The 47,919-nt window shown below is 62.3% G+C and carries 47 protein-coding genes and 1 pseudogene (1 of these 48 running past the window's edge); 21 read left to right on the top strand and 27 right to left on the bottom strand.

Annotated features, from left to right (window positions below):
- Positions 1-3 precede the first annotated feature (3 nt).
- The 7 genes and pseudogenes from ACSSVY_RS02460 (at position 4) to ACSSVY_RS02430 (ending at position 11,375) form a co-directional block, all read left to right on the top strand.
- On the top strand, positions 4-2,340 hold the full coding sequence (locus tag ACSSVY_RS02460; protein WP_454267834.1) for a hypothetical protein: 2,337 nt from the start codon (positions 4-6) through the stop codon (positions 2,338-2,340).
- A 196-nt stretch (positions 2,341-2,536) separates the two neighbouring features.
- Positions 2,537-2,752, top strand: coding sequence for a J domain-containing protein (locus ACSSVY_RS02455; RefSeq protein WP_454267812.1), 216 nt, complete (start codon positions 2,537-2,539; stop codon positions 2,750-2,752).
- A 995-nt stretch (positions 2,753-3,747) separates the two neighbouring features.
- Positions 3,748-4,140, top strand: a pseudogene (locus tag ACSSVY_RS02450) (transposase); the annotation flags it as partial.
- A 561-nt stretch (positions 4,141-4,701) separates the two neighbouring features.
- Positions 4,702-6,090 carry a hypothetical protein gene (locus ACSSVY_RS02445; protein ID WP_454267811.1) on the top strand — a complete coding sequence of 463 codons (1,389 nt, stop codon included), beginning with the start codon at positions 4,702-4,704 and terminating at the stop codon, positions 6,088-6,090.
- A gap of 215 nt (positions 6,091-6,305) precedes the next feature.
- Positions 6,306-6,728, top strand: a complete 423-nt coding sequence (locus tag ACSSVY_RS02440) for a hypothetical protein (RefSeq protein WP_454267810.1) — start codon at positions 6,306-6,308, stop codon at positions 6,726-6,728.
- A gap of 490 nt (positions 6,729-7,218) precedes the next feature.
- A complete protein-coding gene (locus tag ACSSVY_RS02435; protein WP_454267809.1) occupies positions 7,219-8,301 on the top strand; it encodes an efflux RND transporter periplasmic adaptor subunit in 1,083 nt (360 codons plus the stop codon).
- On the top strand, positions 8,298-11,375 hold the full coding sequence (locus ACSSVY_RS02430) for an efflux RND transporter permease subunit (protein ID WP_454267808.1): 3,078 nt from the start codon (positions 8,298-8,300) through the stop codon (positions 11,373-11,375). Before ACSSVY_RS02435 ends, ACSSVY_RS02430 begins: the two co-directional genes overlap by 4 nt.
- A gap of 75 nt (positions 11,376-11,450) precedes the next feature.
- On the opposite strand, the gene ACSSVY_RS02425 is transcribed toward ACSSVY_RS02430, so the two are convergent.
- The 6 genes from ACSSVY_RS02425 to ACSSVY_RS02400 all read right to left on the bottom strand — a co-directional run bounded on the left by ACSSVY_RS02425 (position 11,451) and on the right by ACSSVY_RS02400 (position 17,557).
- Positions 11,451-12,059: an SOS response-associated peptidase gene (locus ACSSVY_RS02425; protein ID WP_454267806.1), complete on the bottom strand. Its 609-nt coding sequence runs from the start codon at positions 12,057-12,059 to the stop codon at positions 11,451-11,453.
- Positions 12,060-12,318: 259 nt separating this feature from the next.
- A complete protein-coding gene (locus ACSSVY_RS02420; protein ID WP_454267805.1) occupies positions 12,319-13,332 on the bottom strand; it encodes a TerC family protein in 1,014 nt (337 codons plus the stop codon).
- A 249-nt stretch (positions 13,333-13,581) separates the two neighbouring features.
- Positions 13,582-16,212 carry a protein translocase subunit SecD gene (secD, locus tag ACSSVY_RS02415; protein WP_454267804.1) on the bottom strand — a complete coding sequence of 877 codons (2,631 nt, stop codon included), beginning with the start codon at positions 16,210-16,212 and terminating at the stop codon, positions 13,582-13,584.
- Positions 16,213-16,433: 221 nt separating this feature from the next.
- Positions 16,434-16,805 (bottom strand): hypothetical protein, encoded by a 372-nt coding sequence (locus ACSSVY_RS02410; RefSeq protein ID WP_454267802.1) that lies wholly within the window; start codon positions 16,803-16,805, stop codon positions 16,434-16,436.
- Positions 16,806-16,881: 76 nt separating this feature from the next.
- The gene (locus ACSSVY_RS02405; protein ID WP_454267801.1) at positions 16,882-17,181 is read right to left on the bottom strand and encodes a hypothetical protein; all 300 of its coding nucleotides are present in this window, start codon (positions 17,179-17,181) and stop codon (positions 16,882-16,884) included.
- Between the two features lie 139 nt (positions 17,182-17,320).
- Positions 17,321-17,557: a hypothetical protein gene (locus tag ACSSVY_RS02400; RefSeq protein WP_454267800.1), complete on the bottom strand. Its 237-nt coding sequence runs from the start codon at positions 17,555-17,557 to the stop codon at positions 17,321-17,323.
- 17 nt (positions 17,558-17,574) lie between these two features.
- On the opposite strand from ACSSVY_RS02400, the gene ACSSVY_RS02395 reads away from it, so the two are divergent.
- A complete protein-coding gene (locus tag ACSSVY_RS02395) occupies positions 17,575-18,210 on the top strand; it encodes a hypothetical protein (RefSeq protein ID WP_454267798.1) in 636 nt (211 codons plus the stop codon).
- Positions 18,211-18,297: 87 nt separating this feature from the next.
- On the opposite strand, the gene ACSSVY_RS02390 is transcribed toward ACSSVY_RS02395, so the two are convergent.
- From ACSSVY_RS02390 to dctP, 7 genes are all read right to left on the bottom strand, one after another.
- A complete protein-coding gene (locus ACSSVY_RS02390; protein ID WP_454267796.1) occupies positions 18,298-19,002 on the bottom strand; it encodes a hypothetical protein in 705 nt (234 codons plus the stop codon).
- A gap of 154 nt (positions 19,003-19,156) precedes the next feature.
- Entirely contained in the window at positions 19,157-19,459 is a 303-nt protein-coding gene (locus tag ACSSVY_RS02385; protein WP_454267795.1) for an SH3 domain-containing protein, read from the bottom strand.
- A gap of 108 nt (positions 19,460-19,567) precedes the next feature.
- Complete coding sequence (locus tag ACSSVY_RS02380; protein ID WP_454267794.1) at positions 19,568-20,368, bottom strand: alpha/beta fold hydrolase; 801 nt, start codon at positions 20,366-20,368, stop codon at positions 19,568-19,570.
- Positions 20,344-20,535, bottom strand: coding sequence for a TRAP transporter large permease subunit (locus tag ACSSVY_RS02375; RefSeq protein ID WP_454267793.1), 192 nt, complete (start codon positions 20,533-20,535; stop codon positions 20,344-20,346). The genes ACSSVY_RS02380 and ACSSVY_RS02375 overlap by 25 nt, the downstream gene beginning before the upstream one ends.
- Entirely contained in the window at positions 20,517-21,647 is a 1,131-nt protein-coding gene (locus ACSSVY_RS02370; RefSeq protein WP_454267792.1) for a TRAP transporter large permease, read from the bottom strand. The genes ACSSVY_RS02375 and ACSSVY_RS02370 overlap by 19 nt, the downstream gene beginning before the upstream one ends.
- A 3-nt stretch (positions 21,648-21,650) precedes the next feature.
- Positions 21,651-22,154, bottom strand: a complete 504-nt coding sequence (locus ACSSVY_RS02365; RefSeq protein WP_454267791.1) for a TRAP transporter small permease — start codon at positions 22,152-22,154, stop codon at positions 21,651-21,653.
- A gap of 63 nt (positions 22,155-22,217) precedes the next feature.
- Positions 22,218-23,207, bottom strand: a complete 990-nt coding sequence (gene dctP, locus ACSSVY_RS02360; protein ID WP_454267790.1) for a TRAP transporter substrate-binding protein DctP — start codon at positions 23,205-23,207, stop codon at positions 22,218-22,220.
- A 177-nt stretch (positions 23,208-23,384) separates the two neighbouring features.
- Between dctP and ACSSVY_RS02355 the strand changes: the two genes are divergently transcribed.
- Positions 23,385-24,269 carry a LysR family transcriptional regulator gene (locus ACSSVY_RS02355; protein WP_454267789.1) on the top strand — a complete coding sequence of 295 codons (885 nt, stop codon included), beginning with the start codon at positions 23,385-23,387 and terminating at the stop codon, positions 24,267-24,269.
- 121 nt (positions 24,270-24,390) lie between these two features.
- On the opposite strand, the gene ACSSVY_RS02350 is transcribed toward ACSSVY_RS02355, so the two are convergent.
- From ACSSVY_RS02350 to rimO, 4 genes are all read right to left on the bottom strand, one after another.
- Positions 24,391-25,650, bottom strand: a complete 1,260-nt coding sequence (locus ACSSVY_RS02350) for a glycerate kinase type-2 family protein (protein WP_454267787.1) — start codon at positions 25,648-25,650, stop codon at positions 24,391-24,393.
- A 64-nt stretch (positions 25,651-25,714) separates the two neighbouring features.
- Positions 25,715-26,092, bottom strand: coding sequence for a thiol-disulfide oxidoreductase DCC family protein (locus ACSSVY_RS02345; protein WP_454267786.1), 378 nt, complete (start codon positions 26,090-26,092; stop codon positions 25,715-25,717).
- An 83-nt stretch (positions 26,093-26,175) separates the two neighbouring features.
- A complete protein-coding gene (locus ACSSVY_RS02340; protein WP_454267784.1) occupies positions 26,176-26,616 on the bottom strand; it encodes a DUF6789 family protein in 441 nt (146 codons plus the stop codon).
- A gap of 387 nt (positions 26,617-27,003) precedes the next feature.
- Positions 27,004-28,380: a 30S ribosomal protein S12 methylthiotransferase RimO gene (gene rimO, locus ACSSVY_RS02335; protein WP_454267783.1), complete on the bottom strand. Its 1,377-nt coding sequence runs from the start codon at positions 28,378-28,380 to the stop codon at positions 27,004-27,006.
- Positions 28,381-28,491: 111 nt separating this feature from the next.
- Between rimO and ACSSVY_RS02330 the strand changes: the two genes are divergently transcribed.
- Together ACSSVY_RS02330 and ACSSVY_RS02325 are read left to right on the top strand one after the other, a co-directional pair.
- Positions 28,492-30,429: an AsmA family protein gene (locus tag ACSSVY_RS02330; RefSeq protein ID WP_454267782.1), complete on the top strand. Its 1,938-nt coding sequence runs from the start codon at positions 28,492-28,494 to the stop codon at positions 30,427-30,429.
- A gap of 51 nt (positions 30,430-30,480) precedes the next feature.
- Positions 30,481-31,677, top strand: coding sequence for a class I SAM-dependent methyltransferase (locus ACSSVY_RS02325; protein WP_454267780.1), 1,197 nt, complete (start codon positions 30,481-30,483; stop codon positions 31,675-31,677).
- Between the two features lie 56 nt (positions 31,678-31,733).
- Here the strand turns inward: ACSSVY_RS02325 and rplT are convergent, their stop codons facing one another.
- The 4 genes from rplT to pyk all read right to left on the bottom strand — a co-directional run bounded on the left by rplT (position 31,734) and on the right by pyk (position 34,160).
- Positions 31,734-32,099 carry a 50S ribosomal protein L20 gene (gene rplT / locus ACSSVY_RS02320; protein WP_009817248.1) on the bottom strand — a complete coding sequence of 122 codons (366 nt, stop codon included), beginning with the start codon at positions 32,097-32,099 and terminating at the stop codon, positions 31,734-31,736.
- A gap of 14 nt (positions 32,100-32,113) precedes the next feature.
- Positions 32,114-32,314 carry a 50S ribosomal protein L35 gene (rpmI, locus tag ACSSVY_RS02315; RefSeq protein WP_454267779.1) on the bottom strand — a complete coding sequence of 67 codons (201 nt, stop codon included), beginning with the start codon at positions 32,312-32,314 and terminating at the stop codon, positions 32,114-32,116.
- 134 nt (positions 32,315-32,448) lie between these two features.
- A complete protein-coding gene (locus ACSSVY_RS02310; RefSeq protein WP_454267777.1) occupies positions 32,449-32,673 on the bottom strand; it encodes a hypothetical protein in 225 nt (74 codons plus the stop codon).
- A gap of 41 nt (positions 32,674-32,714) precedes the next feature.
- Positions 32,715-34,160, bottom strand: coding sequence for a pyruvate kinase (gene pyk, locus ACSSVY_RS02305; protein ID WP_454267775.1), 1,446 nt, complete (start codon positions 34,158-34,160; stop codon positions 32,715-32,717).
- 106 nt (positions 34,161-34,266) lie between these two features.
- Here pyk and ACSSVY_RS02300 point away from each other — a divergent pair, with 106 nt between their 5' ends.
- The 4 genes from ACSSVY_RS02300 (at position 34,267) to ACSSVY_RS02285 (ending at position 37,589) form a co-directional block, all read left to right on the top strand.
- On the top strand, positions 34,267-35,028 hold the full coding sequence (locus tag ACSSVY_RS02300; protein ID WP_454267774.1) for an N-formylglutamate amidohydrolase: 762 nt from the start codon (positions 34,267-34,269) through the stop codon (positions 35,026-35,028).
- A gap of 24 nt (positions 35,029-35,052) precedes the next feature.
- On the top strand, positions 35,053-35,367 hold the full coding sequence (locus ACSSVY_RS02295; protein WP_454267773.1) for a DUF1244 domain-containing protein: 315 nt from the start codon (positions 35,053-35,055) through the stop codon (positions 35,365-35,367).
- 53 nt (positions 35,368-35,420) lie between these two features.
- Entirely contained in the window at positions 35,421-36,116 is a 696-nt protein-coding gene (locus tag ACSSVY_RS02290; protein ID WP_454267771.1) for a glutathione S-transferase family protein, read from the top strand.
- A gap of 99 nt (positions 36,117-36,215) precedes the next feature.
- A complete protein-coding gene (locus ACSSVY_RS02285; RefSeq protein ID WP_454267770.1) occupies positions 36,216-37,589 on the top strand; it encodes an L-serine ammonia-lyase in 1,374 nt (457 codons plus the stop codon).
- Positions 37,590-37,650: 61 nt separating this feature from the next.
- Here ACSSVY_RS02285 and arsC read toward each other — a convergent pair whose 3' ends face one another.
- From arsC to ACSSVY_RS02270, 3 genes are read right to left on the bottom strand one after another with little or no spacing between them, the layout of a single operon-like run.
- Positions 37,651-37,998, bottom strand: a complete 348-nt coding sequence (gene arsC / locus ACSSVY_RS02280) for an arsenate reductase (glutaredoxin) (protein ID WP_454267769.1) — start codon at positions 37,996-37,998, stop codon at positions 37,651-37,653.
- On the bottom strand, positions 37,989-39,047 hold the full coding sequence (locus tag ACSSVY_RS02275; protein ID WP_454267768.1) for a quinone-dependent dihydroorotate dehydrogenase: 1,059 nt from the start codon (positions 39,045-39,047) through the stop codon (positions 37,989-37,991). Before ACSSVY_RS02275 ends, arsC begins: the two co-directional genes overlap by 10 nt.
- Positions 39,044-39,382, bottom strand: coding sequence for a DUF952 domain-containing protein (locus tag ACSSVY_RS02270; protein WP_454267767.1), 339 nt, complete (start codon positions 39,380-39,382; stop codon positions 39,044-39,046). The genes ACSSVY_RS02275 and ACSSVY_RS02270 overlap by 4 nt, the downstream gene beginning before the upstream one ends.
- Before the next feature lie 98 nt (positions 39,383-39,480).
- On the opposite strand from ACSSVY_RS02270, the gene cmk reads away from it, so the two are divergent.
- From cmk to rpsA, 4 genes are all read left to right on the top strand, one after another.
- A complete protein-coding gene (cmk, locus tag ACSSVY_RS02265; RefSeq protein WP_454267766.1) occupies positions 39,481-40,089 on the top strand; it encodes a (d)CMP kinase in 609 nt (202 codons plus the stop codon).
- Positions 40,090-40,205: 116 nt separating this feature from the next.
- Positions 40,206-40,595 carry a DUF4168 domain-containing protein gene (locus ACSSVY_RS02260; RefSeq protein ID WP_454267765.1) on the top strand — a complete coding sequence of 130 codons (390 nt, stop codon included), beginning with the start codon at positions 40,206-40,208 and terminating at the stop codon, positions 40,593-40,595.
- Between the two features lie 72 nt (positions 40,596-40,667).
- Entirely contained in the window at positions 40,668-41,096 is a 429-nt protein-coding gene (locus ACSSVY_RS02255) for a pentapeptide repeat-containing protein (protein WP_454267763.1), read from the top strand.
- A 240-nt stretch (positions 41,097-41,336) separates the two neighbouring features.
- Positions 41,337-43,016: a 30S ribosomal protein S1 gene (rpsA, locus tag ACSSVY_RS02250; protein WP_454267762.1), complete on the top strand. Its 1,680-nt coding sequence runs from the start codon at positions 41,337-41,339 to the stop codon at positions 43,014-43,016.
- Positions 43,017-43,370: 354 nt separating this feature from the next.
- Here rpsA and glmM read toward each other — a convergent pair whose 3' ends face one another.
- The gene (gene glmM / locus ACSSVY_RS02245; RefSeq protein WP_454267760.1) at positions 43,371-44,711 is read right to left on the bottom strand and encodes a phosphoglucosamine mutase; all 1,341 of its coding nucleotides are present in this window, start codon (positions 44,709-44,711) and stop codon (positions 43,371-43,373) included.
- 134 nt (positions 44,712-44,845) lie between these two features.
- Here glmM and ACSSVY_RS02240 point away from each other — a divergent pair, with 134 nt between their 5' ends.
- Positions 44,846-46,186, top strand: coding sequence for a UDP-glucose dehydrogenase family protein (locus ACSSVY_RS02240; RefSeq protein WP_454267759.1), 1,341 nt, complete (start codon positions 44,846-44,848; stop codon positions 46,184-46,186).
- A gap of 7 nt (positions 46,187-46,193) precedes the next feature.
- On the top strand, positions 46,194-46,952 hold the full coding sequence (locus ACSSVY_RS02235; protein ID WP_454267758.1) for an SDR family NAD(P)-dependent oxidoreductase: 759 nt from the start codon (positions 46,194-46,196) through the stop codon (positions 46,950-46,952).
- Between the two features lie 152 nt (positions 46,953-47,104).
- On the opposite strand, the gene ACSSVY_RS02230 is transcribed toward ACSSVY_RS02235, so the two are convergent.
- Positions 47,105-47,455 carry a RidA family protein gene (locus tag ACSSVY_RS02230; protein ID WP_454267757.1) on the bottom strand — a complete coding sequence of 117 codons (351 nt, stop codon included), beginning with the start codon at positions 47,453-47,455 and terminating at the stop codon, positions 47,105-47,107.
- Between the two features lie 68 nt (positions 47,456-47,523).
- Positions 47,524-47,919, bottom strand: partial view of a hypothetical protein gene (locus ACSSVY_RS02225; RefSeq protein WP_454267756.1) — the 3' portion only. The gene runs 84 nt beyond the window's last position; the window shows 396 of its 480 coding nt (coding positions 85-480); its start codon lies beyond the right edge, outside the window; its stop codon occupies positions 47,524-47,526.

The raw sequence follows: 47,919 nt of genomic DNA, 5'->3' as shown, positions 1-47,919 counted from the left end.
GTCGTGGAGGATATCAATGGTAACACCACGACGTTGCAGAATGCTCAACTGCAGAACTTGGGTTTTCCGACGAGCTTCGAGTTCATCGGGAACACCGACGTGGACACGACACCCCCTGAACTTGTGAGCTTCAGCTTTCCCGAAGTAATCGATCTCGGCGATGGGAATGCTGCAGCGACCTTTTCCGTCTCGGCGACCGACGATGTGGGTGTTGATAGTGTTATCGTCTGGTTCACGGATGACGTAGCCTATGGGTTTTCCGACACCACTTCAGCCTCGAATTGGTCTTTGCTTTCGATAGATGTCTCTGAGGAGACTGGCGAAGGCAGCGTTACGCGCTTCTTCCCCGCGGGATGGCTCGCCAATACCGGCACGGCGGTCATCGATCGGATCGTCGTGGAGGATATCAATGGTAACACCACGACGTTGCAGAATGCTCAACTGCAGAACTTGGGTTTTCCGACGAGCTTCGAGTTCATCGGGAACACAGACGTGGACACGACACCCCCTGCAAATAATTTCCGACTAGACGGACGGCTTGACGGCGATGTTTTGTCAATCATGGTCCTGAACACAGGGCTCCCCATGTCCGCCGAAACGTTCAGTGCGACGCTCAATTTCATTGTCGAGGGTGCAACTTTTGTCGATGTGCGTCTCGGCGGAAGCGGAGCTCTGTCATCGAGTATTCAGAGCTTGAACAACGATATCAGAATAAACTTGACCGGGTCCTTTGCTGACATGGTCGACACCGGTGCATCGTTGATCACTGTAAATTTCAGTGTGAACAATAGTTTTGATTTAGCCTCCTCGGACCTATCGCTCTTAATCGAAGGGCAAAGCCAAATCCTGGTAGGGCTGGATGAATCCATCAGCAACGACGCACCAACAGGTCGCCCGGTGATCAACGGCTCGGCGGCTGAAGGTCAAAGTCTGGCCGCGACGACTATCGGGGTCAGTGATGTTGATGGCCTTGGCACATTCTCTTTCCAATGGTTGCGCAACGGTGCAGAGATCGCTGATGCCAACGGCGAGACCTACAATCTGACCCAATCAGACGTTGGTTCCAGGGTCAGCGTTCGTGTGACCTATCGCGACGGCTTTGGTGCCACCGAAAGCGTGACTAGCACCCAAACCGCGGCAGTTGTGAACATCAATGATGCACCGGCTGGATCCGTTATCGTCACTGGCGCCGCTACTCAAGGTGGGATGCTTACGGCAGACACTTCAGCGATCTCAGACGAAGACGGCCTTGGCACATTCTCTTTCCAATGGTTGCGCAACGGGGCGCCGATTTTGGGCGCCACGGGGACCGTGCTGGTCCTGGGGCAAGTCGATGTGGGTGCTGAGATCTTGGCGCGCGTCAGCTATACGGATGGAGAGGGTGCAATTGAATCGCTCATTTCATCGGCGTCGCTCGTCGCGCAGCGACCTGGGACAGAAGGAAACGATGTTATCGTCGCAGGACCATTGGGCAGCCTTATTGAGGGATTTGATGGAAACGATACTCTCATAGGGGGTGATGGAGACGATACGATTGCCGGGGGAGATGGTGATGACAATATAGAGGCCGGGGGCGGCAACGATAATGTATCTGCATCGGACGGTAACGATGTCGTGTTTGGCGGCTCCGGCAACGACAACATCGGCGGTGGCGTTGGCAACGACACGATCGACGGCGGCGAAGGCGATGACATCATAGGAGGTGGTTTTGGCGCAGATTCCATCACGGGCGGTGCTGGCAATGACGTGGTCGCGGGTGGGGCTGACAATGACACCCTGTCCGGAGGCGACGGCAACGACAGCATGTCCGGCAGCTTTGGAAGCGATCTGATCGACGCAGGCTCGGGTGCCGATGACATCGGTGGTGGCACTGGTCGAGATACAATTGACGCAGGCGAAGGCAATGACCGTGTCGGCGGCGGCGAGGGCGATGACAGCATCCTTGGCGGCGCAGGCAACGACTTCCTTGCAGGGGGCGGCCGCGACGACACGATCGACGGTGGCACTGGCAATGACACGATCAATGGTGGTGCAGGCAATGACGTGATGACCGGGGGTGCGGATGCAGATCAATTTGTGTTCTCTGCGTTCTTCGACAGTGAGAGCGATGTGATCACCGATTTCGAGGACGGGATCGACATCTTCTTCATCCGCCGCATCGATCCCGATACCGGCGTTGAGAACATCAACAACGGTGGCAACGGCCTCGCGGGTTTTGTTGCGGCGATGAATATCATCGACACAGACGCGGGTGCGCAGATGAGTGTCAACGGCAATGCGATCCTCGTCGAGGGCATCACCGCCGCACAGCTAACGGTGGATGACTTCAGCTTTTTGTGACCGATTATTAAACCTCTAAGTATTTGGATGCGGGCGAAGTCGCTTGGCGCGACCCCAACGAGATTGATCTAGAGCAATGCGGCGCGGGTGTTAGCCTGATATGTATTGGAAAGCGTGATCATACTCTGAGCCTGAGCCACTCTACCTTCGGCCGCAGGCAAAGAGTCCATAAAATGGTCAAAGGAGGGGCTAAGCGATGGGTGACGACCCATATAAAGTGCTGGGCGTCGATAAGTCAGCGACTCAGGATGAGATCAAGAAGGCCTATCGCAAGCTTGCTAAGCAATTGCATCCGGACCTCCACCCCGGCGATGCAGGTAAGAATGCCGAATTTCAAGCTGTTTCGGCGGCCCATGATCTGTTGAAAGATCCGGATAAGCGCAAACGCTTCGATGCGGGAGTGTCCCCCTAACCCAATGGGTCCTTCGCGGGATGCCTTCACGCGCGTCAGTGACCATATCAGCCTTCATAGCCTCGACCTGACCGCGGCCCGACTTGCCCAAGGCAATCTTCGTGATGAGCGTGTGGGGAAGCACTTTGCCGGACCGCTCAGCCTGACGTCTCTCATGCCTGGGGTGGAGCGAGACCTGCTGCATCTCCAGCATGCCATCGTGACGCAGTAGGGTGGCGATTGCGACGGCAGCCCCGAGGAAGTTCCGGTTCATGGCGAGTTCTTCGTCGATCATGCCATCCGGAACCGGCATTCCGACGGCTTCGAGAAGCCCGCGAGTAGGCGTCGGGACTACCTCAGCCTTCATTCCTCTTGTGACCATGCAGCAGGTGCTTGGGCCGACAGTGTTCTGGCGGATGGCGAAGCGCTGAGTGTAGATATCTCCCTCGACCTGAGTAACCAAGCCAAGCACGGAGCCGTCATTCTGCCGTTGGCTTCCATCTTCCCCTGTGAGAGGGGGCATGATGGCCATCGTCGGAAACGGCAGCTGAACCTGGGAGTAGAGCTCGTCCAGACCATCTCGTTTCATCTCGTTGACCAACTTGCCCATCATCCAATAGGCATCGGCATCGATCCGGAAAACTTGGGCGTCCTCAAGGATGGCGAGAGACCGCTCCCGATAGTCTAACAGCTGACCCATCAGGCCTGCGGGTAGCTCGGCCTGGCGCACCCCCTGCATCTTGAGGATTTGCTCAGGATAATCAGTGAAGAAGAGCTTCAGCTCCTTGACCATGTTTACACCTGCCTTTGAAGCCGAAGCAGACCCGATGACGGCGTTGCCGTCAAGATGGACTGACTTGCGGTGAGAATTTACTCGCTCAGTTCAGACGGCACTTCTTGTCAGATATTGATGCTTCGTGCCCCGAACGGCCGCTTCCGAGAACACGCAGGGAAGCAACCGCGCACTCTCATCCGGCTGCTTCGCGAGATCGACCGGTTTCTCGACGGGGATGGGATATCGCCAGAACTACTCCGATCCGAACCGGGGTCAGGACACCGGCGGGCGGAAGAGATGTCGTGCCTTGAATGCGACATGTCAGGCCTGTCCATCCAAGGAGGTCTGCTGCCCGAAAGCGGAGGCCCGATACGTCAACCGTGAAACCCACGAGGAAGCACGCGAGTTCGCCCGCGAATGCCGCAAGACCAAGGCTTACAAGGTATCCCGAGACAAGCGGAAGAAGGTGGAGATACCCTTCGCCAACTTGAAGCGCATCCTCGGCTTGAACCGGCTACGCCTGCGCGGTTTCAATGGCGCCAAGGACGAATTCCCCCTCGCCGCCATTGCCCAGAACCTCCGAAAACTCGCGAAGCTGCGGCCTCAGTGCGCCAACTCGGAGGCCATGGCATGAGCTGAGCGGCCAGATAAACGCCACAAGGCGGCGCGATGGGCGATTGCCCGGACCAAACGGCGACACCCAAGGCTGAGGGCAGCCAAAAACGCGTTCTCAGGCCGACATTTTCAACAAGATCCACCCTCAGTGTCGAGGGTTCCGGTCCGAGCTGCACCCTGACGACCGTTTGAAAAGGGGCGGGGACTCGTCGTCTGAGCCCAGAACAGGTGACATCTGTGACGACGATTTCAAGGCGCTCCGCGCTGTTATCGACAATTCAGCGGCGAACCATGGAAATGGCCACTGGTGAATGTCAGCAACAAGCTCAGTCTGGAAGCGGATGCTAAACATCCATCGGTCCCGCTCATCTACCCTGATTTCGACCTAGAACGAAGGCGGCCCAAGCATCCATCATCTCGCGCTGATTTTCCAGCATGTTCAAACGCTGGTATGATCGTAAAAGCTATACATAGTGATTTCCACGACGTCGCTTTATCCTCAAGTGGGACCCTTGCCGCCTGATACTTCTGCAGGCAAAAGAGCCCTTCAAACTGTGAAGCCAGAGGATTGGTCAAGGAAATGCGCAGGCAGGTCGATCTTCTGACGGGCATCTTGCTGGTTGGGATCACATGTCTTGTGATCTTTCACGAATGGCATGTCGCGGAATGGATGGCACCGGTGAAGCCAGTGCTTGTGGTTTTGACCATCACGATCTTCGCAGCGCAGGTGCGTCTTGCACGCAAGGCGTTTGTCGCGGTTGCCCTAGGACTTACGCTGGCGCTTGCCCTCAACGCGCATGACTGGCAGGAGACGGTTCTGGATGGATTGCGCTCAGCGGCGTTCATCGCGGCGTTCTTCTCGGCGCTGTCGACCTTGCGCAATGTCGCGCAAACCTCGCCTGCTGTGCAGGCAGCGGGGAGGTTTCTTTCCGGTCAGCGGCCCGGCCGTCGCTATCTGGCGCTAACCCTAGGTGGACAAGGCTTCGCGTTGTTGCTCAATTATGGTGCGATCCAGTTGTTGGGCGCTCTGGCGCTGGCTAATGCTGGTTCGGAGCCTAATGCCGAGGTGCGCGGCCACCGCATTCGACGGATGCTTCTGGCGATCCAGCGGGCCTTTGTATCGACCCTACCCTGGTCGCCCCTGTCCTTTGCTATGGCAATTTCGGTGAGTGTCGTTCCTGGCACGAGCTGGGCACAGGCGATGGTGCCAGGGCTCATCTCCTCGGTGCTGCTGGCCGGGGTTGGCTGGGGACTGGACACCGCGTTCAAGCCAAGGCTGAGCGTGACACCACAACGCCAGGAGCCAGAGGGCTCTTGGGCCCTCATGTTGCCGCTGCTGGCGTTACTAGGGGTTCTTGTGATCAGTGTGATCATTCTGTCCGCGATTACGGACGTGCGGATCGTTGGGCTGGTCGTTGTCATTGTGCCGGTGATCGCACTGGTGTGGATGACCATCCAGCATTGGGCGCACGCACCTGTTCGATCGGTGGTGCGACGGGTCGGTGACTACGTGCTCAAGGAACTGCCGGGATATCGTGGAGAACTCACGCTGCTGATGATGGCAGGGTATATTGGCACCGTGGGGTCAGCCTTGCTGGCGCCGTTGATGCAACGCGCGGGGCTAGATCTGTCGGTGCTGCCGCCCTGGGTGATCCTCGTGGCCTTTGTCTGGCTCATCCCGCTGGCGGGGCAGCTCGGGATGAACCCGATTCTTGCGGTGACGCTGATCGCGCCGCTCATTCCGGGCGCCGAAAGTTTGGGCGTGACGCCGACGGCCATCGTCGTGGCACTGGTCGCCGGCTGGGCGCTGAGCGGGGCCAGTTCGCCCTTCACCGCGACAACGCTGCTGATCGGGTCTTTCGCGGGCATCAGCGCGCTGCGTGTTGGATGGGTGTGGAACGGCGTCTATACCCTGCTCAGCGGTGCGGTCCTGTCGATCTGGGTGGTGCTTTACGCCTTCGTGCTGTGACAGTCCAACCCGGCGTCATTGGTCAGGCGAGGTGGGCAGACGATAGACATGGGGACGCAGCCCCGGATTTGTGAGCTGTGACGGGTCATGCAGGTCTGGCACCTCGGTTCGGCAGTGTTGTCGGCGTTGTGAAGCAGCCAGTCGAGGGTATATCATCCTGAGGTGGATGACACTGCGGACCCGGCTACGTGTCCGTCTGATCAAGGAGATCCATTGTGAAACCTGTAACGCCCCTCGCGACTCTTCTCCTGCTCACCAGCCCGGCATTTGCCGAAACGTGGCGGTGCGAGGTGCCCTATGACGAAGTTAACGGTGGCGGCCATGTCACCATCGAAGACGACCAACTGGTTTTCGTGTCCAACTGGCCGCATCGTGACCACGAAATTCTGAAATGCACCAAGAGCGGTTTAACAAGTGAATGCGTGTCGGCGGATCTTGCCGCGAATAGGAATGGCGGCGCGTCCGTATTTGCGAAGCTCCTTTCCATCGCCTGGCAAAAGGACGGTGGCCCTCCGACGACGATCACAACACGGCGGCTTTCCGCGATCTTCTACGCCCATGAAAACGGCTATGCGATGGCCGAGGCATTTCCCTCCATCGGTTACCGGTTTCCTGTGACCGACTGCAAGGCAGACTGACCGAATGAAAGGAAGATAGACTGGTCCTGACTGGAGTGCCCCACTGAAGCGATCCACCAACTGGGATAGTATCATCCCAGTTCAGGAAGACCAAGAGATGGCTGGAAAGCGAGATAGACCCGATGAGCCCGAAGAGATTGTGCTGAAGTTGCGGCAGGTTGAAGTGCTGCAAGGCCGCAGCGCACCCTGGCGTTGCGGTATGGTCGCTGATCGATGGGTCAGTCCATAGAGGTAAAGGAGACGCCTATGCGGCCCCGAGGTCGGTCTGGTCGGATTCTGACAGCCAGTCGTTGCGCTCCGCGCTATCCAGGATCACCTGCATTCAGTCATGGACGGGCGTGACGGTGCCATTCAGGACGGGCGTTATGGCTTTGCAACTTGGATCTGTCGCAATGACCGGGGGGGGGCAGGCGTGACCTTGCCTCGTTGCGCGCTATGTCTCCTATTTCGATACGTGGATGGATGAGCACCGGTGCACAAAACGAGCGTCTTGAAACAGGTTTTCATTTCTGCCCTCTTGATCGCGGGGGCAGGTCTGGCGTGGCAGTATCGCTCTGAGCTGCGCAGCGCGATAAATCCGCCTGATGCGCAGCACGCCGAGCAAGAGGCACAGGCGCCTGGCGTTCCGGTGATCGCCGCAGAGGTGATCACCATGCCGGACGATCTGACCTTTTCCGCCATCGGCACCGGATTTGCGCTGCGGTCGGTCACGCTACGGGCGCCGGCGAGCGGCGAGATTACCGACCTTGCGATCGCGCCGGGGGCACGGTTTGCGGCGGGTGATGTCTTGTTGCACCTTCGAGATACCGACGAGCGGCTGGCGCTGGCGCTGGCCGAGGCCCGGCTGGAGCGCGCCACCTCGGAACGCAATCGCTACCGGGCGTTGCAGGATACCGGTGTGGCCGCAACGGCGCGCTTCGAAGAGGCCGAGACCGATTTCAAGGTGGCGCGCATCGCTGTCGAGCAGGCCCGCGCCGATCTGGAGGATCGGACGCTGCGCGCGCCCTTTGACGGCGTATCGGGGCTGGCAGGCGTCGAGGTGGGCGACAGGATCGCCGTCGATGACGCGATTGCCAGCTATGATGACCGCAGCAGTATTCTCGTGGAATTCGATCTGCCCGAGACACTGCTGAGCCGGGTGCGGATCGGGTTGAACATCAGCGCGCAGACCCCGGGCGTGGAGGGACGAAGCTTTGACGGCGAGGTGATGGCCATCGACAGCCGCGTCGAGGCCGACACCCGCACCGCGCGGGTGCGCGCCGCCATCGACAACGCGGCCGATCTGCTGCGGCCTGGCGCATCGTTTTCGATCCGGCTCGACCTGCCCGGCAACAGCTATCCGGCGGTGCCGGAACTGGCGCTGCAATTCTCGCGTGGGGCGTTGCAGGTCTGGCGCGTCTCGGATGGCGCGGCGGAGCCGGTGCCGGTAAAGCTAGTGCGTCGTCGCGACGGTCAGGTGATCGTGGATGGTGCCTTGTCCGAAGGGGACCGGATCATCGTGGAGGGCACGCAACGGTTACGCCCCGGTATTGGGGTCAATGTGCTTAACGACCCGGATGCGGTCCGCTCATGAGCATGGGGGGGCGTGGCATTTCCGATCTCAGCGTGCGGCGGCCCTATCTGGCAGCTGTTATGAGCCTGTTGATCGTGATCGCGGGCGTTGGCGCGCTGTTTGGGATTGAAGTGCGGGAATTGCCCGATGTGGACCGGCCCATCGTTTCGGTGCGCGCCAATTATCCCGGTGCCTCGCCAACCACGGTCGATGCCGAGGTCGCCTCGCTGGTCGAGGGCGCAGTGGCGCGGGTGGCGGGGGTCGAGGCGGTGCGGACCTCGTCGGAAGAGGGCAATTTCCGGATGCGGGTAGAGTTCAGCTCGGATCGTGATCTGGCCAATGCCGCAAATGACGTGCGTGAGGCGGTGAGCAGGGTCGAGCCACGGCTGCCCGACGGGGTCGAGGATTTGTTCGTCGTCAAATCCGAGGAGGATGCCGATCCTATCGTTGATATCGCGTTATGGAGCGATGAGCGATCGATAGGTGAATTGACCTGGCTGGTCGAGGATGCCATCGCCACCGAGTTCACTGCCGTGGATGGCGTGGCCGAGGTGGTATTGTTCGGTGACCGACAGCGAGTGTTGCGGGTTGAGGTCAGTCCCGACGGACTCGCGGCCTTCGGCCTGTCCATCGGTGAGGTGGCAGATGTCTTGCGCGCAGCACAGTTCGACGTGCCGGTGGGTAGTTTTTCCTCTGGGCCGCTGGAAGTGCTCGTGCGCGCCGATGCCACCGTGGCCGAGCCACGGCGCATTGAGGAACTGCTTCTGAACGATCGGGTGCGGCTGGGCGACGTGGCCGAGGTCTATTTCGGGCTGGCCACGCCCGACAGCATTGCGCGTCTTGACGGGCGGCTGGTGGTGAGCCTCGGGATCGTGCGGCAGGCGCAGTCCAACACGGTGCGCATCTCAGACGAGGTGAGCGGCGCGATTGAGCGTTTGAAGCAGCGCTTTCCCGATCTCGGCTTTGCCGTCACCAGCGATGACGCGGTGTTCATCAAGGGCGCTATTGCCGAGGTGCTCAAGACGCTTGCGGTGGCGCTGCTGATCGTGATCGCTGTGATCTGGGTGTTCTTCGGCCGTCTCGGGGCCACGCTCATCCCCGCCGTTACCATCCCGATTGCCTTGGTGGGATCGGTCGCTGGAATTTACCTGATGGGGTTCTCGATCAACCTGATCACGCTTCTGGCGCTGGTGCTGGCCACCGGGCTGGTGGTGGATGATGCCATCGTCGTGACCGAGAATATCCAGCGCCGCAGGCAGGAAGGGATGGGCCGCCGCGCCGCCGCCGTTCTGGGGTCGGGGCAGGTGTTCTTTGCGGTGATCGCCACCACGGTGACGCTGATTGCGGTCTTTGTCCCGATCTCCTTTCTGCCGAGCGATGCCGGGCGGCTGTTTACCGAGTTCGGCTTTGTGCTGGCGGTGACGGTGGCGATCTCGTCTTTTGTCGCGCTGACCATGTGCCCGATGCTGGCCTCTCTGTCCGAGGGGCTGGGGCGTGGCGGCGGACTATTTGCTGCGCCGGGGCAGCGGCTGGCGGCGCTTTACGGCGCGCTTATCCGCCCGATGATCCGCGCGCCGCTGGTGACGCTGGTGGGTGCCACGCTGATCGCCGGTGGCGCGGTCTTGGTCTACGAGCGTCTGGGCGAGGAGTTGGTTCCGCAGGAGGATCGCGGCATGGTCTCGGTCTTGGTGCAGGGACCGGATGGCACCGGGCTCGACTATACTGACCGGCAGGTGGTGCAGGTGGAGGACATGCTGTGGCCCTATGTCGAACAGGGCGTGGCGCAGAGCCTCTATTCTATCACCGGGCGCTATGACCTCAATCGCGGCAGCATCGGTGTGCGGCTCGTCCCGTGGCAGGAGCGCACCCTGTCGCAGGCCGATATCGAGGCGGAAATCCGCGACGAGCTGGAGGCTCTGCCGGGCGCGCGCCCCAGCATCCGTAGTGGCAACAGCCTCGGGCTGGGCGGCGGATCGGACGGCGGCTTGAGCATCGCGCTGACCGGGCCGAATTACCCCGAGATCGCCGAGGCCGCCGATACTTTTGCGCAGGATTTGGCCCACGTGTCGGGGCTGTCGGGTATCCGGGTTCAATATCAGGCGACACAGCCGCAGCTCAGTATTGGGGTTGACCGGCAGCGCGCCTCGGACTTGCGAGTGCCGATGTCCACGCTTTCGGGCACGCTACGGGCGCTTGTCGACGAGGACGAGGTGGCTGAATTGACCATCAACGACGAGGCGGTGCCGATCCTTCTACAATCCGCCCAAGGGGTCGTGCGCGACCCGGTTGATCTGATGAACCTCAACATCCGCTCGGACGCAGGCGACCTGGTGCCGTTGAGCCAGATCGTCACTCTCAACGAGCGCGGCGTTGCGGCGGAGCTTGACCGGCATGAGCAGCGTCGCGCCATCGAGATCGACGCCTCGGTGTCGCCGGAGGTGACGCTGCGCGAGGTGATCGACGAGGTGCGCGCGATGGGGCAGGAGCGGCTGCCGCCGGGCATCGGTCTCATCTTTCTGGGCGAGGCAGCGTCGCTTGATGAGACTTCCTCGGCGCTGGCGGCGACCTATGTGATCGCGCTTCTGGTGGTGTTCCTCGTGCTGCTCGCGCAGTTCGAGAGTCTCACGAGCGCTTTGGTGGTGATGACGACGGTGCCCTTTGGTGTCTGTGCGGCGATCTATGCGCTGCTGCTCACCGGCACGACGATAAATATCTACAGTCAGATCGGGGTGCTGATGCTGATCGGGGTGATGGCCAAGAATGGTATCCTGTTGGTCGAGTTCGCCAACCAGCTGCGCGACGAGGGTCACGAGGTGATGGATGCGGCCTACGAGGCCGCGCTCGCACGGCTGCGCCCGATCGCGATGACGCTCATCTGCACGGTGATGTCGGGCCTGCCGCTGATCCTTGGGGCCGGTCCGGGGGCCGAGGCGCGCGCTGCGATCGGCTGGGTGATCGTGGGCGGTCTGGGCATGGCAGCTGTGTTCACCCTGTTCCTGACACCTGCCGCCTATGCGCTGATGAGCGGGCTGACAAGGTCGCGTGCCTCCTCGTCCGAGGCGCTCGACCGGGAATTGCGTGACAGCGGTGCCTGACCGCGCGCTGATCTTGTCGATCGAAGGTCTTCCGGACATTACCGCCAACATCCATCCCAGATGCGCCAGGCGCATCTAAGGCTCGATCAGCGCCTCTCCTTCATCCTGGATCCCAAACCGCGCGACCGGATGGTGCCTGACACGGTAGGCGGCACCGAGGTCGGTCTGGTCGGACCCTGACAGCCAGTCCTCGCGCTCTGCACTGTCGAGAATCACCGGCATGCGGTCATGGATCGGCGTGACGGTGTCATTTGCCGCGCGCGTGAGGATCGCGCAGGTGCGCAGATCGTTCCAGACGGATAGGAGACCTGCAAACCACAGCGTCTCCTCGTTGTCGGTGCTGGCGAAGAAATGCGGCTGCTTGGGGCTTTTCGTGCCGGTCCACTCGTAATAGCCGCCAGCGGGGATCAGGCAGCGACCATAGCGCCATGCCCCGCGAAAACTGGGCTTGGTCGCGGCCTCCTCGATCCGCGCATTGATCGTGCTGGCGCGCCAGTCCTTCAGATCACCCTTGTGCCAGCTCGGAATCAGGCCCCATCGTGCGCAGGTCAGTTCCTCTCCATGAAGCACATAGACCTCCTGTGTCGGCTTGATGTTGAACCGCCGCGGAAAGGGCGTGATCTTGATCTCGGCGAACTCGAATTCGGTGCCGCGCAGGTTTGGGTCTATGAAGCGTCCACACATGGGTGGACTGTGGCAGGTCTCGTGCTGATTCTACAAGTTGCAGTGATGGGGGCGGGACACGCAGTGATGGGGTAGGAACAGGTTGTGGTGCCTTGGTTGGACCGACCTTCTTGACGCAACGTCATCTAGTCCGTTCTTAGGCAGGTTACACGGTTACAAAGCTGACCATAACCTATTGTTTTTATTATCAACAGGTCGTTGTCCAGCCTCTCACCCTCCCCCCTCCCGCGACCGCCATGACCGGCGTTCGACACCTCGCTCAGGTGGGCGTCCGACGGTCCTTGATATCGACGGCCACAGGATCACCCCCCGACGACCCGGTCTTCCACAGCGAGAACGCCACCCCCGTGCCAAGAATGGCAAAGGTGATGCCCAGCGACCATGCGGGCGGAAACTTCTCCCAGTCCATCGCCTCCGCGACAAAAATCTTGGAGCCGATAAACACCAACAGAACCGATAGCGCGTATTTCAGATAGGCAAAGCGGTGCAGGATCGCCGCCAGTGCAAAGTAGAGCGCGCGCAAGCCAAGAATCGCAAAGATGTTCGAGGTGTAGACGATGTAGGGATCGGTGGTGATGGTAAAGACCGCCGGAACCGAGTCGACGGCAAAAACGATGTCAGCGACTTCGATCACGATCAGCGCAAGAAGCAGCGGCGTTGCATATCGCACCATACGGCCCGTTTCGGGATGCGGCTTTCTGACCAGGAAACTATGGCCGTGCAGGTCCTCCGTCACGGGAATCCGCCGCTTGAGAAACCGGATCAGCCCGTTTTCCTCGAACGTGTGTTCCTTGTCGGCGACAAAGAGCATTTTGACCCCTGTAAAGATCAAGAAGGCCGCAAACAGATAAAGGACCCAGTGATACTGCTCGACGATGGTAGCGCCGAGGCTGATCATGATGCCCCGCAACACGATCACCCCAAGAACGCCCCAGAACAGCACCCGGTGCTGGTAGGCGCGCGGGATTGCGAAGAACCCAAAGATCAGGGCGATCACAAAGATATTGTCCATCGCCAGTGATTTTTCCACCACGAAGGCGGTCAAATACTGGGCCGTGGCCGTGGCATCCATCTGCCACCAGATGAAACCGGAAAAACAAAGGCCGAGCGTGATATAGAGCGCAGACAGCCTGAGGCTTTCAGCCACCCCGATCTCATGGTCATCCTTGTGCAGAACACCAAGGTCAAAGACCAGCAAGGCCACGACAATCGTCAAAAAGACAAGCCACATCCACAGCGGCTTGCCCAGAAAGAGCAGAAACAGGATTTCCAAGACAGGACCCTCTCGAGCGGGGTTACGCGCCAGACAAACAACCGCTCAGAACCAGATCCAAACCGGGCATGTCACAAGCGCAGGTGTTCACATGTTACGGTCCGACATCACGATGGGAGACCATCGTCAGAGGGGCCCGGTCCGTCATCAAGAGATCGTGGGTCTCTCACGGCACTTCAAGCCCCGGTGAAAGAAATCCACCGGACCAAATGGCGACACCGGCACCGACGCCGGTGTCGCCATCACCGCTCAGGCGTCAATATTTGCGAACTTGTGATTTGCCTTCCACTTTGGAACATCGCTGCGATCCAACCCCAAGAATAGAACGATGTTCTTGGCGACATAAAGCGTGGACCAAGTCCCGATGACCACACCAAACACCATGGCAAAGACAAAGCCACGGATCACATCGCCGCCAAAGACCAAAAGCACGATCAGCGCGATCAGCGTTGTCACCGCAGTCATCAACGTCCGGCTCAATGTCTCATTGGCCGACAGGTTCATCAGCTCGCGCAACGGCATGACCTTGAACTTCGTCAGGTTCTCTCGCAGCCGGTCAAAGATCACGACCGTATCGTTGACCGAATAGCCCAGAATCGTCAGCAACGCCGCCACGATGGTCAGATCGAACTTGAACTGGAACAGCGCAAAGACACCGATCGTGACGATCACGTCATGCGCCAGCGCCGCCACAGTGCCGACGGCGAACTGCCATTCGAAGCGCATCCAGACATAGACGAGAGTCCCAAAGGCGCCCGCCCCGACCGCCATCAGCGCCAGCCAGATCAGCTCAGCCGAGACCTTGGGGCCAACCGAATCCACCGCCGTGAACGCAATGCCCGGATCGACCGTACGCAGGGCCGCCTGCACTTGCTGGACGGTTTCGGCCGATATCGCCTCACCACCATCCTGCGCCTGCACCCGGATCATGGCAACGTGCTGATCCGCCCGAAAGCCCGGATCGAACACCTCCGTAATCGCCACATCTCCAAGCTGCAAACCGGACAGCGCCGCACGATACGCTTCCAGATTGATCTCTTGCGTGGCCTCAGTCCGAAAGGTCGTTCCCCCCTTGAAGTCGATCCCAAAATTGAGGCCCAGTGTCGCCACCAGCAACAGCGAGGCTACAACCGCGAAAACCGAGACCCCAAAGGTGGCCCATTGTGCCCGGAAAAAATCTATCGTGGTCCTGTCGGGCGCCAGCTTGATCCAGCCCTTCAAAGTGATGGAGCCCGGTTTGCGCCACCACATCCAGGTCTGGATGATCAAGCGCGTCACATAGATGGCGGTAAACATCGACGTCACAAGACCAAGCCCCAGCGTTACCGCAAATCCCCGCACAGCCCCCGAGCCAATGGCAAACATGATCAGTGCCGTCAGCAACCCGGTGATATTGCTGTCCAGAATGGCCGAGAGCGCCCTTTTAAAGCCAAGCTCGATGGCGCTACCGGCAGAGCGCCCCTGTCGCAACTCTTCCCGGATACGCTCAAAGATCAATACAGTCGCATCGACCGCCATGCCCATGGTCAACACGATCCCGGCAATGCCCGGAAGGGTCAGGGTGGCCCCGATTACCGACAGCGCCGCAATGAGAAGCGCCATGTTGAGGCTCAGCGCAAAAACAGCCATGACACCGAAACTGCCATAACACGCCACCATAAAGACGATCACGGCCACCATACCGATAGCAGCCGCACGCTGGCCCGCGTCGATGCTGTCCTGCCCCAGTTCCGGACCGATGGTGCGTTCCTCGAGAAAGATCATTTCCGCCGGCAAGGCTCCTGCGCGCAACAGCACGGACAATTCGTTGCTGTCCTCGATCGTAAACTGCCCCGTGATGATCCCCGACCCGCTGGCAATATGGCTCTGAATCACCGGGGCGCTGATCACCTCGTTGTCCAGAACAATCGCAAAGGGCTGGCCGATATGAGTGGCGGTATAATCGCCAAAGGCCCGTGCGCCCGTGGGATCAAAGCGAAAGCTCACGGCCGGGCGGTTGTTCCGGTCAAACATCGGCTTGGCATCGACAAGATTGTCACCGCTGACGACCGGGGTTTGATCGACCCTATAGAACGACCCCGCATCCTCCAGCGACGGCAGGATAAGCGTGCCGGGCTCCGCCACCGCATCCGCAGACGCAGCACGACCGATGACTGGATTAAACGTCAGCCGCGCCGTCGTGCCGATCAACGCTTTCAACTCAGAGGCAGATCCGATGCCTGGAACCTGAATCAGAATGCGGTCAGCCCCCTGTCGCTGGATCGTCGGTTCGCGGGTGCCGACCTCATCGATCCGGCGGCGGATGATCTCGAGGCTTTGCTGCACCGTGCGTTCATCCGTCACTGCGCGTTCCGCCTCTGACAAGCTCACACTCAGAACGCCGCCTTCGGCGATAACGTCGATGTCTGTCTGACCCGCCCCGGTCAAGGAAACAACGGGCGAGGCCAAAGCCCGGATTGCGGCCAGTGCCGCCTCGGTCCCGGCAGGGTCGGACAGGGCGATCCGCAATTCACCCGCTGCAGCCTCTTCTCGGTGAAACGTTCCGACCTCGTCCCGGACGTCGCGCAGCGCATCCCGGACTTGTGGCCAAAGCGCGTCCATCCGCGCCGCATAGACGTCTTCGACCTGAACCTCGACCAAAAGATGCGCACCACCGCGCAGGTCGAGTCCCAAGCTGACCAATCCTGACGGAAGCCATGACGGCCAGCCCGTCAGATCGGCCGCCTGCGCGGATGGCACAGCCCCGGTCTCAGCCTGAAGCGTGACAGCATCGTTGTATCGCTCGACCTGAGGGTAAAAGGCATTGGGCAACGCAACGACGAGGCCCCAGAGGCAAACGCTCCATATCAAGAGGCGTTTCCAGAAAATGGTATTCAGCATGATCGTGTCCTTGAACCGACACTGCCTGACGGGCATCGCGCCCACGCCGGCAACGTCGATTAGATCGGGGAAAGAATGTGGATCGGCAGGACAGTCACTCCAGAGCCCTTGTCGCCAGCACAGCCAGCACCACGAGGCAACGGATCGAAAGATCACAAAGCCGCTTCGATGACGCGGCAGAGGTCAGAGCTGTCCACAGCCCTCACGATCCTGCCCGAGCATCAGGCGGCGGGCGGTGCCCTCGGGGAATGCGGCTGGTGCGCCCGGTCAACCGGGCAATCAGACCCGCATGCAACCCATCTAGCCCCTGACACCGACCCGCTTTCCCAAGCAGACGGGGGGACGCTCTGGATCGGGTCCACATCCGATGCATATCTGTCATCGGACGCGCGCTGCAACAGGCTGGTCTTGACCTCCAACGCCGCAAATTCGGGCGCCTCAGCACCGCTAATCGCGGCCAACCTCGCAAAAGGATCGGAGGTGGCATTGGTCGCACCAACACCCCCTGCCCAGACCAGCAGCAACGACAGCACCGCAGCCCAAGCGGCAAGCACTTGGCGCGTTACGCGGGCGAAGGGAATTGCTGTCGTCATGGAGCGGATTATCTCACCAATTCAGCGCCAAGGCAATCTGCGGCAAAAGGCGCGCAACGCCCTGCCACGACGGACCTCACGTCACACTCAATGCGATCATGAGGACGGCTGTGACCCCACGCGCCAACTCCGCGTGGAGGCTCGGCCCCTCATACCGCGCCGACGATCTCCAGACCCCGACGAGCGCCACAAAGTTGTAGGGAAGTGAACAGCCATAGCCCACAAAAAGCGCAAGCCATGGAAGATCAAAGGTCATTAGACCGATAAACAGGATGCTGGTCGTCAGGTTGACGATTAGACCACCAACGATAGCCCAGGTCCAAAACGCGTCGCCAAGATTCAAGCTGCCCTGCCAGAGGGCCTGTAAGTGTTTCATCGCCCTAATCTGGGATGGGACACACACCAACACCAGCCCTTTGGCGCTCTATTTCAACACCAAATTCGCCGTCCTTGGAAACCAGTGCAAACTTTGCCTCTGCACCACGCATTCCGCATCACCACAAGATCGCCGATCGTCAGGATCGGTCGGGCTTGCGGGTCTGCACGCGGTTCGGCGGCCAGTTCGGATCGTCCCGCTTGACGGCACGCGCTGTCCAGATGCCAGCCGGCACACCAACAACAAGGCCCAGCACGCCAGCCGTCGCAAAGGCTGGCCAGGTGACCCATCCGATGCTGAGAAACGCAACGACAGCCGCACCCGCAATGGAACTTACCCAAAGCAGCACCATGAAAGTTCTCAGAGGAGCAGACATAACGACCTCCTTTCGCATTGGAACGTGTGATCGTCACCAATGACTACATGAACGCGCGCATGTTGGATAAGTTCCCTGTGCCGTCCAAGATCAGCGTAAATTTGCGCGATCCATCCAATGGAGCAATGCGCTTTGTTCGCAAGGCTGGGTCCCTCAATCGCGGCATCAATGGAACCAAAGGCAGGCTCAACGGGTTACAAAACCCTGACCTTGTTAAAACCGGAAACCGCTACGCGGTGCCCTCCAGATCAGGGATCACCTTGGGCCGCACGCTGGTGCGGTGCCAGACGTTAAGGAGACGCAACATGGACGAAGTCAAAACGGAGAAGACGCCCGAGACCACCCACACGACGATCACCCGCACCACCGAGAGATCATCGGCAAGCGGCGCGACCCTGTGGTTCCTGCTGGGCGGCATTGTCGTGGTCATCGCGGTGATCGGCTTTTTCGTCTTCGGCGATGGGGTGCCATCAACGCAATCCGCCGCACCGACGGACGGCGATGTCTCGGTCACAGTGGAAACGGACAATACCCCCAACCCCGCTCCGGAACCCGCAGACGCTGAACCCACCGGATCGGACCCCGCAACAGCCGCGCCCGCCGACTCTGCTCCCGCCAACGCCGAGCCCGAGGTGGCACCGCAAAGCGAATAAGACAAAGGGCGTTATGGCACCGAAACCCGAACCAGCCATGCCGCAACCAGCGCCTCAGGCCTGGCGCAAGCTCGGTCTGAGGCAGGCTTATCCGCAGTACCGGGACCGCACATCTTGGCGGGGCACTGTATACGCATAGGACGTCGGCTCAAAGGGTCTGGTTTTGCCCGGAAAATCTCCGCTCACCCCCGGCAGTTCCTTGCGCTGGGTCTCATGCTGCCTTTGCCGCTGCCGATCCCACTCCCGCACACCAGCCTGTGAAGACTCGATCCGTCGCGGGAAGTCAGGCCTGAATGACTGGCAAATCAGTTGATCGCTCAGCGTGGCCTCGGCAAACTGGCCGGGCTTACGGTTCCGCAGGTTGACCATGTGACCCGCCTTGACGCCCAGTCCTCGCGTTTCAAACACAAGAGGATCTCGCAACTCGAAAACATCCGTTTTCTCCCCCGGACCAAAGAGAGCATCCTCCCCCTGCCAGATGTTGCCAGCGGCAAATCGCAACCTGTAGGACCCCGGCGGAACCAGAATCTTAAAGAAATCTCCGCCTTTGATATAGGCGGCCAAAGCCGCCGCGCCGGTCTCGGCATCACTCAGGGTCAAAAAATAGTCCTCCCCCGGCAAGGTCTTGACCTGAAGCGGAAACACCGCAGGCAATCCGGTCTTGTTCCACATCAGCCCGGCAGAGGGAGCAGGATGCGCCATGTCGGCCTCGGCGCGCACGAGGGGTGCAACCACGCCAAGCAACAGCACAAGCATCAGCCCTGCCACCTGTCTGCCGTGGATCAGTTTCATCACATCACCCTCATCACCAGACGCCGCCACGATCATTCTGACACAGGACACAGGACGGCCCGCACCCTCTTTGCCATCCTATCAGCTAGACCACCGCGATAGAAGTCCAGGGATCACACCCGATTTATCAGGAAAGCTCTATCGCAGGTCTCCCTCAGAGCTTGCGCAAATAGGCCCAGGACACATATCCCCGCAACCCACGCGCCCGCGCCAAAGAAACCTCACACCAGCGTGTGCCGCCGGTCTGCTGGCAGCTATGCACCCGCAAAACGGTCCCATTCGGCAAACCGACAATCACACTATACCCAATGCCCGGTCCGCCCCGCATTTTCAGCATGTCGTCGCCCTCGACCCCATGCACCTCAAAGCTCCCGAGCGAGGCCGCCATCGCGGGGTCGGCCTCCATGCAACTTAGCAGCATAACCGCCGCCAACGCGCTCCAAAATGCCTTGCGCATCACAGTCTCCACCTTGCTCGCTCACCGCATGTTCTACGCGCTTGAGGTGTCAAACGGAATAGAAAGCTGTCTCAAGACCGCCCACCTGTCACCGGCCCCACGCCAGTCTTACGCCTCACAGGATGACACCATCACGAAATCCTCCAGAAGCGCGTGGAACAGTGCGGGCTTTTCCAGATGCACAGCATGGGCGGTGCCCGGCACAACGGCCAACACGGCATCCGGCAACCCCTGCCAGAGCGCTTCGACCTGCGGCCAGCGATAGGAGCGATCGCCGTCCCCCCAGAGCACCAGCGTCGGCATGGTCAGCCGGCCCAGCGCCGCACGCCCATCCCAGAGGCTCATCGCGTCCAAACCCGCCAGCGCCGCCCTCTCGCTGGCCTGCGCCCCCAGCTCGGCCACGATGTCAAACCCCTGCGCCGCGGCCCCTGCCCGGAACCAAGTCGCCCCGATCCGCCGGATCGTCTGTGCCACGCCCTCACTGCGAATACGCGCCCGTGAGGTCTCCAAGAGTTCAAACCGGTCCGGCATCGCCCCCAACGGGCCGGTGCCATAGAGGATCAACCGCATGATCCGATCCGGATGGGTCGCGGCGATCTCCTGCACGATCATACCGCCCATGGAATGCCCCAGCAGGATGATCTGTCCCAGACCCAGTTCATCCAAGAGATCCACCACCGCCGCACCAAAGCTCGCGATTCGATCAGCGGGTGGCAACGCGGCAGACCCGGCATAGCCCGGCAAATCCGGGGCAATCACGTCAAAACGCTCCGAGAACCGCGCGATCTCAGCCTGCCATTGCGCCGATCCGCCCAGATACCCATGCACCAGCACCAGCGGCAGGCCCACACCCGCCCGCCGATAGCCGAGTCCGCGCTGGCTGATCAACGCATCTGATCGGGCAGCCACAATGCAGTCTCCGGCACAAGGATGAGAATGACGATCAAGAGCACAAGAGCCCCGATAAAGGGCAGACATCCCATGATCACATCACCGATGCTGACCTGCCCGCGCCCGATCCCTTGGATGACATAGAGATTAAGCCCCACAGGCGGCGTCAGCACCGCAATTTCCATGGTGATCGTATAGACCACCCCGAACCATATGAGGTCGAACCCGGCGGCAGAGACATCAGCGGAAAGATCGTGGGCAGGGTGATGAAGGTCATCGAGACCGGCTCAAGAAACATCCCCAGCACGATGTAGAAAATCAACACGATGGTCAGCACGACATAGGGCGACAGATCAAAGCTCAGGAACAGCTCCGTGAATTGCTGCGGCACCCGGTAATAGGTCAGCACAAAGCCAAAGAGCACCCCTGCCGACAAGAGCAGCCCGAGATAGCCCATGGTCCGCATCGTGGCAAAGAGCGCCTCCTTGAACCCCTGCCAGGTCAGCCCGCCGACACCAAAGGCAAGGATCACCGTCAGCAGAGCCGCCACCGCAGAGGCTTCGGTCGGGGTGGCGATCCCAGCATAAATCGCCACGGTGATCACCAATCCGATCAGGGCAATCGGTGCAATGGTGGCTGCAATCTGAACCAGCCCCATCTTGACGGCCACTTCGCGGTCCGGAATGTCACCCGGTTTCAGAATGCCCCAGACCAGCACCACCACCGCAAAAGAGGTGACAAGTATCAGCCCTGGAATGACCCCCGCAATAAAGAGATCGCCGATGCTCTGATCCGTGACGATCCCGTAAAACAAGAGGATGAGCGATGGCGGCAGAAGCACGCTCAGCGTGCCCCCCGCCGCCAGAACCCCAGACGACAGCCGCTTGCCATAGCCCAGCCGCAGCATCTCGGGCAGGGCCACGCCGCCGATGGTGAGCGCCCCCACCATGGACGAGCCACAGACCGCGCCAAACCCCGCGCAGGCCCCGATGGAACCATAGGCCGCCGAGCCGCGCACGCGCACGCCTTGGTGCAGGAACTGATAGAGATTGGGGCCGATGTTGGATTTGCCGATCAACTCGCCCAAAAACACAAAGAGCGGCACCGCAAGCAGGATATAGTCGATCCACACGCCCCAGAGCTTGAGTTCCGCCGAGGCGATCGAGGTCTCAAAGGTCTGGATTTGCCACAGGAACGGCAGTGACGCCGCCGCCAGCGCAAAGGGGATCGGCACCCCCACCGCGATCAGGAACATCAAGAGACCAAGCAGCCCAAGACCGACTTCATACCATTCCATCGCTCAAACCTCCGCCGCAGGCGTGCGTATGAGACGGATCAGCCTCAGCACCGCATAGATCGAAAACAGAACCAGCGCCAAGGCGCCCGGCGCCCAGAAGGCATAGCGCGGCCAGAGCAGGATTTCCGACGAGGCGCCCGAATTGAATGACCGGATCGTGGCACTCACCCCGGCCAGCGAAAAGAAAAGACCAACCCCCAGCATCACGCAGAGATTGAACACCGCCACCGCCTTGCGCAGACCGGCGGGCAGCGTATCGGTCAGCATCGTGACCTTGGGATAGGCATCCTCGCGCATCGCATAGGCAAGGCCCGCAAAGGCCACCGGAAAGAGCAAGAGCGCGGTCGCCTCTGTCACCATCCGGTCGGGGGCATTGAGCACATAGCGCGTAAAGACGCCGTAGCTGATCCACACCATCTGCACGAGCACGAGCACCGCCCCCGCCCCCGCGAGCCAGACGACCGCGCGCTCCACATGGCCGATCAGGCGATCAAGACCGCTTTGCATGGCTTGCCTCCTTTGGATGAAACGGGCGGCCCCCCGCAGGGATTGCGCGGGGGGCCTGTCAGATCACGGCGCGTGTTGCGCAAAGAGATCGCGGATCTTGCCGGCCATCTCCGGCCCGCAGGCCGCATCGACCGTCTCGTCCCACTTGCCCTGCACGCTGGCAATCAGTTCCATGCGCTTGTCCTCGGGGATCGCCACCGCCGCACCGCCGCCCTTCATCACCGCATTGCCGACGCGCTGATCCACCCAATCCTCATACCGGGGCTTCAGCCATTCTTCGGTTTCCTTGGCGGCAGCCATCACGGCGGCCTGTTCGTCAGCGGTCATGCCGTCGAACTTTTCCTTGTTCATCATGTATTGAATGTTGCCGTAAAAGAGGCTGGCCTTGACCATATAGGGCATCACATCCCAGAGCTTCCAACTGGAATAGGTGGCGACGCCCATGTTGATCCCGTCAACCACACCACGCTCGGCCGATTGAAACACCTCCTTGGGCGCGACAAAGACCGGCGCGCCGCCCCATGTCTCGATCATCAGGCTGACGAGCGGGCCAATGGAACGGACCTGCTTGCCCGCAAGATTGCCCAGATCGTCAATCGCCTCTTCAAACCACCATTCCTGATCATAGGAATAATTGGAATTGAACACCGGCACGAGGTTGATCGCCGCCGCCTCATCACGCACGATGTCGGCATAGGCGGCATCCATCTCGACCTGACCCTCGAGGTCAATCGCCACCGGATAGAGCGAGGTCACGCGGTAGCAGGGCAGGCGCTCATCGGCGGGCATCCAGCTCATGTCCGACACACCGCCCTGCACCGCGTCCACACCTTCGGACCAGCCATGCAGCGTGGAGGACGGGAAAATCTCGACCTTGACGGTTCCGCCGGTTTTCTCCGCGACCAACTCTGCGAAATGCACGAACCCATCATAGCGAATGTCAGCCTCGTTCACATAGGTGGACAGGCGGATCGTGGTCTCGGCCATGGCAGGCACAGCCACCGTGAGCCCAAGCGCTGTGGTGGCAATCAGTCCTTTCAACGACGTTTTCATCTCTCTCTCCTTGTTGGGGGCTGCGCGAGACCGTTCATGCGGCCTTCATTCTTTGATCTTGTCTTGAATGCTAGGACAGCCCCCCACGAGTCGGCCAATTCAAACATCTCATAAAACTATTCCGATGTTGCATGGTTGCCCCGACTGGCGCAGTCTGGTGGCAAAGAGAGGGCGCATATGGACATCAACTGGCTGCGCGATTTCGTGTGCTTGGGACGGACGCTGAATTTCACCCGCGCCGCCGAGGAACGCAACATCACCCAATCGGCCTTCAGCCGCCGTATCCGGTCTTTGGAAACCTGGATCGGAGTGCCCCTCATCGACCGCGCCAGCTATCCTGTGCAACTCTCCGAGGCGGGGCGGCAATTTCTGCCCGTGGCGCAACAGACGGTGGCGGACCTTACCGACACCCGTCAGGCGATCCGCGAACGTGCGCGCGGCCATGCCAGCTTTCAACGCTTTGCCGCCCTGCACGCCATTTCGGTCAACTTCCTGCAACCGCGCATGGCGGCCTTAGAGCGGGAATACCCCGAAATGCGCACCCGCGTCATCTCGGACAGCCTCAGCGCCTGTTGCCAGTTGCTCAGCGAAGGGGGCTGCGAATTCCTGCTGTATTATCGGCATCAGGACGTGGCCCCGATCCTTGACGAGACCCGGTTCAAGCGCAAGGACATCTGCGAAGAGCGCCTGATCCCCGTGGCCCAGCACGAGGCCGCCGCCCGCCATGGCTGGTCCCTGCCGCCGCGCGCGGGGCAAGAGGTGCCCTATCTCAGCTATGACCCCAACACCTTTCTCGGCACCGTGGTGGACCAGACCATCGGCAACCGCCGCCCGGCACTCAACCTGCGTTACATGGATGCGCTGGCCGAAGCCTTGAAACGCCGCACTCTGGCCGGGGCAGGGCTGGCGTGGCTGCCGGAATTTTCCATCCGTCAGGAACTGGCTGACGGCACGCTGGTCCGGCTTGGCGGGCGCGACTGGACTGCGACGATGACGATCTCGCTCTTTTGCTCACCCGAGCGGCTGGATGATCTGGGCCGCACGATCTGGGATCAGTTTTAGGGCGCGGTGCGCCCCATCGAACCCACACCCGTCCCGGGCTTGACCCGGGACCTCCCCAAGGCAGCGTCGAGGCTCGGGGGCCGGGGCGATATGAACCCGATCGGACGCCCCGTGCTTTAACTTAAACCGGAGCAATTAATATCGCCCGGAAATCGTTGACATTGGTCAGCGTCGGCCCCGTCACCACCTGCCCGCCAATCGCCCCAAAGAACCCATGCGCGTCGTTGATCGCAAGCGCGTGCTCAGGATCATCCCCGGCGGCCTTGGCCTGCGCCAGCGTATCCGGCCCGATCACCGCCCCTGCAACCTCTGCCGCACCATCGACGCCATCGGTGTCACAGGCCAGCGCGTGAATACCGCCCGCGCCCTTGAGGGCCAGCGCCAAGGCCAGCGCATATTCGGCATTGGGACCGCCCACGCCATCGCCGCGCCGTGTCACCGTCAGCTCGCCACCGGACAAGAGCAACACAGGTGCCGCCCCCGGTGCCAGCCCCGCCTGCACCTCACGCGCCAGCGTGGCGTGATCGCGTGCCACATCGCGCGCCTCACCTTCCAGCGCATCGCCAAGGATCTGCACCGTCAGCCCTTCGGCCCGCGCCACCTCTGCCGCCGCCTCCAACGATTGCACAGGGGCGGCATAGATCACATTTTCAACCCGGCTTAGCCGCACATCCTCCGGCGCCACAACGCCGCTCTGCCCCGCGAGCACCGCCTGCGCCGAGCCGGGCAATTCAATCCCGTAGCGCGCCACGATCCCGAGCGCCTCTGCCGTCGTGCTGGCCTCTCCCACCGTCGGCCCCGATCCGATCATCCCCGGATCATCCCCCGGCACATCGGAAATCAGCAGCGCATGCATCCGCGCCGGATAGGCCGCCGCCGCCAATTGCCCGCCCTTGACCCGGCTCAAATGCTTGCGCAGCACGTTCATCTGGCCAATCGGCGCGCCCGACGCCAAAAGCGCGGCATTGACCGCCTGCTTGTCCGCCAGCGTCATATCGCCCGCAGGCTGGACCAAGAGCGACGACGCCCCGCCCGACATGAGCGCCAGCACCATATCGCCCTCACCCAATCCCTCGACCAGCCGCAGCATGCGCGCCGAGGCCGCCAGCCCGGCGGCATCCGGCACCGGATGCGCCGCCTCGACAATCTCGATGCCCGCGCAGGGCCGCGCATAGCCATAGCGCGTGATCACCAGCCCCTCGCACGGGCCCCATTCCGCCTCGACCGCCTCGGCCATGCGCGCACTCGCCTTGCCCGCGCCGATCACCACGACACGGCCCTCTGGCCGCGCAGGCAGATAGGGGGCAAGGCTCTGCATCGGGTCGGCCACGGCCACCGCCCGGTCAAAGAGGCGGCGCAACAGGGTCTGGGGATCGGTCATGTTTCTGGGGTCTCCGCGTCAGTCGCGCGCACCCTATCGCGGGGCGCAGACCTGCGAAAGCCCCTCAGCGTGCCGCGCGCTTGGCTTCTCGCGCCAGATGCTTGGCATAAAGACGCGGCGCCAACACCCGCTCATAGATCAGCGACGCCACCTGCCGCAGCCCCGGCAAGGCCACGATCCGCGCCGCCCAACGATACCGCGGCAAGGCCGCCCAAAGCGCGGCAAAGGCATCGACACCCGAGAGCACATGGCCATTCTGCCGCACATGCAACCGCCGCGCCGCCTGATCGGGATCAATGCCCCAATGCTCAAGACCACCGGCGTTGAGGTCTTGGAAGGTGACAGGCAGGCCGTTCGCCTCCACATACCCCGCATAATGCACAATCTCGGCCCGGCAGACCGGACAGCGGGCATTATAGAGCACTTGGGTTTCCTGCGTCATCGCGGCCTCCTGTGCCGGGTAGGTAGGGTGAGAGGGAGACAGGGAAAGAGGCGCAGAATGTCGCGCCCCTGCCCCAAAGCGCGTCAGGCCCGCGCCACGACTTCGCGCGTAACCAACGCCCCATAAACGCCGCCAAGCACAGCCCCGAACACGACATGCATCACCAGCGTCATGACCGGCGCCATCATGCCGAGGCTCATGCCGAACACTCCGACCCCCGCCATGGGCATCATAACCACCATCATGATGAGCCAGGCCCCGATGGCGAAAAGGACACCTCTCACCCAGAATTGTTTGCCCGGCAGACTGGTCTCCACCACAGCAAAGCCACCCCCCCAGAGAACAACGCCGATCATGAAATGGACACCCCAGGCCAGCGCCGCAGAAACGCCCATCATCGCGGCGATCATGGCAATCGGATCGAGACCCGGCATCAGCCCCATGGCCCCTTTCATCAACATCATCAGCGACAGCACAAGCGTTGCCGCAAGACCTGCAAGCATTCCTTTTCCCACGTTGGACATGACAATTCCTTTCAAAGCCGTTCTCTAGGCGAACGTGCGATGAACACTCCAACCGCCCTCTAGTTCCGCCCGGTCGAGGCCAAGACCAACACGATTACGTGATCACTGGTCTGGACAGACGGCGATAGCGGCGTTGGGGAAAAGGTTTTTATTAACTAAATCAGTTGATTAATATGACCCGTCCGGCTCGGAAACGGATGGGTTTGGCATCCGTTGGGACCACTATAATGCGAGGCCCGCTTGTGGCCCGCTCGGTAGGTGAAACCCACCATCCTATCCCCGTGATTCCCGCGAAAGCGGGACTCTCCAACGTGACAAGAGATCCTCGGATCAAGCCCGAGGATGACGAGAAGGGGGCGAAATTGGAGCATCTCAAGGGGGCCGAAACTACCCCCCCAACCTTCCCCACAAATCATACTCCCCCGCCTCATCAACGACGACCGAAACGATATCCCCAACCGACACCGCCTCTGTCCCCTCGTCAATGAACAGGTTCCCGTCGATCTCGGGCGCGTCGGCTTTGGTGCGGCAGGTGGCGATGCCATCGGCGTCGATCTCGTCCACGATCACCTCCATCCGCTGCCCCACCTTGGCCGCCAGCTTGGCCTCGGAAATCGCCTGCGCCTTTTCCATGAACCGATCCCAGCGCTCTTGCTTGACCTCTGCCGCCACATGATCGGCCAAGGCGTTTGACCGGGCGCCTGCGACATTCTCGTATTGAAAACAGCCCACCCGGTCCAACTGCGCCTCATCCAGCCAATCCAAGAGCGTCTGAAACTCCGCCTCAGTCTCGCCCGGATAGCCCACGATAAAGGTCGAGCGCAGGGCGATGTCGGGGCTATCCCGCCGCCATGCCGCAATCTCGTCCAATGTCTTGGCCGCCGCCGCAGGCCGCGCCATGCGCCGCAATACCTCGGGATGCGCATGCTGGAACGGAATATCCAAATAGGGCAGCACCAACCCCTCAGCCATCAGCGGAATGAGATCGCGCACATGCGGGTAGGGATAGACATAATGCAGCCGCACCCATGCGCCCAGTGACCCCAGATCCCGCGCCAGATCAGTGATATGCGCCCGATGCCCCCGGTCCTCGGCATGGCGGATATCAACACCATAGGCCGAAGTATCCTGAGAGATCACCAGCAATTCCTTGACGCCGCTTTCCACCAGCTTGGCCGCCTCGCGGATCACCGCATGGGCCGGGCGGCTCTGCAACTTGCCGCGCATGTCGGGGATGATGCAGAATTTGCACTTGTGGTTACAGCCTTCGGAAATCTTGAGATAGCTGTAATGGCGCGGCGTGAGGCTGACACCAGAGGCGGGCAAGAGATCAATGAACGGATCGGGGCTGGGCGGCACCGCCAGATGCACGGCATCCAGCACCTGCTCGTATTGATGCGGCCCGGTCACGGCCAGAATACGCGGGTGATGCTCGCGGATATACTCCGGCTCTGCCCCCAGACACCCCGTGACGATCACCCGGCCATTCTCGGCCAACGCCTCGCCAATCGCCTCGAGGCTCTCGGCCTTGGCACTATCGAGAAAGCCGCAGGTGTTGACGATCACCGCATCGGCCCCGGCATAGTCGGCCGAAATCCCATAACCCTCGGCGCGCAGCCGCGTCAAGATCCGCTCACTGTCCACCAGCGCCTTGGGACAGCCAAGACTGACCATGCCAATGGTCGGCTGGCCCGCGCGGGGCGTGTCAGTCAGACGCGCACGCGGCGCGAGATCGGGGCGGAGGTTGGGAGGGTTCTGGGCCATGGGCGCGATATACTCTGCCCCCGCCCGCCCGCAAAGCCCAAAAGCGGTTGCCCCCCGCCACCCCACACGCCTAGACTGTGCCCGAGTGGAGCAGGCAAAGGGGGCGATGCCATGCGGTGGCTGTTTCGACTGTTGGGATTGGTTGTGGTCATGCTGGCCATCATCCTTGGCGCGCTCTTTTTCCTGCCCGGCGAACGCATCGCCCGCATCGCCGCCGATCAGATCACCAAGGCGACGGGCCGCCAGGTCACGATGTCCGGCGATACCAAGATCAGCTTTTATCCCATCCTCGGCGTGTCCACCGGCACGGTCGAGATTGCGAATGCCGATTGGTCCGACGCAGGCCCGATGCTGCGCGCCGACAGTCTCAAGATCGGGGTGGAGCCGCAGGCGCTCTTTGGTGGCGACATTCGCATCACCGGGCTAGAGGCGGTCAATCCCGAGATCCGGCTGGAACGCGCCCGCGACGGTCGGGTGAATTGGGAATTGGGGGTCGAGGGCGTGGCCCCCTCTGGGCAATCGGATGGCACCCTTGCCACCTCGAACCGCCTCGCGCTTACGCTTGACCGCGCGCTCATCACCGGGGCCAGCCTCAGCTATACCGATCACGCCACCGGCACGGTGCAGGCGTTCCGTAACATGGATTTCGATCTGCGCTGGCCCGATTACGACGGCACCGCAACCTTTGAGGCGGTGCTGCGCCAAACCGCAAACCCCGTGACCCTCGCAGGTCAACTCGATCAGGTGGGGCAATTCATCGACGGGGCGGTGACGGGTCTTTCGGCGCGGCTCTCGGGGCCGGGCGGCAGCGTGGCCTTTGCCGGGCGCGGTGGGGCGCAACCGCAACTCCAAGGGCGGCTCGACATCGACCTTGGCAATACCGATGCCTTTCTGGCAGCGCTGGGGCTGGACCGGCTGGAATTGCCGCCCAGCCTTGGGGCCAGCATCAAGGGCGGCACGGATCTCACCCTCACGGATGCGCTCGATCTCGCGCTGCGCAACCTCGTGCTCAACTTGGGCGGCAACGCAATTGCCGGGGCGGCGGATATCGCCCTTGCGGGCGATGTGCCACGCATCAACGCCCAACTCAACGCCGGCGCGCTTGACCTCTCCCGCTTCGCCGGGGCCGACAGCACCAGCACGGGCAATACCGATACCGGCTGGTCCAAGAGCGCGATTGACGCCAGCGCCCTTGGGCTGGCCAACGGCGAGGTCGCACTTGTCGCCGACAGCATCAATCTGGGCGATCTGAAACTGGGCAAGACCCGCAGCCTGATGACGCTGGACAATTCCCGCGCCGTGTTCGAGCTGCGCGAATTGCGCGCCTATGACGGGCTGGTCACCGGGCAATTCATCGCCAACAACCGCTCTGGCCTCTCGGTCGGTGGCAATCTCGACGTGAGCGATCTCAACCTCGAGCGCTTTCTGACCGATGCGGCGGGCATCACCCGCTTTGCCGCCGCAGGCAGCGGCGAGGTAGAGTTTCTGGGCGTGGGCAATTCCGTGGATGCGATCATGCGCTCGCTCTCGGGCAAGGGGGCCTTGCGCACCGGGCGCGGGGTGATTTCCGGCTTTGACCTCGACCGGCTGATGCGCGCGGGCGATGTGACGGGCGGCACCACGATCTTTGACGCGATGACCGCAAGCTTTACGATGAATGGCGGCAACCTCATCAACCAAGACCTTGCCATGACACTGCCGCTCGCCCGCGCCTCGGGCAAGGGGCGCATCGGGCTTGGGGCGCGCGACATCGACTATCTTTTCACGCCCGTCCTGCTCGAGGGTGAGAACACGCGCGGCCTCGCCATCCCGGTGCGAATCGAGGGGCCATGGGCCAACCCCCGGATCAAACCCGATCTGGAAAAGGCGGTGCGCATGAACCTCAAGGCCGAGCGTGACAAGCTGGAGCAAGAGGCCAAGGACCGGCTGGAACGCGAACTGCAGGAGCGGCTGAACCTCGCCCCGCAAGAGGGCCAGAACCTCGAAGATGTGCTGCGCGAAAAGATCGAGGACAAGGCCGCGCGCCAACTGCGCAAGCTCTTCGAGTGAGGCACGCGCAGATTTGAGTATTTCTGGAACGATGAACGAGGGGCCGCGCCCATGAACGAGGTCAAGGCGCAGTACGAGGCCTATCCCTATCCTGCCCGCGACCCGGCGGACGAGGCCAAGCGCCTCATCACCGGCTCGCCGTCGCATGTGCTGGAAATCGACCATTTCCTCTTTCAGGGGCGGCGCGACTGGAGCAAACCGCTGCGCGCGCTCATTGCGGGCGGCGGCACCGGCGACGGGCTGATCCAACTGGCGCAACAGATGAAGGACGCAGGCCGCGCGGCCGAGATCACCTATCTCGACCTCTCCACCGCGTCGCGCGCCATTGCCGAGGAACGCGCTCGCGTGCGCGGCCTGAGCGGTATCCGCTTTGTCACCGGCAGCCTGATGGACGCTGCCAGCTATGGCCAATTCGACTATATCGACTGCTGCGGCGTGCTGCATCATCTACCCGACCCGGCGGCGGGATTTGCCGCGCTCTTGGCGGCGCTCGCGCCCGGTGGCGGCATGGGGTTCATGGTCTATGCCCCCTTTGGGCGCGCCGGGGTCTATCCGCTGCAAGAGGCGTTCGGCGCGCTCTACGCGGGCCTGCCGCCCGAGGCGCGCCTCAGGGCCGCCAAAGAGGTGGTGGCCGCCCTGCCCGAGGGACATCCGTTCAAGTCCAACCCCAATCTTGGCGATCACAAGGACAGCGACGCAGGCTTTTACGACCTACTCCTGCACTCCCAAGACCGCGCTTTTGATGTGACAACACTTGTAGAGACGCTCACCGAAACCGGCTGGGCGCTCTCGGGCTTTGCCCTGCCGGTGCTCTATGATCTCAGCCGCATCACCGCCGCGCCCGATCACCTGAGCGCAACCGCGCGCATGGCCGTGGCCGAAAAGCTGCGCGGCACGATCAAGACGCATGTGGGCTATGCCATCCGCGCGACCGAGGCGCGCAGCCTCGCAATGGGCCGCGACCGCACCCTCACGCCCCATCTCAAGGGCCTGCGCGCGCCTGACCTTGCCCGCGCCATCGCCCAAGGCCAGACGCCCAAACTGCGATTCAACGGAATCGAGGCGCGGCTCGCCCTGCCAAAAGAGGCGGCCCCCCTTCTGGCCGCCATCGACGGGCGGCGCAGCCTGACAGAGATCGCGCAGGCCACCGGCACCGATCCCATCGCCTTTGGCAGCCTCTGGGCGCGGATCGAGCGCGATTTGGCCGATCACGGCCTCCTGCTCTATTCCAGCATCCTGCGCCCATGAAAAAACCGCCGCCCGGAGACATCCGAACGGCGGTTTCTATCTCGATGCAAACCGGCTCAGGCGGCCAGCGCACCCTTGGCTTGGTCCACGATCGCGCCGAACGCAGCGGGTTCGTGCACGGCCAGATCGGCCAGAACCTTGCGGTCTACCTCGACCCCGGCCAGTGCCAGACCATTTATGAACCGCGAGTAGGTCAGCGATTCGTCATGCGCGCGCACAGCCGCGTTGATCCGCTGAATCCACAGCGCACGGAAATTGCGCTTGCGGTTCTTGCGGTCGCGGGTCGCGTATTGGTTGGCCTTGTCGACAGCCTGTGCGGCCACCTTGAAGGTGTTTTTACGGCGGCCATAGTAACCCTTGGCGGCCTTGATGACTTTCTTGTGACGGGCGTGGGTGACAACCCCACCTTTGACGCGTGACATATCCTAAATCCTCCTTAGCGCGCGTAGGGCATCATTGGCTTGATGATACCTTCATCAGCCTTTGACAACGTGGTCGTACCGCGAGCGTTACGAAGGAATTTGTTGCTGCGCTTGATCATGCCATGGCGTTTGCCTGCCTGACCGGCAACAATACGGCCTGTCGCCGTCACTTTGAACCGCTTTTTGCAGCTCGACTTGGTCTTCATCTTGGGCATTTCCGGCTCCTCTAATAGGTCGGTAGGACCACACGACTCGGCATGCCACATCTGGCCGGTCCTGCGGGGTGAGCGCGCCGTATACGCGCCCTCGAAATATTGTTCAAGAGGCTTTGACCCCGACGCCGGGCCGCTCAGCTCACGTAGCGCGCAATCACCCGCACAAGCACCTCCGGCAAGTCGCCAAAGCTGTAACCACCCGGCTTGTTGCTGATCGCCCAGACCACGAGTCCCCCCGATGCTATCAGCGTAAATGCCGCCACCCGCGGCGGACGGCCCTCGGAAAAGGCGGAAAGGATCGAAGGTATCGAAAACACCCCCAACACCATGCCGATTGCCATCGCCAGATCAGGATCCATTACACACCTCCGGAAAATAACTTGAACTAAACCGTTACAGTTTAGCCCGGATCGGTGGCGTAAATCAAACTTTCCTGACAGGGGGCGACGCGGAGGATATTCGTCGTGCCCGGCATGTTGAAGGGCACGCCGGCAACAACCACGATCTGATCGGCTTCGGTGGCATAGCCATGCGCCCGCGCCGCCCGCGCGGCGTTGATCACCGCCATCTTGAAGCGCGTCAATTCCCCGGTCATGACACAGGTCACACCCCAGGTCAGCGCCAGCCGCCGCGCCGTGCCCAAGAGACTGGTCAGCGCCAAAATCGGCACACGCGGCCGCTCGCGCGCGGTCAAGAGCGCGGTGGTCCCGGATTCCGTATAGCAACAGATCACCTTGATATCCGCAGTCTCGGCAATCTCGCGCGCGGCGGCGACGATGCCATCGGCCACGGTCTGTCGATCCACCCGGCGGCTCGCCTCGATCACCTCGCGGTAGATCGGATCGCCCTCAACCTCGATCGCCACATTATCCATCGTGCGCACCGCCTCAACGGGAAAGTGCCCCGCCGCCGATTCCGCCGAGAGCATGATCGCGTCTGATCCCTCATAAATCGCGGTCGCCACGTCCGAGACCTCGGCGCGCGTCGGCATCGGGCTGTCGATCATCGACTCGAGCATTTGCGTCGCCACGATCACCGGCTTGGCCACGGCCCGACACCGCCGGATCAGCCGCTTCTGAATCGGCGGCACGTTCTGCACCGGCAATTCCACCCCCAGATCGCCACGCGCCACCATGATCCCGTCGCTGACCGCCAGAATCTCATCAAACCGCTTTACGCCCGCAGGCTTTTCGATCTTCGACATGATCGCAGCCCGGCCCTTAACCAAGGCCCGCGCCTCGGTCACATCCTCGGGCCGCTGCACGAAACTCAGCGCCAGCCAATCGACCCCCAGATCACAGATGAATTCCAGATCCGACAGATCTTTTTCCGACAGCGCCGCCAGCGGCAGCACCACATCAGGCACGTTCACGCCTTTGCGATTCGAAATCGTGCCGCCCGCGATCACGTCGCAATCGGCAAACTCCGGCCCGCAGGCGGTCACGCGCAGGCGGATCTTGCCATCATTGACCAGCAGGTTGGCCCCCGGCTCCAGCGCCGCGAAAATCTCGGGATGCGGCAGGCAAACGCGCGTCACATCACCTTCGGCCTCGTTCAGGTCAAGCCGGAACGCCGCCCCGGCGACCAGTTCTTCCTCACCCTTGGCAAAAACCCCCACGCGCAGTTTCGGCCCCTGCAAATCGCCCAAGATGGCAATCGGGCTGTCCAGATCAGCCTCGACCTGCCGGATGATCCGGTGCCGTTCGGCAATATCGGCCTGCGTTCCATGGCTCATGTTGAGACGAAACACATCCGCCCCCGCCTCGTGCAGCGCGCGAATCGTATCATAATCAGACGAGGCCGGGCCCAGTGTGGCCACGATCTTGACATTGCGGTTGCGTCTCATCTCATGCGTCCTTCATCTCTGACATCACAGGCAATGTTAACGCTAACACCGCCCTTTCGCGCCTTATCGCGCAATTCACATTGTCTCGCAACTGTTCTAAAGGACGATGACAGGAAAAACCAAGCCAATGATGTATCACCCTTTTCAGATTGACGGGCAGGACCGCCCCGAACGCTGGCTCGTGACCTGCGATCACGCCAGCAATTGCGTGCCGGAGTTCGTCAGCGGCGGCTGTCTCGGCGTGGCCCCCGCCGACATGGCCCGGCATATCGCCTATGACGTGGGGGCCGCCGGTGTGACCCGCGCCTTGGCCGAGGCCTTGAACGGCCCCGCCATCCTCAGCAATTTCTCGCGCCTCGTGATCGACCCAAACCGGGGCGAGGATGATCCGACACTCGTGATGCGCCTCTATGATGGCACCATCATTCCCGCCAATCGCCACGCGAAACCCGAGGATATCGAGCGTCGCCTCAACCGGCTTTACCGTCCCTATCACACCGCGCTGGCCGAATTGGCCGCGCGCCGCGCCGATACGGTGATCGTCTCGGTCCATAGTTTCACGCCGCAATTGCGTGGCCGCCCGCCCCGGCCTTGGCATATCGGCCTGCTCTATGCCGCCGATGCGCGTCTGGCCAAGCCGCTTCTGGCGCGCCTCACCCAAGAGCCTGACCTTTGCGTCGGCGATAACGAGCCTTACACCGGCCATCTGCCCGGCGATGCCATCGCCCGCCATGCCATCGCCTATGAGCGGCCCAATGTGCTGATCGAACTGCGCAACGACCTGATCGAAACCCCCGCGCAACAGACCGCTTGGGCGCTCCGCCTCGCCCCCATCCTGCAAGAGGTCGCGGCCCAGACCGGCCTCTGACCCACCCCTCAAAGGAGTATGACAATGGACGACCAGACCAGAATCGAGCTTGAGGCCGCCGCCTTTCGCGCCCTGCGCGCGCATCTGATGGAAAAACGCCCCGATGTGCAGAATATCGACATGATGAATCTCGCCGGTTTCTGCCGCAACTGCCTCAGCCGCTGGGTGCAAGAGGCCGCCAACGCCCGTGGTATCGAGATGTCCAAGGACGAGGCCCGCGAAATCTTCTACGGCATGCCCTATGACGACTGGCGCGCACAGCATCAGACCGAGGCCAGCGCCGAGCAAAAAACCGCCTTCACAAAATCCTTTGCCGAGAATGTCGGCCCCAAGGACTGACCGCACCTTTCATCGTTCTTCAAATACTCAAATTCCCCGCCCGAGAGGACACGATGACCGCGCCCTACCGCCTGCATTACGCCCCCGACAACGCCTCGGTCATTGTCCGCCTCACGCTCGAGGAACTGGGCGTGCCCTATGAAACGGCGCTGATTGAGCGCTCGAAACAGGCGCAGGCGGCCCCCGCCTATCTGGCGCTCAACCCCGGCGGGCTGATCCCGACGCTGGAAACCCCAGAGGGGACCATATTCGAGACGGGGGCAATTCTCCTATGGCTCGCCGACCGGCATGGGCGGCTTGCCCCTGCCCCCGATGCGCCCGCGCGCGGCGATTTTCTCAAATGGCTCTTCTACCTCGCCAATACCGCCCACACCGCCCTGCGCATGAGTTTTTATGCCGAGAAATACGTGGGCGAGAACCCGGAGGCACAGCGCCTCTTGCGCGCCACCATGCAGGCGCGCTTTGCCGATCATCTCGACATTCTCGAAACCCGCGCCGACCCGTGGTTTTCCCCCGCATCTCCCTCGGTGCTCGACTACTACCTTGCCTGCCTCATGCGGTGGCGCGCGCTCTATCCCGAGGGCCTGCGCGGCAGCTATGACGCAAGCGCATGGCCGCGTCTTTACGCGCTGCTGACGCATCTCGAATCCCGCCCCGCAACCCGCCGCGTGGCCGCCGCCGAAGGCTTGGGCGCGCGCCCCTTCACCTCCCCCGATTATTGCAATCCGCCCGAGGGCAGCGCCACCTGATCCGATCACATGGCAAGGAGCCACCCTTGAAGCGTCGCTTTCGGACAAGTAGATCAAGGGGCAAGCGGCGATAAAACCCGCAATCAGGGAGCGCGCCTTATGTTTCTATCCGTCTTCGATATGTTCAAGGTGGGCATCGGCCCCTCCTCCTCGCATACGATGGGGCCTATGGTTGCCGCTGCGCGGTTCCTCGACAAGATGCGCGCCTCCCCCTTCCATTACGCCGGGTTGCGCGGCTCGCTGCACGGAAGCCTTGCCTTTACCGGCGTGGGCCATGCCACCGACCGCGCCACGATCCTTGGCCTCGCGGGCTTCCTCCCCGAGACCTATGATCACGCCCGCGCCGAGGCCACGCTGGAAGAAATCCGCGACAGCCACACCGTCACGCCCCCCGGCCTGCCCGCGCTCAAATTCCACCCCAAGGAAGACCTGATCTTCGATTTCGGCCCCAACCTGCCCGGCCATGCCAACGGCATGATCCTGATGGCCACCGACGCCCAAGGCGATGTGATCCTGCAGGAAACTTATTATTCCATCGGCGGCGGCTTTGTCCTGACCGATGCGGAACTGGCCGCAGGCAAGGCCACCGACGACGGCACGCCCATCCCCTACCCGTTCAAATCCGCCGCCGAAATGCTGGAAATGGCCGAACGCTCGGGCAAGAGCATCGCCCAGATGAAACGCGCCAATGAGATCGCACGCGGCGGCCCGGAAAACCTGCGGTCAGGCGTGGCGCGCATCTGGCAGGTGATGAACGACTGCATCGAACGCGGCCTCAACGCCGAAGGCATCCTGCCCGGCGGCCTCAAGGTCAAGCGCCGCGCCAAGGGCATCCGCGATGCACTCGTGGCCGAACGCGGCACCAACCTCACCGCCCCGCACAAGATCAACGACTGGATGAGCGCCTATGCCATGGCGGTGAACGAGGAAAACGCCGCCGGTGGTCAGGTCGTGACCGCCCCCACCAATGGCGCGGCGGGCGTGGTGCCGGCGGTGATCAAATACTGGCTCGAGCATGTGCCCGGCGCCCATGAAAACCAGATCGAGGAATTCCTGCTCACCGCCGCCGCCATCGGCGGTCTGGTGAAATACAATGCCTCCATCTCGGGGGCCGAAGCAGGCTGTCAGGCCGAGGTGGGCAGCGCCGCCGCCATGGGCGCGGCTGGCCTCGCCGCTGTCTTGGGCGGCACCCCCGCCCAGATCGAAAACGCCGCCGAAATCGCGCTTGAGCATCACTTGGGCATGACCTGCGACCCGGTGCGCGGCCTGGTGCAGGTGCCCTGCATAGAACGCAATGGTCTGGGCGCGATCAAGGCGGTCTCTGCCGCCTCTCTCGCCCTGCGTGGTGATGGCACCCACCTCGTGCCGCTCGACGCCTGTATCGAGACAATGCGCCAGACCGGCCTCGACATGAGCGAGAAATACAAGGAAACCTCGCTCGGCGGTCTCGCGGTCAATATCCCGAACTGTTGAGGGGCAAGTCGCCCCAAAGCCCCGCGCGAATAGCACCGCAGGTGCCGCGCGGCGCAAATACTCACAAAACCCCCAGCACCGCCTCCGGTGGCCGCCCGATCACGGCACGCACAGCACCAATCGCAATCGGCCGCTCGATCAGGATCGGATGCGCCGCCATCGCCGCCAGCAGATCCTCCGCCGCACTCTCACGGCTCAGGCCCAGCGCCTTGAACTGCGGCTCGCAGGGCCGCATCATCTCAATCGGCGCAACACCCAACAGCGCCAGAACACGCCGCACCTCCGCCAGATCCGGCGCATCCTCCAGATAGCGCCGCACCAGCAAATCCGCCCCCTGCTCCTGCAACAGCGCCAACCCAGCCCGCGACTTGGAACAGCGCGGATTGTGCCAATAGGTGATCAGAGCCATGCGTCCCGCCCCGTGCCCACTGCCTCGGCCACGCTGCCAAACCCGTCCCGCGCCAAGAGCCGCTCCAGCCCCCGCGCGATCTCGGTCACAAGCGACATCCCCTGATACACCAGCGCCGAATAGAGCTGCACCGCCGTTGCCCCGGCGCGGATCTTGGCATAGGCCTGCTCTGCGCTGGCAATGCCGCCCACGCCAATCAGCGGCATTTCCCCGCCCGTCAATTGCGACAGCCGAGCCAATACCCGCGTTGATTTCTCAAAGAGTGGCTGCCCCGACAGCCCGCCCGCCTCAGCCTTTGCTGCACTCACCAGCCCCTCACGGCCCAGCGTGGTGTTGGTGGCGATAATCCCGTTGAGGCCCGAGGCCCGCGCCACATCGGCGATTTCGCTCAATTCCACATCGCTCAGATCCGGCGCGATCTTGAGAAAGATGGGGATCGGCTGCGGCAACCAATCGCGCGCCTCCATGACCCCTTTCAAGAGGCCCATCAACGCCTCTGCCCCCTGCAAATCGCGCAGTTTCTCGGTGTTGGGGCTGCTGACATTCACCGTGGCGAAATCCAGATGCGCGCCGCAATGCGCGAGCACGCGGGCGAAATCCTCGGCCCGGTCGGCGCTGTCCTTGTTGGCCCCAAGGTTGAGACCAATGACGGCATCCTTTGGCCGCGCCGCCAACCGTGCCGCCGCCGCCTCCATCCCGAGATTGTTGAACCCGAACCGGTTGATCACCGCCCGATCCTCACTCAGCCGGAACAGGCGCGGGCGCGGATTGCCCGGCTGCGCGCGCGGCGTGACCGCCCCCACCTCGATAAATCCGAATCCGGCGCGGCTCAGCGGCCCCAGCGCCTCGGCGTTCTTGTCAAACCCCGCCGCCAACCCCACCGGATTGGGCAGGCGCAGCCCCGCCAGATTGGTCCGCAGCCGCGCGCTTGTCTGCGGCCCCGGCGTGGGCACCAGACCCAGTTGCAACGCGCGGAGCGCCAGACCATGCGCCCGCTCCGGATCGACCCGGTGCAAGAGGCCGAGGCCCAAACGCTCCATCCCGCTCATTCCAGACCTGCCGGAAACTGATGCACCCCGTCCACCAGCGGCAGGGGCTGCGCCCAAGCCACATCCGACAGGCGCATCTCGCGGTAGAGATGCGGAAAGAGCGCGCCGCCGCGCGACGGCTCCCATTTCAGCGCCTCGCCCAACCGGTCCACCGCAACCGCCACCAGCATCAGGCCCTCGGCCCCGGCAAAATGCTTCGCCGCTGTCTCTGCCGCCTGTTCGGCAGTCGAGAAATGCACATAGCCATCGGCCAGATCGACCGGCGCGCCAGCACTCTCGCCCGCCGCCCGCAACTCGGCCCATTCCGGGCCACGCAATATCTTGTATATCATCATGCAGGCGTGATGCCTTGACCCCGACCTCCAGTCAAGCGGCGCTTGAGACCGCCGCCCCGATCGGCTAGTCAGAGGGTCCGATCACGAAAGGGCAGCCCATGGCGTTTACCATTGCAATCGACGGACCCGCAGCGGCGGGCAAGGGCACCATTGGCCGTGCGCTCAGCGGCCATTTCGGCTTTGCCCATCTCGATACCGGCCTGCTCTACCGCGCCACCGGGCGGCGCATGCTCTCCGGGCTCGACCCGGTCGAGGCGGCGCACTCCCTGCGCGCCGAGGATCTCGACGCGGATGATCTACGCACCCCCGACGTCAGTCAGGCCGCCAGCCGCGTGGCCGCCATCCCCGAAGTGCGCCAAGCGCTCCTCGACTTCCAGCGCGCCTTTGCCCGGCGCGCGGGCGGGGCCGTGCTCGACGGGCGCGACATCGGCACCGTCATCTGCCCCGACGCCGAGGTCAAACTCTACGTCACCGCCTCCGACACGGAGCGCGCCCGCCGCCGTCATCTCGAACTGACGGAAAAAGGCCACGACGTCACGCTGGATGAGGTCGCCCAAGATCTGCAACAACGCGACGCCCGCGACAGCGCCCGCGCCACCGCCCCCCTCAAACCCGCAGACGATGCGGTGCTGCTCGACACGTCTGAGATGAGCATCGAAGAGGCCACCAAACGCGCCATCGCGATCGTCGCCGCCGCACTGCGCTGACCCTCCCAACTGGCAGGATGCCGCCCATCCGGTTGCATGCCCGGTCATGGATCTTACGTTTGATGACAACAGGCCCGCCTGTTGCAAAACGCAAACCAGAGCCGAAAGGAGGCACCATGTCCTTCCGCAAGACACTGACCGCATCCACCACCGCCATCGCCTTGGCGCTCGCCGCGGCCCCCATGGCCGCCTTCACCGCCCAGAGCGCTGCGGCGCAAGAGGCCGGGGACTATTCCGAGCAAGAGCTTGACGCCTTCACCAGCGCCCTGATCGAAGTGGCCAGCGTGCGCGAGAAATACACACCTCTCGTGCAAAGCGCCGAAACCGAGGATCAAAAGGCCGCCATCGTCGAAGAGGCCAACACCGAGATCACCGAAGTGATCGAGGGCACTGACGGGCTGACAATGGACAGCTATCTCGAGATTGCGCAGGCCGCGAGCACGGATCAGGCCCTCAACAAACGGATCGTCGAGCGCGTTCAGGCGCAGGACAAGGCCGTTCAGTAAACTGCGACAACCGGGGGCAACCTTGCCCCCGGTCCCCTTGCCCAAGCCGCAATTGCCGCAAAGGACTTCGCCATGACCCGCCCCCTTGCCCTCGCCGCCTGCCTCATGGCCCTCGCCGGCCCCGCTCTCAGCGACCCGTCCGAACTCAGCGAGACCGGCTCCTGTCCGGGATGCGATCTGTCAAAGGCGGGGTTTGCGGATCAGGCCTTGGTCGGTGCCAACCTCACCGGAGCGACACTGGAAGACGGCGACTTTTCCACCAGCAACCTTTTCCTGGCCCAGTTGGACGACGCCCGCGCCGACCGCGTCAATTTCCGCAACGCCTCGCTCAAGGCGACCACCTTTGTTGGGGCCTCCCTGCGCGGGGCCGATTTCCGCGGCGCAGATCTTTCGGGGGCGCGGCTGAAAGATGCCGACATCACCGATGCCCGCTTTGACGGGGCGATTCTCTGCAACACCGTGATGCCCGACGGTGAACTATCGCGCGACTCCTGCCAATAGGCCCGATCCCGAGGCTGGACACGCCAAATTCCATCCTCACAGGCTTGATTATCCCACAAAGTCCCTGTATATGCGCGCCTGTCACCAAAGGCGAATAAGGCCACAGGACATGGAGAGATCGAGCAGGGTCGGGACCACCGGCCCTCTTTGTTTTGTGACCCGCCCGACCAATGAAACCCGCAAAGACCGGCGGAGACAACCGCGCGGCCAGAAAACCGTTAAAAGGAAACCAGAGACCACATGGCTCAACATACATCTATGGAGGAATTCGAAGCCCTTCTGAACGAAAGCTTCGAAATGGACACGCCCGAGGAAGGGTCTGTTGTCAAAGGCCGCGTCATCGCAATCGAAGCGGGACAGGCCATCATCGACGTCGGCTACAAGATGGAAGGCCGCGTTGATCTGAAAGAATTCGCAAATCCCGGCGAGACCCCCGACATTTCCGTCGGCGACGAAGTCGAAGTCTTCCTGCGTTCGGCAGAGAATTCCCGTGGCGAAGCCGTGATCAGCCGCGAGATGGCCCGCCGCGAAGAGGCATGGGACCGTCTTGAAAAGGCCTATGCCGACGAAGAGCGTGTCGATGGCGCAATCTTTGGCCGCGTCAAAGGTGGCTTTACCGTCGATCTCGGCGGTGCCGTGGCCTTCCTGCCCGGCTCTCAGGTCGATGTCCGCCCCGTGCGCGACGCCGGCCCGCTGATGGGCCTCAAACAGCCGTTCCAGATCCTCAAGATGGACCGTCGCCGGGGCAACATCGTCGTGTCGCGCCGCGCAATCCTCGAAGAATCGCGCGCCGAACAGCGCGCCGAAGTGATCGGCAACCTGACCGAAGGCCAGACCGTCGACGGTGTGGTCAAGAACATCACCGAATACGGTGCCTTCGTCGATCTGGGCGGTGTGGACGGCCTCTTGCATGTCACCGACATGGCATGGCGTCGCGTCAACCACCCCTCCGAGATCCTGACAATCGGCGAAACCGTCAAGGTGCAGGTCATCAAGATCAACAAAGACACCCACCGCATTTCGCTGGGCATGAAGCAGCTTCAAGAAGATCCGTGGGATCTCGTGGCCGCCAAATACCCGCTGGAATCGACCCATACGGGCCGCGTGACCAACATCACCGATTACGGCGCATTTGTAGAACTGGAACCGGGCGTCGAAGGCCTTGTTCACGTCTCGGAAATGTCCTGGACCAAGAAAAACGTCCACCCCGGCAAGATCGTTTCGACCTCTCAGGAAGTCGAAGTCATGGTGCTGGAAATCGACGGGGCCAAGCGGCGCGTGTCGCTCGGTCTCAAGCAGACCATGCGCAACCCGTGGGAAGTGTTTGCAGAAACACACCCCGAGGGCACCGAGGTCGAGGGCGAAGTCAAGAACATCACCGAATTCGGTCTCTTCATCGGTCTCGAAGGCGAGATCGACGGCATGGTTCACCTCTCGGACCTCAGCTGGGACGAGCGCGGTGAAGAAGCCATCCAGAGCTACAAAAAGGGTGACATGGTTCACGCCGTCGTGTCCGAAGTCGACATCGAGAAAGAGCGTATTTCGCTCTCGATCAAGGCTCTGGGCGGCGACAAGTTCTCCGAAGCCGTCGGTGGCGTCAAGCGTGGCTCGGTAATCACCGTGGCCGTGACCGCGATCGAGGATGGTGGCATCGAAGTGGAATACGAGGGCATGAAGTCCTTTATCCGCCGCTCTGACCTCAGCCGCGACCGTGCCGATCAGCGCCCCGAGCGTTTCTCGGTCGGTGACAAGCTCGACGTGCGCGTGACCAATGTCGACGCCAAGACCCGCCGTCTGGGTCTGTCGATCAAGGCCCGCGAAATCGCCGAAGAGAAAGAAGCCGTCGAACAGTATGGCTCCTCCGACTCGGGTGCCTCGCTCGGCGACATCCTCGGCGCAGCCCTCAAGGGCGACCGCTAAACAGACAGCAACCGGCATCACGCCGGTTGCGGTTTGACAGACGCGAAACGGCCCCACCGATCCGGCGGGGCCGTTTTGCGTTTGGGGGGCAGGCATTTTATGCCCGCAAAATACTTTCACGTTATCAGTGTGTTGAGACCTAACAAAAGCGCCCGCTCGAGGGGGCAGACGGGCGCTACGCGCCTTGTTCCGCGCATAGGTGCACGGGGCAAGGTCAGCGTTAGGGCGTGTTGCGCCCCATCGAAAACACACCCGTCCCGGGCTTGACCCGGGACCTCGCCGAGGCCGCGTGGAGGCCCCGGATTGGGAGCCGGGGTGATGTGAACCCGATCAGACGCGACGTGCTTTAAACTCTCAACTTTCCAGCCGCACCGCGCCCACCACCGCATCCATAACCTGATCCAAAACCGCCGGATTGAGCGCTTCGGCCATAACCCGGATCATCGGCTCCGTCCCCGAGGGCCGCACCAAGAGCCGCCCGTCGCCGCCCAACAGCTTTTCCGCCGCCGCCATGGCGCTTTGCACCGCATCGGACGCCATCGGGTCTTTACCCTTGGCAAAGCGCACATTGATCAACTTCTGTGGCACCGGCTCAAAGACCTGCGCCAGACCACTGGCCTTTTCACCCGTCTCGACCATCGCCGCCAGAAACTGCAACGCCCCGATCAATCCGTCGCCGGTGGTGGCATAGTCCGTCATCACGATATGGCCCGATTGCTCGCCGCCCAGATTGTGCCCGCCGGCGCGCATCGCCTCGACCACATAGCGATCCCCCACCGCCGTCCGCTTGAGCGCGATCCCCTGCGCCTCCAGATGCCGTTCGAGCCCCAGATTGGACATCACCGTTGAAACAAGCGTATTGCCTGCCAACCGGCCCTCACGCGCCCAGCGCGTCGCAATCAACGCCATGAACTGATCGCCATCCGCAATCTTGCCCTCCTCGTCGATCAACACGACCCGGTCGGCATCGCCATCCAGACAAATTCCCAGATCGGCCCGCGTCTCCAGCACCTTGCGGGCGGCGGCCTGCGGCTTCGTCGATCCGCAATCGAGGTTGATGTTGAACCCGTCCGGCTCCACCCCCATGGTGATCACCTCCGCGCCCAACTCCCACAACACTTCTGGGGCGGTGCGATAGGCCGCGCCATTGGCGCAATCGAGCACGATCCTCAGCCCCTCCAGCCGCCGCCGATGCGGAAAGGTGGTCTTGGCATATTCCACATAGCGCCCGCGCGCATCGTCGATCCGCTTGGCCCGACCGATGTTCTCCGGCGACGCGAGGCGCGCGCCCTCATCCAGCAACTGCGCGATTCCCGCCTCCGCCTCATCACTCAGCTTGTAGCCATCCGGTCCAAAGAGCTTGATGCCATTGTCCGAGGCCGGGTTGTGGCTGGCCGAGATCATCACCCCCACATCGGCCCGCAAAGAGTGGGTCAGATAGCCAATCGCGGGCGTCGGCACCGGCCCCAGCAGAAACACATTCATCCCCGTCGAGGTGAATCCGGCGGTCAGCGCATATTCGATCATATAGCCCGACCGGCGTGTATCCTTACCGATCACGACGCGATGCTCCTGCTTGTCGCGACGGAAATACCGCCCCGCCGCCGCCCCCAATTGCAGTGCCACATCCGCCGTCATCGGCCAGCTATTCGCCTGCCCCCGGACCCCGTCGGTCCCAAACAGCTTTGCACCCATCGTGTCTCTCCTTATCCACTCAACGCCACAGGCTTGACCTGTTTTCCCCTACAGGACCCTGCAACGCGTTGACACACCCGATTCGAGCCCCAATACAGTCAAACGCAGAGGTCTTGCGTCAAAGGGAATGTAACATGAAAATTGCGATGATCGGAACGGGCTACGTTGGCCTTGTCTCGGGGGTCTGTTTTTCCGATTTCGGCCATGACGTGACCTGCGTCGACAAGAACCCTGACAAGATCGCGATGCTCCTGCGCGGCGAGGTGCCAATCTTCGAGCCGGGTCTTGATGCCCTCATGGCCAGGAATGTCGAGGCCGGTCGCCTCCGCTTCACCACGGACTTGGCCGAGGCCATCGACGGGGCCGAGGCCGTGTTCATCGCCGTGGGCACCCCCACCCGGCGCGGCGACGGGCACGCCGACCTCAGCTTTGTCATGGCCGCAGCCGAGGAAATCGCCCACGCCGCATCGGATTACGTGGTCATCGTCACCAAATCCACCGTCCCCGTCGGCACCAACCGCGCCGTCAAGAAGGTGGTCAACAAGGCCAACCCGACCCTCGATTTCGATGTCGCCTCCAACCCCGAATTCCTCCGCGAAGGGGCCGCCCTCGACGATTTCATGAAGCCCGACCGCGTGGTCGTGGGCGTCCAGACCGAACGCGCCGCCGATGTCATGGCCGAGATTTACCGCCCCCTCTACCTGCGCGACTTTCCCATCGTCACCACCGATCTCGAATCCGCCGAGATGATAAAATACGCCGCCAACGCCTTTCTCGCGACCAAGATCACCTTCATCAACGAAATCGCCGCCCTCTGCGAAAGGACCGGCGCGGATGTGAAACAGGTCAGCCACGGCATCGGCCTTGATGGGCGCATCGGCAACAAATTCCTGCACGCAGGCCCCGGCTATGGCGGCTCCTGCTTTCCCAAGGACACGCGGGCGCTTGCCCGCATCGGTCAGGATCACGGCCTGCCGATGCAGATCACCGAAAAAGTCATCACCGTGAACGAGGAAATGAAGCGCCGCATGATCGACAAGCTGCTTGATCTCTGCGACGGCTCCTTCAACGGCAAGACCATCGCAGTGCTGGGCGTCACCTTCAAACCCAATACCGACGACATGCGCGATGCCCCCGCCCTCACCATCATTCCCGCCCTTGTCGGCGGCGGCGCTCGCGTCCGCGTCACCGACCCCCAGGGCCAGCGCGAGGGCGAGGCGCTCTTGCCCGGTGTGACGTGGCATGACGACCCCTATAAATGCGCCAACAAGGCGGATCTTCTGGTCATCCTCACCGAATGGAACGAATTCCGCGCCCTCGATCTCAAACGTCTGGCCCGCAAGATGACCAGCCCCCGCATGGCCGACCTGCGCAACATCTATTCGGTCAAGGATGTCAAACGCGCGGGCTTCACCGCCTATGACAGCGTCGGGCGGACCCCCTACCGCCACGACGCGCTCCCCCAGAAGGACTGAACATCCCATGAGCGATACCCTCAAAACCGCCGTTGTCACCGGCGCCGCGCGCGGCATCGGCCTGGCCACCACCCGGCAATTTCTGGCCCAAGGCTGGCACGTCGTGATGATCGACCGCGACGCGCCCGCTCTGCAAGAGGCCGCAGGCGCGCTCTCGGGCGTTGATCCGGTGCTCTGCGATGTCTCGCAGCCGGATCAGGTGGCGCTCATGGCCGCCCATGTGACCACCACCGCGCCCTCTGTCGATGCCCTCGTCAACAATGCCGGCGTGGCCGATTTCGGCCCCCTTGCGGAAACCGACTTTGCCCGCTGGCGCACCGTCATGCAGACCAATCTCGACGGCGTGTTTCTCATGTCGCAGGCGCTGCGCCCGGCGCTCTGTGCCGCACGCGGGGCCATCGTCAACATCGCGTCGATCTCGGGCCTGCGCGCCTCGACCCTGCGCGTGGCCTATGGCACCTCCAAGGCCGCCGTCAAACACCTGACCCTGCAACAGGCGGCGGAATTGGGCGAATTCGGCGTTCGCGCCAATTGCGTCTGCCCCGGCCCGGTGGCGACCAAGCTGGCCATGGCCGTGCATACGCCCGACATCGTCGCCGCCTACCATGACGCGATCCCCCTCAACCGCTATGGCAGCGAGGATGAAATCGCATCGGTCATCACCTTCCTCTGCTCTCCAGCCTCCAGCTATGTCACCGGCCAGATCATCGCCGTCGATGGCGGGTTCGAGGCCACGGGCATCGGCCTGCCCGCCCTGCGCAACTGAGGCGCGCAAGAAAAACCCGCCCCGGATCACCCCGAGGCGGGTTCATGTTGCCCGTCACGCCCCGGGCCTGACCCGGGGCCTCTTGCCCGTCACCACGAGGTCCCGGGTTAAGCCCGGGACGCGCGTCACAAGACGCAAAGTGGGGCAAATCCTTACTTCTGCGCCGCCGTCACGATGAACTCGACAAGGTAGTCGGGCGTCGCCAGCTTGGCCTCGCCTGCCGCGCGCGCGGGCGTGTGGCCCTGCGGCACCCAGGCATCCCAAACCGCGTTCATCTCGCCGAAATCCTTCATATCCGCCAGCCAGACGATGGTTTGCAGGATGCGCGTCTTGTCGCTCCTGGTCTCCGCCAACAGCGCATCGACCTGCGCCAGACAGCTTTTGGTCTGCTCGGTCACGTTGTCGCCGGGCTTGCCAACCTGTCCCGCCAGATAGACGATGCCGTTATGCACAACCGCTTGGCTCATGCGGGGGCCGGTATGATGACGGGTAATCTCACTCATGGGATGTCCTTTCAGATGTGGTCCTGCCCCTTTTAGGCAGCCCGCCCAGCCCGCGCCAGTGCCAATCGCTACATCCACCACCGCGCCCGGTCATGCCGCGCCAGCCAGCCACCGACGCTGAAATGATCCCGCCGGATGAGCAGCACCAGCGCCACAAACGCAGCCAGCACCGCCAGATCAATCACTTGGTTGCGATTGACGGGAAATCCCCGGTCATTCACGGCGAAAGGGTCAAAGAACCCCTCCCAGCGCCGCGTTACGGTAAAGAAATGCATGATCAGCAGGCCACCATAGGAAAAATACCGCAAGACCCCAAGCGCCACCAACAGGCACAGCACAATTTGCGCGCCCCCGGCCAGATACACTTGACCCAGGCTCACCTCGATCCCATCGAAATTGCGCGCAAGGCTCTGATATTGCCCCGGCGTGATGATCTTATGCGCCGCCCACAGAAAGATGAACCA

The organism is Roseovarius sp. MBR-51 (assembly GCF_053628575.1).
The sequence above is the reverse complement of the archived record's forward strand: the minus strand, read 5'-3'. Positions and strand labels throughout refer to the sequence as shown.

Coding starts and splice junctions, on each gene's coding strand:
- ACSSVY_RS02455 (WP_454267812.1), top strand. CDS start 2,537: ATGGGTGACGACCCATATAAAGTGCTGGGCGTCGATAAGTCAGCGACT.
- ACSSVY_RS02445 (WP_454267811.1), top strand. CDS start 4,702: ATGCGCAGGCAGGTCGATCTTCTGACGGGCATCTTGCTGGTTGGGATC.
- ACSSVY_RS02430 (WP_454267808.1), top strand. CDS start 8,298: ATGAGCATGGGGGGGCGTGGCATTTCCGATCTCAGCGTGCGGCGGCCC.
- ACSSVY_RS02425 (WP_454267806.1), bottom strand. CDS start 12,059: ATGTGTGGACGCTTCATAGACCCAAACCTGCGCGGCACCGAATTCGAG.
- secD (WP_454267804.1), bottom strand. CDS start 16,212: ATGCTGAATACCATTTTCTGGAAACGCCTCTTGATATGGAGCGTTTGC.
- ACSSVY_RS02410 (WP_454267802.1), bottom strand. CDS start 16,805: ATGACGACAGCAATTCCCTTCGCCCGCGTAACGCGCCAAGTGCTTGCC.
- ACSSVY_RS02405 (WP_454267801.1), bottom strand. CDS start 17,181: ATGAAACACTTACAGGCCCTCTGGCAGGGCAGCTTGAATCTTGGCGAC.
- ACSSVY_RS02400 (WP_454267800.1), bottom strand. CDS start 17,557: ATGTCTGCTCCTCTGAGAACTTTCATGGTGCTGCTTTGGGTAAGTTCC.
- ACSSVY_RS02390 (WP_454267796.1), bottom strand. CDS start 19,002: ATGAAACTGATCCACGGCAGACAGGTGGCAGGGCTGATGCTTGTGCTG.
- ACSSVY_RS02385 (WP_454267795.1), bottom strand. CDS start 19,459: ATGCGCAAGGCATTTTGGAGCGCGTTGGCGGCGGTTATGCTGCTAAGT.
- ACSSVY_RS02375 (WP_454267793.1), bottom strand. CDS start 20,535: ATGGAAATTGCGGTGCTGACGCCGCCTGTGGGGCTTAATCTCTATGTC.
- ACSSVY_RS02370 (WP_454267792.1), bottom strand. CDS start 21,647: ATGGAATGGTATGAAGTCGGTCTTGGGCTGCTTGGTCTCTTGATGTTC.
- ACSSVY_RS02365 (WP_454267791.1), bottom strand. CDS start 22,154: ATGCAAAGCGGTCTTGATCGCCTGATCGGCCATGTGGAGCGCGCGGTC.
- dctP (WP_454267790.1), bottom strand. CDS start 23,207: ATGAAAACGTCGTTGAAAGGACTGATTGCCACCACAGCGCTTGGGCTC.
- ACSSVY_RS02355 (WP_454267789.1), top strand. CDS start 23,385: ATGGACATCAACTGGCTGCGCGATTTCGTGTGCTTGGGACGGACGCTG.
- ACSSVY_RS02350 (WP_454267787.1), bottom strand. CDS start 25,650: ATGACCGATCCCCAGACCCTGTTGCGCCGCCTCTTTGACCGGGCGGTG.
- ACSSVY_RS02345 (WP_454267786.1), bottom strand. CDS start 26,092: ATGACGCAGGAAACCCAAGTGCTCTATAATGCCCGCTGTCCGGTCTGC.
- ACSSVY_RS02340 (WP_454267784.1), bottom strand. CDS start 26,616: ATGTCCAACGTGGGAAAAGGAATGCTTGCAGGTCTTGCGGCAACGCTT.
- rimO (WP_454267783.1), bottom strand. CDS start 28,380: ATGGCCCAGAACCCTCCCAACCTCCGCCCCGATCTCGCGCCGCGTGCG.
- ACSSVY_RS02330 (WP_454267782.1), top strand. CDS start 28,492: ATGCGGTGGCTGTTTCGACTGTTGGGATTGGTTGTGGTCATGCTGGCC.
- ACSSVY_RS02325 (WP_454267780.1), top strand. CDS start 30,481: ATGAACGAGGTCAAGGCGCAGTACGAGGCCTATCCCTATCCTGCCCGC.
- rplT (WP_009817248.1), bottom strand. CDS start 32,099: ATGTCACGCGTCAAAGGTGGGGTTGTCACCCACGCCCGTCACAAGAAA.
- rpmI (WP_454267779.1), bottom strand. CDS start 32,314: ATGCCCAAGATGAAGACCAAGTCGAGCTGCAAAAAGCGGTTCAAAGTG.
- ACSSVY_RS02310 (WP_454267777.1), bottom strand. CDS start 32,673: ATGGATCCTGATCTGGCGATGGCAATCGGCATGGTGTTGGGGGTGTTT.
- pyk (WP_454267775.1), bottom strand. CDS start 34,160: ATGAGACGCAACCGCAATGTCAAGATCGTGGCCACACTGGGCCCGGCC.
- ACSSVY_RS02300 (WP_454267774.1), top strand. CDS start 34,267: ATGACAGGAAAAACCAAGCCAATGATGTATCACCCTTTTCAGATTGAC.
- ACSSVY_RS02295 (WP_454267773.1), top strand. CDS start 35,053: ATGGACGACCAGACCAGAATCGAGCTTGAGGCCGCCGCCTTTCGCGCC.
- ACSSVY_RS02290 (WP_454267771.1), top strand. CDS start 35,421: ATGACCGCGCCCTACCGCCTGCATTACGCCCCCGACAACGCCTCGGTC.
- ACSSVY_RS02285 (WP_454267770.1), top strand. CDS start 36,216: ATGTTTCTATCCGTCTTCGATATGTTCAAGGTGGGCATCGGCCCCTCC.
- arsC (WP_454267769.1), bottom strand. CDS start 37,998: ATGGCTCTGATCACCTATTGGCACAATCCGCGCTGTTCCAAGTCGCGG.
- ACSSVY_RS02275 (WP_454267768.1), bottom strand. CDS start 39,047: ATGAGCGGGATGGAGCGTTTGGGCCTCGGCCTCTTGCACCGGGTCGAT.
- ACSSVY_RS02270 (WP_454267767.1), bottom strand. CDS start 39,382: ATGATGATATACAAGATATTGCGTGGCCCGGAATGGGCCGAGTTGCGG.
- cmk (WP_454267766.1), top strand. CDS start 39,481: ATGGCGTTTACCATTGCAATCGACGGACCCGCAGCGGCGGGCAAGGGC.
- ACSSVY_RS02260 (WP_454267765.1), top strand. CDS start 40,206: ATGTCCTTCCGCAAGACACTGACCGCATCCACCACCGCCATCGCCTTG.
- ACSSVY_RS02255 (WP_454267763.1), top strand. CDS start 40,668: ATGACCCGCCCCCTTGCCCTCGCCGCCTGCCTCATGGCCCTCGCCGGC.
- rpsA (WP_454267762.1), top strand. CDS start 41,337: ATGGCTCAACATACATCTATGGAGGAATTCGAAGCCCTTCTGAACGAA.
- glmM (WP_454267760.1), bottom strand. CDS start 44,711: ATGGGTGCAAAGCTGTTTGGGACCGACGGGGTCCGGGGGCAGGCGAAT.
- ACSSVY_RS02240 (WP_454267759.1), top strand. CDS start 44,846: ATGAAAATTGCGATGATCGGAACGGGCTACGTTGGCCTTGTCTCGGGG.
- ACSSVY_RS02235 (WP_454267758.1), top strand. CDS start 46,194: ATGAGCGATACCCTCAAAACCGCCGTTGTCACCGGCGCCGCGCGCGGC.
- ACSSVY_RS02230 (WP_454267757.1), bottom strand. CDS start 47,455: ATGAGTGAGATTACCCGTCATCATACCGGCCCCCGCATGAGCCAAGCG.